Annotated in this window: 62 protein-coding genes and 2 pseudogenes (1 of these 64 cut by a window edge); 16 read left to right on the plus strand and 48 right to left on the minus strand. The window is 70.3% G+C overall.

All coding sequences use genetic code 11. The annotated features are described in order from the left end of the window. Positions 1-91 precede the first annotated feature (91 nt). From AB0A97_RS21015 to AB0A97_RS21075, 13 genes are all read right to left on the minus strand, one after another. A complete protein-coding gene (locus AB0A97_RS21015) occupies positions 92-220 on the minus strand; it encodes a hypothetical protein (protein ID WP_361151987.1) in 129 nt (42 codons plus the stop codon). Positions 221-1,238: 1,018 nt separating this feature from the next. Beyond that, complete coding sequence (locus AB0A97_RS21020) at positions 1,239-2,630, minus strand: DUF1254 domain-containing protein (protein ID WP_361151990.1); 1,392 nt, start codon at positions 2,628-2,630, stop codon at positions 1,239-1,241. Between the two features lie 607 nt (positions 2,631-3,237). After that, complete coding sequence (locus AB0A97_RS21025; protein WP_361151992.1) at positions 3,238-3,474, minus strand: hypothetical protein; 237 nt, start codon at positions 3,472-3,474, stop codon at positions 3,238-3,240. 269 nt (positions 3,475-3,743) lie between these two features. After that, a complete protein-coding gene (locus AB0A97_RS21030) occupies positions 3,744-4,145 on the minus strand; it encodes a hypothetical protein (protein ID WP_361151994.1) in 402 nt (133 codons plus the stop codon). Between the two features lie 128 nt (positions 4,146-4,273). Continuing rightward, on the minus strand, positions 4,274-5,992 hold the full coding sequence (locus AB0A97_RS21035) for a relaxase/mobilization nuclease domain-containing protein (RefSeq protein ID WP_361151997.1): 1,719 nt from the start codon (positions 5,990-5,992) through the stop codon (positions 4,274-4,276). Between the two features lie 255 nt (positions 5,993-6,247). After that, positions 6,248-6,670 (minus strand): plasmid mobilization relaxosome protein MobC, encoded by a 423-nt coding sequence (gene mobC, locus AB0A97_RS21040; protein ID WP_361152000.1) that lies wholly within the window; start codon positions 6,668-6,670, stop codon positions 6,248-6,250. Between the two features lie 206 nt (positions 6,671-6,876). Continuing rightward, positions 6,877-7,110 carry a hypothetical protein gene (locus AB0A97_RS21045; protein WP_361152002.1) on the minus strand — a complete coding sequence of 78 codons (234 nt, stop codon included), beginning with the start codon at positions 7,108-7,110 and terminating at the stop codon, positions 6,877-6,879. 89 nt (positions 7,111-7,199) lie between these two features. Next, positions 7,200-7,391 carry a hypothetical protein gene (locus AB0A97_RS21050; RefSeq protein WP_361152004.1) on the minus strand — a complete coding sequence of 64 codons (192 nt, stop codon included), beginning with the start codon at positions 7,389-7,391 and terminating at the stop codon, positions 7,200-7,202. After that, entirely contained in the window at positions 7,388-8,884 is a 1,497-nt protein-coding gene (locus AB0A97_RS21055; protein WP_361152007.1) for a hypothetical protein, read from the minus strand. The genes AB0A97_RS21050 and AB0A97_RS21055 overlap by 4 nt, the downstream gene beginning before the upstream one ends. Continuing rightward, on the minus strand, positions 8,881-9,522 hold the full coding sequence (locus tag AB0A97_RS21060) for a WhiB family transcriptional regulator (RefSeq protein ID WP_361152010.1): 642 nt from the start codon (positions 9,520-9,522) through the stop codon (positions 8,881-8,883). Before AB0A97_RS21060 ends, AB0A97_RS21055 begins: the two co-directional genes overlap by 4 nt. A gap of 159 nt (positions 9,523-9,681) precedes the next feature. Further along, the gene (locus AB0A97_RS21065; protein ID WP_361152012.1) at positions 9,682-10,389 is read right to left on the minus strand and encodes a hypothetical protein; all 708 of its coding nucleotides are present in this window, start codon (positions 10,387-10,389) and stop codon (positions 9,682-9,684) included. 7 nt (positions 10,390-10,396) lie between these two features. Then, positions 10,397-11,284, minus strand: coding sequence for a helix-turn-helix domain-containing protein (locus tag AB0A97_RS21070; protein ID WP_361152014.1), 888 nt, complete (start codon positions 11,282-11,284; stop codon positions 10,397-10,399). After that, positions 11,281-11,427, minus strand: coding sequence for a hypothetical protein (locus tag AB0A97_RS21075; protein ID WP_361152016.1), 147 nt, complete (start codon positions 11,425-11,427; stop codon positions 11,281-11,283). Before AB0A97_RS21075 ends, AB0A97_RS21070 begins: the two co-directional genes overlap by 4 nt. Positions 11,428-12,321: 894 nt before the next feature. On the opposite strand from AB0A97_RS21075, the gene AB0A97_RS21080 reads away from it, so the two are divergent. Continuing rightward, positions 12,322-13,689, plus strand: coding sequence for a helix-turn-helix transcriptional regulator (locus AB0A97_RS21080; protein ID WP_361152018.1), 1,368 nt, complete (start codon positions 12,322-12,324; stop codon positions 13,687-13,689). A gap of 291 nt (positions 13,690-13,980) precedes the next feature. Further along, complete coding sequence (locus AB0A97_RS21085; protein ID WP_361152021.1) at positions 13,981-14,604, plus strand: ScbR family autoregulator-binding transcription factor; 624 nt, start codon at positions 13,981-13,983, stop codon at positions 14,602-14,604. A gap of 67 nt (positions 14,605-14,671) precedes the next feature. Here AB0A97_RS21085 and AB0A97_RS21090 read toward each other — a convergent pair whose 3' ends face one another. The 19 genes from AB0A97_RS21090 to AB0A97_RS21180 all read right to left on the minus strand — a co-directional run bounded on the left by AB0A97_RS21090 (position 14,672) and on the right by AB0A97_RS21180 (position 28,369). Beyond that, positions 14,672-15,007: a hypothetical protein gene (locus tag AB0A97_RS21090; RefSeq protein ID WP_361152024.1), complete on the minus strand. Its 336-nt coding sequence runs from the start codon at positions 15,005-15,007 to the stop codon at positions 14,672-14,674. Positions 15,008-15,329: 322 nt separating this feature from the next. Next, the gene (locus AB0A97_RS21095; RefSeq protein ID WP_361152027.1) at positions 15,330-16,004 is read right to left on the minus strand and encodes a hypothetical protein; all 675 of its coding nucleotides are present in this window, start codon (positions 16,002-16,004) and stop codon (positions 15,330-15,332) included. Between the two features lie 88 nt (positions 16,005-16,092). Beyond that, positions 16,093-17,115 (minus strand): MvdC/MvdD family ATP grasp protein, encoded by a 1,023-nt coding sequence (locus AB0A97_RS21100; RefSeq protein WP_361152029.1) that lies wholly within the window; start codon positions 17,113-17,115, stop codon positions 16,093-16,095. Continuing rightward, positions 17,109-17,330 (minus strand): putative ATP-grasp-modified RiPP, encoded by a 222-nt coding sequence (gene tgmA / locus AB0A97_RS21105; RefSeq protein ID WP_031006192.1) that lies wholly within the window; start codon positions 17,328-17,330, stop codon positions 17,109-17,111. The genes AB0A97_RS21100 and tgmA overlap by 7 nt, the downstream gene beginning before the upstream one ends. Before the next feature lie 77 nt (positions 17,331-17,407). Then, positions 17,408-18,280: an endonuclease/exonuclease/phosphatase family protein gene (locus AB0A97_RS21110; RefSeq protein ID WP_361152032.1), complete on the minus strand. Its 873-nt coding sequence runs from the start codon at positions 18,278-18,280 to the stop codon at positions 17,408-17,410. After that, positions 18,280-18,402, minus strand: a complete 123-nt coding sequence (locus tag AB0A97_RS21115; RefSeq protein WP_361152034.1) for a hypothetical protein — start codon at positions 18,400-18,402, stop codon at positions 18,280-18,282. The genes AB0A97_RS21110 and AB0A97_RS21115 overlap by 1 nt, the downstream gene beginning before the upstream one ends. Before the next feature lie 274 nt (positions 18,403-18,676). Next, positions 18,677-19,108 (minus strand): hypothetical protein, encoded by a 432-nt coding sequence (locus AB0A97_RS21120; RefSeq protein WP_361152036.1) that lies wholly within the window; start codon positions 19,106-19,108, stop codon positions 18,677-18,679. A 64-nt stretch (positions 19,109-19,172) separates the two neighbouring features. After that, positions 19,173-19,865, minus strand: coding sequence for a hypothetical protein (locus AB0A97_RS21125; RefSeq protein WP_361152039.1), 693 nt, complete (start codon positions 19,863-19,865; stop codon positions 19,173-19,175). A 346-nt stretch (positions 19,866-20,211) separates the two neighbouring features. Beyond that, complete coding sequence (locus AB0A97_RS21130; protein WP_361152041.1) at positions 20,212-20,850, minus strand: hypothetical protein; 639 nt, start codon at positions 20,848-20,850, stop codon at positions 20,212-20,214. Further along, positions 20,850-21,335: a hypothetical protein gene (locus tag AB0A97_RS21135; protein ID WP_361152043.1), complete on the minus strand. Its 486-nt coding sequence runs from the start codon at positions 21,333-21,335 to the stop codon at positions 20,850-20,852. The genes AB0A97_RS21130 and AB0A97_RS21135 overlap by 1 nt, the downstream gene beginning before the upstream one ends. 15 nt (positions 21,336-21,350) lie before the next feature. Then, positions 21,351-21,803 carry a hypothetical protein gene (locus AB0A97_RS21140; protein ID WP_361152046.1) on the minus strand — a complete coding sequence of 151 codons (453 nt, stop codon included), beginning with the start codon at positions 21,801-21,803 and terminating at the stop codon, positions 21,351-21,353. After that, complete coding sequence (locus AB0A97_RS21145; protein ID WP_361152047.1) at positions 21,800-22,321, minus strand: hypothetical protein; 522 nt, start codon at positions 22,319-22,321, stop codon at positions 21,800-21,802. Before AB0A97_RS21145 ends, AB0A97_RS21140 begins: the two co-directional genes overlap by 4 nt. Beyond that, entirely contained in the window at positions 22,321-22,920 is a 600-nt protein-coding gene (locus tag AB0A97_RS21150) for an ATP-binding protein (RefSeq protein WP_361152048.1), read from the minus strand. The genes AB0A97_RS21145 and AB0A97_RS21150 overlap by 1 nt, the downstream gene beginning before the upstream one ends. A 97-nt stretch (positions 22,921-23,017) precedes the next feature. Next, positions 23,018-24,214 (minus strand): helix-turn-helix transcriptional regulator, encoded by a 1,197-nt coding sequence (locus tag AB0A97_RS21155; RefSeq protein ID WP_361152050.1) that lies wholly within the window; start codon positions 24,212-24,214, stop codon positions 23,018-23,020. A 126-nt stretch (positions 24,215-24,340) separates the two neighbouring features. Then, positions 24,341-24,775 (minus strand): NUDIX hydrolase, encoded by a 435-nt coding sequence (locus AB0A97_RS21160; RefSeq protein ID WP_361152052.1) that lies wholly within the window; start codon positions 24,773-24,775, stop codon positions 24,341-24,343. Next, positions 24,772-25,185: an NUDIX domain-containing protein gene (locus AB0A97_RS21165; RefSeq protein WP_361152055.1), complete on the minus strand. Its 414-nt coding sequence runs from the start codon at positions 25,183-25,185 to the stop codon at positions 24,772-24,774. Before AB0A97_RS21165 ends, AB0A97_RS21160 begins: the two co-directional genes overlap by 4 nt. Positions 25,186-25,277: 92 nt before the next feature. Next, complete coding sequence (locus tag AB0A97_RS21170) at positions 25,278-25,634, minus strand: hypothetical protein (protein ID WP_361152057.1); 357 nt, start codon at positions 25,632-25,634, stop codon at positions 25,278-25,280. 50 nt (positions 25,635-25,684) lie between these two features. Further along, positions 25,685-27,007: a UDP-glucose/GDP-mannose dehydrogenase family protein gene (locus AB0A97_RS21175; protein WP_361152060.1), complete on the minus strand. Its 1,323-nt coding sequence runs from the start codon at positions 27,005-27,007 to the stop codon at positions 25,685-25,687. Between the two features lie 126 nt (positions 27,008-27,133). Further along, a complete protein-coding gene (locus tag AB0A97_RS21180; protein ID WP_361152063.1) occupies positions 27,134-28,369 on the minus strand; it encodes a hypothetical protein in 1,236 nt (411 codons plus the stop codon). 248 nt (positions 28,370-28,617) lie between these two features. On the opposite strand from AB0A97_RS21180, the gene AB0A97_RS21185 reads away from it, so the two are divergent. The 4 genes from AB0A97_RS21185 to AB0A97_RS21200 all read left to right on the plus strand — a co-directional run bounded on the left by AB0A97_RS21185 (position 28,618) and on the right by AB0A97_RS21200 (position 31,174). Next, positions 28,618-29,505: a hypothetical protein gene (locus tag AB0A97_RS21185; protein WP_361152066.1), complete on the plus strand. Its 888-nt coding sequence runs from the start codon at positions 28,618-28,620 to the stop codon at positions 29,503-29,505. Positions 29,506-29,554: 49 nt separating this feature from the next. Continuing rightward, positions 29,555-30,034, plus strand: coding sequence for a hypothetical protein (locus AB0A97_RS21190; RefSeq protein ID WP_361152069.1), 480 nt, complete (start codon positions 29,555-29,557; stop codon positions 30,032-30,034). Between the two features lie 133 nt (positions 30,035-30,167). After that, positions 30,168-30,302 (plus strand): hypothetical protein, encoded by a 135-nt coding sequence (locus tag AB0A97_RS21195; protein WP_361152071.1) that lies wholly within the window; start codon positions 30,168-30,170, stop codon positions 30,300-30,302. Further along, positions 30,299-31,174, plus strand: a complete 876-nt coding sequence (locus AB0A97_RS21200; protein WP_361152073.1) for a methyltransferase domain-containing protein — start codon at positions 30,299-30,301, stop codon at positions 31,172-31,174. The genes AB0A97_RS21195 and AB0A97_RS21200 overlap by 4 nt, the downstream gene beginning before the upstream one ends. A 242-nt stretch (positions 31,175-31,416) precedes the next feature. Here AB0A97_RS21200 and AB0A97_RS21205 read toward each other — a convergent pair whose 3' ends face one another. The 5 genes from AB0A97_RS21205 to AB0A97_RS21225 form a co-directional block, all read right to left on the minus strand. Beyond that, complete coding sequence (locus tag AB0A97_RS21205; protein WP_358976314.1) at positions 31,417-31,599, minus strand: helix-turn-helix domain-containing protein; 183 nt, start codon at positions 31,597-31,599, stop codon at positions 31,417-31,419. A gap of 160 nt (positions 31,600-31,759) precedes the next feature. Further along, a complete protein-coding gene (locus AB0A97_RS21210) occupies positions 31,760-32,866 on the minus strand; it encodes a tyrosine-type recombinase/integrase (RefSeq protein ID WP_361152076.1) in 1,107 nt (368 codons plus the stop codon). Positions 32,867-32,898: 32 nt separating this feature from the next. Then, positions 32,899-33,702, minus strand: a complete 804-nt coding sequence (locus AB0A97_RS21215) for an alpha/beta hydrolase (protein WP_361152078.1) — start codon at positions 33,700-33,702, stop codon at positions 32,899-32,901. A gap of 175 nt (positions 33,703-33,877) precedes the next feature. Next, positions 33,878-34,123 (minus strand): hypothetical protein, encoded by a 246-nt coding sequence (locus AB0A97_RS21220; RefSeq protein ID WP_361152081.1) that lies wholly within the window; start codon positions 34,121-34,123, stop codon positions 33,878-33,880. 205 nt (positions 34,124-34,328) lie between these two features. Next, entirely contained in the window at positions 34,329-35,471 is a 1,143-nt protein-coding gene (locus AB0A97_RS21225) for an FAD-dependent monooxygenase (protein WP_361152084.1), read from the minus strand. Between the two features lie 170 nt (positions 35,472-35,641). On the opposite strand from AB0A97_RS21225, the gene AB0A97_RS21230 reads away from it, so the two are divergent. The 5 genes and pseudogenes from AB0A97_RS21230 (at position 35,642) to AB0A97_RS21250 (ending at position 41,028) form a co-directional block, all read left to right on the plus strand. Next, positions 35,642-35,977: a winged helix-turn-helix domain-containing protein gene (locus tag AB0A97_RS21230; protein WP_361152087.1), complete on the plus strand. Its 336-nt coding sequence runs from the start codon at positions 35,642-35,644 to the stop codon at positions 35,975-35,977. Positions 35,978-36,284: 307 nt separating this feature from the next. Further along, a pseudogene (locus tag AB0A97_RS21235) lies at positions 36,285-37,076 on the plus strand (transposase family protein). Positions 37,077-38,417: 1,341 nt separating this feature from the next. Further along, positions 38,418-39,518, plus strand: coding sequence for a helix-turn-helix transcriptional regulator (locus tag AB0A97_RS21240; protein ID WP_361152089.1), 1,101 nt, complete (start codon positions 38,418-38,420; stop codon positions 39,516-39,518). A 5-nt stretch (positions 39,519-39,523) separates the two neighbouring features. Then, entirely contained in the window at positions 39,524-40,024 is a 501-nt protein-coding gene (locus AB0A97_RS21245; RefSeq protein WP_361152092.1) for a sigma factor-like helix-turn-helix DNA-binding protein, read from the plus strand. A gap of 224 nt (positions 40,025-40,248) precedes the next feature. Then, positions 40,249-41,028, plus strand: coding sequence for an SAM-dependent methyltransferase (locus AB0A97_RS21250; RefSeq protein WP_361152709.1), 780 nt, complete (start codon positions 40,249-40,251; stop codon positions 41,026-41,028). 141 nt (positions 41,029-41,169) lie between these two features. Here the strand turns inward: AB0A97_RS21250 and AB0A97_RS21255 are convergent, their stop codons facing one another. Beyond that, the gene (locus tag AB0A97_RS21255; RefSeq protein ID WP_361152095.1) at positions 41,170-42,087 is read right to left on the minus strand and encodes a helix-turn-helix transcriptional regulator; all 918 of its coding nucleotides are present in this window, start codon (positions 42,085-42,087) and stop codon (positions 41,170-41,172) included. Between the two features lie 85 nt (positions 42,088-42,172). Beyond that, on the minus strand, positions 42,173-42,409 hold the full coding sequence (locus AB0A97_RS21260) for a DUF397 domain-containing protein (RefSeq protein WP_361152097.1): 237 nt from the start codon (positions 42,407-42,409) through the stop codon (positions 42,173-42,175). Between the two features lie 167 nt (positions 42,410-42,576). Between AB0A97_RS21260 and AB0A97_RS21265 the strand changes: the two genes are divergently transcribed. After that, positions 42,577-43,080 carry an ATP-binding protein gene (locus AB0A97_RS21265; protein ID WP_361152099.1) on the plus strand — a complete coding sequence of 168 codons (504 nt, stop codon included), beginning with the start codon at positions 42,577-42,579 and terminating at the stop codon, positions 43,078-43,080. A 391-nt stretch (positions 43,081-43,471) separates the two neighbouring features. Here the strand turns inward: AB0A97_RS21265 and AB0A97_RS21270 are convergent, their stop codons facing one another. Beyond that, entirely contained in the window at positions 43,472-43,606 is a 135-nt protein-coding gene (locus AB0A97_RS21270) for a hypothetical protein (RefSeq protein ID WP_361152102.1), read from the minus strand. A gap of 462 nt (positions 43,607-44,068) precedes the next feature. Between AB0A97_RS21270 and AB0A97_RS21275 the strand changes: the two are divergent. Further along, positions 44,069-44,475 (plus strand): annotated as a pseudogene (locus tag AB0A97_RS21275) (VOC family protein). Between the two features lie 109 nt (positions 44,476-44,584). On the opposite strand, the gene AB0A97_RS21280 reads toward AB0A97_RS21275, so the two are convergent. Then, positions 44,585-46,090, minus strand: a complete 1,506-nt coding sequence (locus AB0A97_RS21280) for an oligopeptide:H+ symporter (RefSeq protein ID WP_361152104.1) — start codon at positions 46,088-46,090, stop codon at positions 44,585-44,587. A gap of 205 nt (positions 46,091-46,295) precedes the next feature. Between AB0A97_RS21280 and AB0A97_RS21285 the strand changes: the two genes are divergently transcribed. Both AB0A97_RS21285 and AB0A97_RS21290 read left to right on the plus strand, forming a co-directional pair. After that, entirely contained in the window at positions 46,296-46,622 is a 327-nt protein-coding gene (locus AB0A97_RS21285; protein WP_031001543.1) for an antibiotic biosynthesis monooxygenase family protein, read from the plus strand. A 73-nt stretch (positions 46,623-46,695) separates the two neighbouring features. Next, complete coding sequence (locus tag AB0A97_RS21290) at positions 46,696-47,370, plus strand: TenA family transcriptional regulator (RefSeq protein WP_361152110.1); 675 nt, start codon at positions 46,696-46,698, stop codon at positions 47,368-47,370. 81 nt (positions 47,371-47,451) lie between these two features. Here AB0A97_RS21290 and AB0A97_RS21295 read toward each other — a convergent pair whose 3' ends face one another. From AB0A97_RS21295 to AB0A97_RS21320, 6 genes are read right to left on the minus strand one after another with little or no spacing between them, the layout of a single operon-like run. Continuing rightward, positions 47,452-48,135, minus strand: coding sequence for an SDR family NAD(P)-dependent oxidoreductase (locus AB0A97_RS21295; protein ID WP_361152112.1), 684 nt, complete (start codon positions 48,133-48,135; stop codon positions 47,452-47,454). Further along, positions 48,132-48,512 (minus strand): hypothetical protein, encoded by a 381-nt coding sequence (locus AB0A97_RS21300; protein WP_361152114.1) that lies wholly within the window; start codon positions 48,510-48,512, stop codon positions 48,132-48,134. The genes AB0A97_RS21295 and AB0A97_RS21300 overlap by 4 nt, the downstream gene beginning before the upstream one ends. Further along, complete coding sequence (locus AB0A97_RS21305; RefSeq protein WP_361152117.1) at positions 48,509-49,891, minus strand: FAD-dependent oxidoreductase; 1,383 nt, start codon at positions 49,889-49,891, stop codon at positions 48,509-48,511. Before AB0A97_RS21305 ends, AB0A97_RS21300 begins: the two co-directional genes overlap by 4 nt. Then, complete coding sequence (locus AB0A97_RS21310) at positions 49,888-50,991, minus strand: FAD-binding oxidoreductase (protein ID WP_361152120.1); 1,104 nt, start codon at positions 50,989-50,991, stop codon at positions 49,888-49,890. The genes AB0A97_RS21305 and AB0A97_RS21310 overlap by 4 nt, the downstream gene beginning before the upstream one ends. Continuing rightward, on the minus strand, positions 50,988-52,361 hold the full coding sequence (locus AB0A97_RS21315) for a class I tRNA ligase family protein (protein WP_361152124.1): 1,374 nt from the start codon (positions 52,359-52,361) through the stop codon (positions 50,988-50,990). Before AB0A97_RS21315 ends, AB0A97_RS21310 begins: the two co-directional genes overlap by 4 nt. Next, the gene (locus tag AB0A97_RS21320; RefSeq protein ID WP_361152126.1) at positions 52,358-52,708 is read right to left on the minus strand and encodes a cupin domain-containing protein; all 351 of its coding nucleotides are present in this window, start codon (positions 52,706-52,708) and stop codon (positions 52,358-52,360) included. The genes AB0A97_RS21315 and AB0A97_RS21320 overlap by 4 nt, the downstream gene beginning before the upstream one ends. A gap of 127 nt (positions 52,709-52,835) precedes the next feature. Between AB0A97_RS21320 and AB0A97_RS21325 the strand changes: the two genes are divergently transcribed. Further along, the gene (locus AB0A97_RS21325) at positions 52,836-53,315 is read left to right on the plus strand and encodes a hypothetical protein (RefSeq protein ID WP_361152128.1); all 480 of its coding nucleotides are present in this window, start codon (positions 52,836-52,838) and stop codon (positions 53,313-53,315) included. Between the two features lie 156 nt (positions 53,316-53,471). On the opposite strand, the gene AB0A97_RS21330 is transcribed toward AB0A97_RS21325, so the two are convergent. Next, positions 53,472-53,989 carry the end of a right-handed parallel beta-helix repeat-containing protein gene (locus tag AB0A97_RS21330; RefSeq protein WP_361152131.1) on the minus strand. Its footprint extends 1,027 nt past the window's final position, so only the last 518 of its 1,545 coding nucleotides appear in the window; its start codon lies off the right edge, out of view; its stop codon occupies positions 53,472-53,474.

Genomic DNA, 53,989 nt, shown 5'->3' on the forward strand with positions numbered 1-53,989 from the left:
CCGATCCGGCAGCAACGGCTCGATGCGTGCCCATTGGGCGTCAGTCAACGACACACATCAACCAACGATCCGATGATCTGAAGGAAACGGCCTAGGCGTGCCGGTCGTTGAGATCGTTATGGCTGAGCGTGAGGGTTTGAGCCGCCCTGATGCTGCGGAGGGAGGCACGCAGTCGACGACCGTCGTCGGTGTCGGGGATCTTGATCCGCTCGGGGTCCATGGCGGTGAGCCTGGCGAGGGATTCGCCTGGATCGTCGCCACGTAGGTGCGCGATATGCACACTGTACAAAGCCTTGTACAGCGCCTGCGAGATACCGCGGGTGAAGGACGCGATGAAAGGGGCCAGTGCAGCCAGCAGCTCCGGGATCGGATCTGCCGCTCCGCTGGCCCGCCGTCGGCGGTACGCCTTCTGACGGCATTTCGCATCGCAGTACGCAGAATCCGCACGCCCAGCCGTAACGGTCTCGCCGCAGGCGCCACAGGGGCGGCCTGAACCGCGACCGCCGTTACGCTTCCGCGTGAGGGACGTGCGGCAGGCCCGAGAGCACGTCACCCCCCGTATCAGCGCCTCCGCCCCACGCACCACGACCAGGCCGCATCCAGCGGCGCACGCTTGGGGTGGGAGAGCCGCGCCCCTCCCGGCCAAACCCCACCACTCAACGGACTCGGTCCGCCGTGCAGAGGCTGCCCGGGTCCGGCCCGTCGCCGGGTCCGGGCGCCCCAGCTCGTAGCACGTCTGGCAGATCAGGAAGCGGTCGAATCTCTGGCTGCGGCCCCGCCGCCAGACGCCGTCGACCAGATAGGCCGTACCGCGCAGGAGGTCAGCGCCGCACATCACGCAGAGCTGAGAGGAACCTTCACGCGTACCCATAACGATCTCAACGACCGGCACGCCTAGCCGTAACGCCCACCCGCGACTCAGCCGATTCGCCGTGATCGACGCGAGTCTCGCCACCTTCACAGAGACCGGACAATGGGGGTCGGCAACCTGCAGCAGCCTCGGGCCCGATCCCGCCAGGGACCGAAAGCCGAACGACATTCTGTCCGAGCAATACAACCATCGGCTGGAGTGGGACCGGAACGGCGATGAGCGCCGTCCGGTGTACATAGCCGGGCTGTACACCGTTGATCTCCTGGCAGCCGAGGACGCCGCCTTCCGGCTGGTATGCGACACATACGAGGCCCTGCGTATCGACGAGGGAAATCCCGTCCCGTGTGGCTGGACGGAGCAGCTCTCCTCAGCTGGTCTTCTCGATCGGAGGTAGGTACTTGCCAAGGAGCGCAGGGACTTTAGCGTCGTCGGTGGGGAGGTAGACCCGGTAGTTCAACCGGAACTGTCCGCTCTGTGTCGAGGGCAGCCAGTTGCTCGCATGGCCGGGGGCTGCCGGTCGCTCGTTCTGGATATAGATATCAAGCGATCCGTCGGGGTTCCAGGCAAGGTCCTTGGTTCGGTCGCCGATGGAGTACCGGTTGATCGGATTGTCCACCAGCTGGAAATCGGCGCCGTACATGGTGATCGACCAGAATCCATTGTGCAGTGTGGGCGGGATCTGGTCGGCGTCGAAGTGGAGCACATACTTCTGTGACCCGTCGAGCAGCTTCGCGTCGCCGTCTTCGTAGGTGCTGAAGTACTCGGCCTCCTCGCGGTCGTGCACGAACAAGCCCTCCAACGACCCGGCGGCACGGTCCAGATAGTTGACCCCATAGGTTCCCGGCTGGAGGTTGTTCCAGCGCGTGGGGTACGGGGTGCCGCGGTACTTCACCTTCCAGTTCATGACATTCGGACCGTCGATCGCCGCCTGTGCCAGGCCCTTGCGCGTCGGTTCGCTGAGGGCATCGGCGTCCATCGGCTCGCCGAGGGTGATGCCACCCCGGCGGAGCACTTCGATGGCCCCCTCGTTGCCCGGTGCCGGTGGGTTCTCGCTCGCCAGGTCGGCAACCGTCTGGAAGAACGCCAGGTCGCCGTCGTAGTGTGGGCGCGTGCCCAGGTCAGGCACCGTCACCTGGCCGTGTGTGGCCGGATCACTCCAGTAGGACAGCGCGGTGGTCGTGAACTGCTCTTGCTGCGCATTGACCTTGGCGAGATCATCGGCATCATCGGGCTTCACACCGATACGGATCGCGAACATCACGCTGTCGTTCGGCATCCGATGCTCTATCACCCCGGTCGGCAATTTGCCTTTCCAGTTCGGTCCCACGAATGCGTGATGGCCGCCGTGGCCGCCGGTCGCACGGGTACCGATGTAGAGCACATTGTTGGTGTAGGTGTCGGCGACCTCGACTGACCAGTATCGGTCCATGATGTCCGGGGCGGTCAGGATGATCGGCTCTTCGCGAAGTTCCAGCAGCGCACCGCTGTAGACGGTGTCATTGTTCGGCGTGTACGGCATGTCATCGTCTGCCGTGGCAAGGGTTTTCATGTGGCCGATCTGGTTGATCGGAGCGGCCGGCGCGTACGCCTGGGCCCGCTTCAACGCAATCGGATTCAGCCGCAGAGCGCGCTCCCGCTCGAAGATCGTCAGCGGGAGTCCGAACACGTAATTCTGGATTCCCACCGAATAGGCCCACTGCTCCTCGGACCGCGCGTCCTCAACACGAGTGCCGGAACTCTGCTGACTAGATGAGCCCATGAGGAAAATCCTCCCATTGACTGGCCAACTCATTGAAACTAGTGGACCGGGGAGCCGGCGCAAGACCCGGTCTGGGGCAAGCAGTTCCGCCACGGGTGTGGTGACCCGGACTCGTCCCGGTCACCACACCCGCCAGTACCTCGACGGTGGTAGCGCGATTCAATATGGTTTTGCGGCAATGCATTTCGCTGGTATCCCATGTGTCAACGGGCCAATTTAAGACGACATCGAAGTCCCGGCCAGGATGCAGATCAGCGAAATCACCCCCTTGCCAAGGAGCCTCGTCGCCGTCCCCAACGCGTCTGTGCTGTTCCGTCGTTGTCCATTCGGCTGCCCTTGACCTCGATCATGCCGAGGAGGCGCTCGCGGTGTTGGGGGTGTGCGCGGACCGGCTGCGGTCGACGTGCTGCAGTGACCTGCTGGAGGTGTTCGCGCAGATCGAGGGTCATTCACGAGACCCTCGGCGGCGAACTCACCGGCAGTCACTGCCCCACTCTCACCCACACGAGAGGGCCCCGAGGACCCTGAACGTCCTCGCGGCCCTCTCGTGCGCTGCCCACCCCCTAGATCCCAGCCACTGGCATTCCGCAAGTTCCAACAGCCGGACTTACCAATAGGTGCCGTTGGAGAGCTTGCCGGCGGAGTCGCTGTACAGCTCCTCGGAGACCTCCGAGCCGCTGCCGTAGGTGAAGGTGACTTTCGCGTGAAGGGAGAAGTTGAGCGAGCCTCCCACGGCCGCGTCACCGCCGAGATCGTTGAGGGCGGGACATCCGATGACGGTGACGTCATCGTGCTGGTCGGGCCGCTGGGGCTTACGGGCATACCCGGTGCCGAGGTCGCTCACGTCGAGCAGGCGCTCCTCCAGCGCGGCCGAAGACAGCGGAGCAGCATTCCGGCCAGGACCAGCCGACTTCTTGCCCTGCGCGGAGGGCGTGGAGACGGCTTTGGCCTCCGTGGTGTTGGTGAATCAGGCGAGCAGAGCGAGGACGGTGACGGCGGTGAGGCCGCCGGCGGCGGCGACGCGAACGCGCATGGTGGAACTGACCCCTTGGTGCTTGACGACGGGCGGTCAGTACGGGCTCGCGGGCCCGGAGGGTCGTAGGGGTTGGGGGGTCAGTGGCCGAGGTGGCGCAGGCAGTCCTCGAACGTGGCGTGCGTCGCGTCCGCGGGGCCGGCGTGCCGGTTGTACCAGGCGGTGTCGAGACGCGGCTCAGGCTGCTGGTGGCCCGCCCGGCAGCGCAGCCAGATCTGATCGCGGGTGGACAGGACGAGCCAGTCCCGGTACGCACCGCACCCGGTGCAGGCGACCATCTCGCCGTCCAGGACGATCGGCTGCGCCCAGGGCATCATCCGGCCGTCGAGCTGGTCGTGGCTGGGGACGCGCAGCTCCGGCGGGAGGAAGTCGTCCACCAGCGCGGCCGGCTCAGCGGGCTGCAGCTCGGCCCGCACCCGCTCGACCTCCGGCGGCACCTGGCCCTCCAGCCGCGCCCACATCTCGAAGGACCGACGCTGCATCTCACTGGACTCCGCTTCCCGGCGGCGGCGCATTCGTCCGAACACCTCGCACCCTTCCTCACCTCGTCCTGCACGCATCATGATCGTGCCTTACTTCCCCGGCCTGCTTCAATTCACAAGGCCCACAGTCACGGCCGTCCGCGCCGGGGCCCCGTCCGCCCCGGTGCCCGCTGTCCGGCCCGGTAAGCCGAGGACTGCGGCGCGTGGGCGTCGGTCACCTCGTCGCTGGTGTCGGCGGGCAGGCCCGCGGTGCGCCGCAGCCGCCACACGAGGACGTCGCTGACGGAGTCCGCCGTGTCCAGTTCCCGTCGCCCGGCGGCGTGCGCGAGGAGGGCTGCCGGGTCGTGGCCGGCGGCCTCGGCATCGGCGAGGGTCGCTGCGAGCGCGTACCACCCAGGCTCGGTGAGGACCCGTTCGGCCAGCGCCGGAACGGCTTCACGCAGCACCGCCGTCTGCCGCTGGACCACGGGGCGGCCCAGGCGCCGGCCACGCTGATAGAGCACGCCAAGGGGTTGGGCCGCGGCTGCCTGGTAGGCCAAGCGCAGGTGTTCGGCGGCCTGGCGGGCCGCGGCTGCCTGCTGGGCGTGCCCCTTCTTCGCATGCCAGTGCACGGCGGCGGTGATGACGAAGAACAGCATGTCGATCGCCATCGCGGTCGTCGCACCGTCTTCACCGCGTCCCAGAGCCGGGCCGCTGTGGACGAGGTCCCGGGCGGCCTGCCGCAGGCCCTGGTCGCGCCCGCGCTCCGCCCGGATGTGGGAGCGGGAGGCGCGTTCAAAGGCGAAGGCGGCATCGCGCAGGTCGCGGCGGGTGCTGGCGGGGGAGGTCTTCGCGAGTACGTCCAGGACCTCGCCGGCCGCCGCGACGTGAGCGGAGACGACGGCGTCGTCACCGTGCTCAATGAACATGACCGCGGTCCAGGCGGCCGATGCGGCCCGCCGGCGTGCGCTGGAGGGACTTTTCGGAGCAGTGTGGCGGGGAGCATCTGGCGCAACGTCCTGGTGGTGGGCACCGGCGGTCCAGCGATCCCGAATCCGGGGCAGCGACAGGTCCGGGGCGAGACGTGCGCCGGGGTAGAACACGGGCTCGTTGTCCTTGTTGCGGTCGTCGGGCAGGGCTACCTTGTAGCCGAGCAGGTCACCCGAGGGGGCCGCGCGCTTGCGGATCAGGAGGCCGGCGGCGGCCAGCCGGTCGAAGAATTCGCCTTCGCTCTGTGCGCCGGCCACTGCCTGGCGTACGGTCTCGCGCAGTTCTTCCCGCGCGGTGCGCTCACGGCCCTGTCGCTCGGCCTTGTGCCGTTCGGCGCTGGTCGGGCGTTTCGCGGCGGTGCCGTCGCCCTTGTTCAGACGGCGCAGGCCCAGTTCGGCTTCGAGGGCGCGGGCCTGGGCCTGCACGCGGGCGGCGTCATGGTCGAGGTCGGGCTTGTAGCCGTCCTCGCGGACGAGGGTGGCGACGATGTGGATGTGGTCGTCCGCATGCCGGACGGCCGCCCACCGGCACCCCGCACCCTGCTCGGGGTCGTCGATGCCGGCGGCGGCGACCATGCGGCGGGCGACGTCGCCCCACTCCTCGTCCGTCAGGACCCGGTCCTCGGCGCCGTTGCGGACGGAGAGGTGCCACACGTGCTTGTTCGGCCGCTTTGCCTGGTCGATGTTCTCGACGGGCTGGTCCAGGAGTCGTTGGAGCTGCTTGGGGGTGGCGGGGGCGTCGCGGCCGGGGTCGGGAGCGTTGTGGTCCCAGGAGGCGACCAGGTGCGGGTCGGTGTGCTCCTCGACCTTGCCCGGCCCGTAGAGGTAATAGAGGAGGCCGATGGTGCGCTGTCCGCGCTTCTGGATCCGGGGGATCATGCTGCTGTCCTCAACCGATCAATCAACTGGTGGCGACGCCTGCCTCTTACATGCGACGAGAACCGGCGCAGCCATGGAGCGTGACGGGTTCACCGCCGTGGCGGTTGCCGGCCTGCGCGTGCCTTCGCAGCGCTTCCACGGCCTGGCTTCGACGGTCATTCGCGGCCTCGGATGCTCGGGCGACTGCCTGCTCACGACGGAGCAACGGGGCGTCCATGACCTGCACGCCATAGCCATGGGGCGGGAGCGGAGCGGTCACTGCTGCTCCAACAGGTGGTCGGTGGCCGCCTGTACCCGGGTCACAGCGCGTTGGACCGCGGTGACGACCGCGTCGATCTCCGTCGGCTGGCCTCCGGAGTTGATGGCACGGGCTACCTGGTTGAGGTTGTTGCCGACCTGCCCGAGGTGCCGGCGGGCGGCGAACAGTTCGGTGACGAGCTCGCGGTGGCCGGCGACGGCGGCGGCGGTGTTGTCGAGGTCCTGCGCGGCAGCGAGGCCGCTGCGGGCAAGGAAGGCGGGCAGGCTCGTACGAGTCGCGCTTGCCGCGGCATCGAGCAGGGCCTTTTCATCGTGGTTCAGGCGGACGCTGCACACGTAACTACGTTTGCGTTCAGGCGGCTTCGGTGGGCGCTTGCGCGCGGTCTTCTTCGCGTCGCGGCGCTTGCGTGGCGACGGCATCTCCTCCGGCTGCGATCCGCCCTCGGTCGCTGCCCCGCGGACCAGCACCCCCCGGTGCTGGTCCGCACCCGCCACCCCCGGGGCGGGTTCTGGCCAGGACGCCTTCCCCGACGGGGAAGAGTGTCTTGGCCGATAACTTGCTCGCCCTGAGACCGAGTTGAGGTCGGCGCTCGGTCGGGGGGCGGAGGGGGTGTCGTTCGGGTCCGTCACCGTCCACCGTCCTGCGCACCGTGGACGGTCTCCAGGGTGTTATGGACGAAGTCGAACGCGTCCTCGGCATCGGTCAGGTGGTGTATCTGGTTGCCGGCAGTGATCTGGACGAACCGCTGCCCCCCGGGGCTATCGATCAAGGAACGGAGCAGTCCATTGCGGAGGAAGGTGTGCAGGAATGCCCAGGCCGGGAAGTTCTCGGCCTGGTCGGATGCGGTGGCCTGCGTCACGGCGGTCCTTCGTCGTCAGAGACGGTGGCCCGGCACGGAGCCGGGCCACCTTGAGCGGATTAGGGCGTTGAGCTGCGGCTTTGCGGAGATCAGCCGCACTCAGGGCAGCGCCCTACGTGGCTGCTGAGCGCCCGTGCCATCCGTGTCTTCGTCGATGCGGCGTGTTTCGCGCTGGTCTTCGCCGCCGGCCTTCCGGCATGGCGTGCGGAGTGAGCGGCCAGGAAGCTGATCTCGCGCTCGTACTCCTCACGGAGGGTCGCGAATCGCGGGCAGGTCTTCATCGGGTGGTGCTCCTTGCCTTTGTCGTGCTCGCTTCGCTCCGCAGCTGCTGCAGGACGAGGCTCAGCCGGTCGTTTCGGCCGCCCTTGAGTCCCTCGCGCCGGAGGATCTCCCGCAGCTGGACCCGGGTGACGGCTTCGTTGCCGTCTCGTTCGAGCAGGGCCGGGACATGGGGGCGGACCTGCTGGACGAGCTGCTCCACGGACTGCTCCGGCCCGCGTGGCGGACGCTGCGTCTGCGGGCTACGGGACCGGTCACCACGCTTGCCCTTAGCCTTCGTGGTCGGCTTTCGCCGGAGAGGAACCTTGTGTTCCCGGTCCCCGGTGGGTCCGGTCCCCGTGTCGGTGTCGGTCGGTTCCCGGTCCCCGGTGGGTCCGGTCCTCGACTCGGTGCCGTTCGGTCCCGGGTGCGTATCAGGGGACTGAGCCGACAATTCAGTCACAGGGCGGTCGGTTCCCATGCCGTCGTTGGGCCCCGGCTTGACCGTCTCGGTCCCCGCGTCACGGTCCCCGGTGGTGGGGACCGGTCCCCTCTCCTCGCGCGGTCCCCGGTCCTCGGTCAGTCCGGTGTCAGTGGGCGGGTTCCCGGTGGGGACCGCGGTGCTCTGAGCCTTCGGCGAGGGGACCGCGGCGGCCCTTCTGCTGTCGTGGTGTGACGGCCAGGGGGAGGGCAGGGGGACTGTGGCGAGCGCGAGGGCGTGCCGGCGGGCGGCAAGCTGGTTGAGCAGCTTGTCGCGCTGGAGGGGGTCGGTGCCGACCGCGGCCCGTCCGATCGCCTTCGACAGCCGCCGTGCGAGCCGCCTGCTGCGCCAGCTTTGCTGCTGCTCGGGGGTGTGTTCGGCGAGGCGGGCAGCGAGGGCGACGGCGCGGGCGGTGGCCCGGTCGCGGGTGATCTGCGCGGCGTCGCGGTCCCGGGCGGCGATGCCCAGGCGGGACAGCAGCCGCTCGCGTGCTTCCCGTCCCAGGCTGGCGATCAAGCCGTGGGAGGCTGCACCCGGAGTACGCAGGCGTAGTTCGATTCCCATGGCCTGATGCCACAGGACAGCGGCCATGATCGGACCGACGACGGCGCGGACCGTGCCGCCGACAGGGCCGCTCTCGGCGTACGCAGGGATCACCTGCACCCCGGTGATGACCCAGACCAGAGTGCCTGGCAGCCCCGGTGCCCCCTGGGTGGCGAGGTTCTGGCGGGCCATCAGGGCATTGGCGAACAGTGCGAGTTCAGCGACGCCGAACAGTGCTGTACGCCCGGCGGTACCGGCCATGCCGAGGTAGTCGGCGGCGAAGGCCCAGCTGGTGTCGGCGCTGTAGGCGGTGCAGCCGAGCGCGGCGAGTGCGGCGACCTTCACTGCCGGGCTGCCTACACGTTTCTGCGGGCGTGCCTCCCGGCGCCGGACCGCCCAGCCGGTCAGCAGCAGGGCGAGGGCGGTGACGGGAACGCCGAGGGCGAGGAGGAGGTAGGTGTCCGGTGCGGCACCGAGGGACAGGAAGGTCATGCTGCCTTTCCGAAGGGGGCGTGCGCCGAGGCCGCCGCCACCGGACGGCGCACCGGTTGCCCCGCGTCGGGCTTGGGGGGCGTCGGCTGGCTGGTCGCCGGGGCGGTCTGGTTCCTCTTCTTCTTGCGCCTGGGCACGCCGAGGGTCCGGTCCCGGTCGAAGACCTTGTTGGCGGCCTGCCGCAGCAGGTCCCGGGCGTGCTTGTGGCTGATCTGCAGGGCGCCGGCAAGCCGGTCGGGGCGCCAGCCCCGGACGTAGGCGTGGTCGATGACGACCTGGCGCTCGGGCTCGGTCAGGTGCACGTCGCGTCCGTTGAAGAAGGCGCTCACGCGGCTGTAGTCGAGGCGCTGGGACAGTCCGTCGTGCCAGGGACGCCGCTCGGCCTCGGTCAGCCCGCCCCAGACGCCCTCTTTGAGGACGTTCTCCAGGGCGTAGTTGAGGCAGTCGCGGCGCACCGGGCACTGGCCGCACATTTCCTTCGCCTCGGCGATGGCCTCGTGGTCGCGGGGGAGCGGGAAGAAGGTGGCGTCGGCGTCCTCGGAGTCCATGCCGTGGCAGACCCCGCGGGTGTGCCAGCTGGTGTCGCCGATGCTGCGCAGGCCGGTGGCTGGCGCGGTGTGGGTGGTGATGTGGCGCAAGGTGGTCTCCGATGTGCTGCCGCGTCGGCCGGTTGCGGGCCGGCGGCGGACGGACGCGGCGTCGGGGGGCCGGGGGGGGGGCGCGGGGGGGCCCCCCCCCCGGGGGGGGGGGGGGGGGGGCGCCGGTGCACCGGACGGGTGCACCGGCGTGCGGGCCGCTCAGGCCAGCGCGGGCTGTTGGGCCTGCTCGCTCTCCTGGGCCTGCCGGGCGGCGGCAAGGTCGAAGCGGCCAGGGTGCGGCTTGGCACGCGGGGCGGTTCCGCGTGCTGCGCCGTCGGGGCCGATCCGCCGACGGCGGCACGGCTCGCCGGCCTGCGCCAGGCACCACTCGCAGCGCACGGTGAGCGCGTCGGGCTGGCCCTGGGCGACGGCTGCCTCGCGAGCTGCGCGGGCGGGCCGGTAGGGCGCGAGGGCGGCCCGCGCCTCCGGCGGGATGCAGGAGCCGATCTGCCGCAGTCTCACCTGCAGTTCCGGGTCGTTCCGGCCGCTGGTGATGGCCCGGTACTGCGCGGGCTGAGCGCTGCCGGCGGCCACGGCACGCCGGGCACCGGCCAGCTCGGCGGTCCAGGCTGCCTGGTCGTCCGGGTCTGCGGACGGGGGCGGATCGGTGTGCCGGACCAGGCGGTCGCGCCGGTAGCTCTCCCACGGGCGGGCGATGTCCGCGGGCAGGATCGGGTACGGCGAGACCCGGATGTGCTGCCGGGCGGCGACGCGGGCGTCCCAGCCGTGCGGCGTGACCATAGGTACGTCGCCGAGCAGGTCGTGCCACTGGGCTAGCTGGTCGCGGGCCTCGCCCTCGACGCGGATGGTGCGGGGGTCGAGCCGGCCGATGTAGGCCAGCAGGGCGGCGGTTTCGCGGCGGTCCACGGTGTGGCTACTCCGTTCCGGTCGGCTCGTCGAGGGCGGCGAGCAGGGCTGCGGTGTGGGCTTCGGCGCGGGTCATGCCGCCCGGTTTGGTGGGGCCGTTGCCGGACACGGTGTAGAGGTTCGGGCGGCCCGGGGCGTGCTCGCGGGCGATCCAGGAGCGCCAGTCGGCAGCCCAGGCCCCTGCCGAGCGGGGCTTCCAGTCGGCGCGGTGCACCCGCCACTTCGCATCGGCGGCGGCCAGGCCCTCCTCGCCGAGGCGCTCAAGGTGTCCTTGCTGGCGGGCCCAGGCGTGGGTGGCAGGGTCGACCTGCCACTCGCCGGCCGGGACGAGGCCGGTACCCCTACTGCTGTACCTACGGTTCACCTCCGGTTCACTACGGTTCTGGGGGCCGGATTCCGCTACCCCGCTGTGCCGGTTCCCGGTACGCCGGTGTGCCGGTTCCCGCCGTGAGGTACCGGTTTCCGCACCGGCCGGATTCCGGACCGTGCTGGAGGGATCCGGTACCTCACGCGGGCGGATGCCGTACCGCCGCAGGGCCGAGAGCCGCAGTGTCAGACCGGGCTCGGCCTCGTCCGTCGAGACGTTGTCGTCCGTCTCCTGCGCCCGCGCGGCCTGGGCCACGGCCAGCGCGGCCAGAGGCAGGCGGTAGACCGTGCTGCGCTGCGGACCGGTCAGGTCGTCGAGTTGCTCGAGCTCGCCGCCGTCGAGCAGCCGGTCGAGCGCGTCGCGCACCGTGGACCGGGAGGCGTTCGTGCGCTCCGCCAGGCTGGTCAAGGAGGCCCAGGCGATGCACTGCTCGTCGGCCACTCGGTCCGCGATCGACAGCAGGACCAAGCGCGCGGTTCCCCGGCTGGAGCTGTGCTCCCACACCCATTCGCGGGCATCGCTACTCATCGGCCGCTCCCGCTCATCAGGCGGGACCGGCGGTTCGCCGAAGCCAGGACGGTGTGCTCCGGCGCGGTACGCAAAGGCGCCGAGGCGTAGGTGGCTGCCGCGCAGGCCAGGCCGTCGGGCCTTTCGCGCAGGGCAGGAGGCATGCAACAATCTCCTCTGCAGTATGCCCACGCTGAAGCGCCCGGTGGTAAGGGATCAGCGTGGTGAAGGTGGGCAATCTCCGCCCTTCCCGGGGCGGGTAATGCCGTTCGGCGTTCGGCGTCCGGGAGTTCCCGCTCTCGGACGTCGCCGCTGTATGCGGACCTGTACGTCTAGGTGGTGCCTGCCGCGCTCCTCACGTTCGTCCTGCCGGGCGGGGGGCCCGGACGACAACGAACATACGCACGCGCCCGCGTCAAGATCCAGAGTTGGTTCTTAACCTCTGTACTGATTGCAGAGGGTGACCAGTAGGGCGCGGGCAGCCGCAAGGCTGGGCCGAGCCGTCGAAGATGCTCCTCACCGCGTCCTCTCAAGTTCGATGCGGCAACGTTCCGGGGAAAAACGAACGATCGCAATGATTCAAGCCAAGCGGCGAGGAGTCGTCAACGGAGATCGTTTGCTCGTTTTTGCCCGTTACGTTGCCCGTGCGCTGCGAGGTTGCGGGCGACCCGACGGGGTGCAAGTCGCCTGCCGCGTAAGGGAAATGGGGCATTCCGGTGACTGTCCGGTGAACTCGGCAGGCATGGTCTAGACCGGCCAGCTCGACCGGGAGCGAAAATCGGCACACATTTGCCGCTTCCTCGATTTGATCTTGGAATACAGTCGGAGGTGTCCGATTCGCTCGCGAACGCACCAGATCCCCAAGGATTGTTCGCGGTAATGCAGGTTGTTCTCGTCCGCCTGTGGCCCGTCGCACAGATGACCAAGATCACCTGAATATTGCGTATGGTCTAGGGCGGAGATGACAGGGCGGGGGCCAGCCATTGTGAGCTGACCCTCTTTTTTCATGCCCGAAAGCGGACGTCTCCGAAGGCAGGACGAAGGAATGAGGAAGGGTCATGGACGCGAAGGAACCGGACCCCGACGGCGCCGCCCAGGAAAAGGCTTCTTCAGCGCAGGGCGCTGGGCAGCTTGCCGGACAGTTCATGGGGTTTGGCGCGCTGCTGCGAAGGTGGCGCAAGACCGCCGGCGTCACGCAAGCACTGGCCGCTAAGTCCCTGGGAATGGGAGTGCGCACGTACCGGAAGATTGAACGTGGCGCGACTCCGCCGCGATTCACTCAGCCCCAGTGCGATTCACTGGCTGCTCTGTTCGCACTGGACCGTGACGAACGCCACGCATTGTTGCTGTATAACGTCGGCACATCCCTCCCCACGTCGAGCGCCGAAGGACGCCCCGAGCTGCGGCGTGCGCTGCGATTGCTGATCGACCAGCAGATGCCCAGCCCGACGTACCTCTGCGACCGGTACTGGAACATCATCAGCTTCAACACGGCCATGGCGGAGTGGTGGCCGTGGGTCATGGAGCCCGGCGCCAACCTCATCCGCTGGGCGCTGACCCGCTCCGAAGCGCGGGCCCAGTACCACGACTGGCACCAGCATGCTGCGGCCTACGTGAAGATGCTCAAGTTCGCGGAAGCCACCAACGAGCACGACGCCGAACTCCGCCGGCTGATCGACGACGTCAAGAAGGACCCCGACGTACGGCGCATCTGGGAGACCGAGAACGAGCTGGGCGAGACCCGCGACGGCCACGTCTTCCGCATGAACGTGCCGGCCCTGGGCTGGGAGACCGTTGAGGTCGTCAGCCACGTCGTGTACCCGGCGAGCATGCCTAACTGCCGCTTCGTCGTCATCACCTGGGTCGAGGACGACCGCGCTGACGACGAGCACGACGCCCTCGGGGGTGCCCGCAACGCCTGGGCCGAGACACCGGCTGCCGGAAAGGCGCAAGCTGCACCGGCCCGGGCCCAGAAGAACGAGGAGCGGGAGGACGCGATACGCCAGCGCCACGCGCATTCGCTCACTGCTCGTCTCGTCCTGGATACGGCAGAGGAAGCAGCGGCCCTCGCGGGAGAGGACGGCATTCCGCTGCCTGTCCTCAGCCGCCTGATAGGGCCCGACAGCCGCCTGACGCTGTCGCCGAGCAGCCACTCGGTCATCTGGGCGATCGAAGAGGCGCCGGGCGAATGGGCGGCCACCGAGGTCGACGCGAACGCGGTGATCGCCCGCATGCCGCAGGCAGCCCTCATCCCCGAGGCGCGTGACGAAGTGAAACTGCTCACGCGTTGTGCCCTGCCCGCCGCCCCGGACGCAGCCGTCGACCAAATCCAAAAGCTGCTCCCACAGCTGCAGCACCGGATCCTGCTGCTGCGTGAGGTGTGGCGGGACCTGTACGAGCAGGACAATTTGCTGCCGTATGCCTGAACACGACCAGCCAGTGGCTGCGGCCTCCGGCTCGATGAGGAGGGCGACTGGCGGCCCATCGAACCGGAGGGCGGCCCGGCGCGCCGACGCGACACGTCCGCGAGAGCGCGGCCTTCCGCTATGCGTCCTCTTGAACTGCTGACTTGCCTCGACGTAGCTCGGATGGGCTCGGAGCGCGACCGAGATCTATACGGCAGCGGGAAAGCGGCCTCGCGGTGATCAACACTTTCCCTGCCACCCCGAGGTGGCGCAGGCCCGGCATTTTCGTACCACCACGTATTCGTCGAAGGAATGAGCGGCACAGTGCAGGAACGGGCGGTCAAGACACGGGAAGCTATCCTCCGGGCGGCATCCGAGCTATTCGACGAGCACGGTTACTCCGGGGCAAGTATCAGCAAGATCATGAGGCGTGCGGAGGTCACGGCGGGGGCAATGTACTTCCACTTCGCGTCTAAGAGTGACCTCGCTCACGCCGTGATGATTGAGCAGGGCGATGGACTGGAAATGCCGCCGGGTGAAGACGGCCTGCAACGCCTCATCGACATCACCCTGTACCTCGCGAGCGAGCTGCAAAGCAACCCGAAACTGCGGGCGGGGGTCCGCCTCGCCATCGAACAAGGAGCCTGGGGGGTCCAAGACGACTCCGCTTACCGTTACTGGGTAGACACGTTCGCCGAGCAACTGCGGGCCGCCCGGAAAGGTGGGCAACTACTGCCAGGGGTGGACGAGGAGGAACTGGCCTGGCTGCTGGTCAGCTCCTACTCCGGCACGCAGCTCCTCTCCGACATATCCGTTGGCCGAGCCGACTTGCACTATCGAGTAACCACCCTGTGGCGCTACCTCCTGCCAGGGATCGCGGCCCCAGCCGTCAAGACGCGCCTGAGCTTCACCGCGCGCTGCGGCCAGGCTGCCTGAAAACAGGGCGGCGTGTCCTGACCTGAAGGGCCCACGAGCATAGCGCGCACGATGGGCGCAGGCGCGGTTAGTGTTGCGGCTCGCCCCGGGCCGCTGGCGTGCGGCGCTGAGGCGGGCGGCTGACCCCGGTCATGTAGGCGTTGATGCCGCGCCGCTGGATCGTGCTGCCCGGGATGACGGTGTCACCCTTGAGTGGCGGCGGGGCCTTCCGCTTCTTCCGGGTGGACTGGTCGCCCCCGATCAGGTGCCGATTGTCGATCTTTTCCGCGCAGTCCCGCCCCTGCACCTCGTCGTACGGGCGGCGGCAGCCCTTGCAGTAGACCTCCAGGGCGTCGACGCGCTGGTCAGCGCTCGTCTTGAAGCTGCTGCGGAAGTCGGCGATGCGCGCGATGCGCGAGTCCACCTCGATCTCAGCGGCGACGACCCAGACGTGCGACAGGTCCTTGGGCGGTTCGATGGCCGGGGCTGGCGGAACGGGGGGAGCTGCCTTCGTTTCCGTTTTCTTCCCTGCGCCCTGCGGTACCGGTACATGCGCAGGGAACAGGGGCTCCTGCCAGAAGGCCCGGCCCGCCGCTGGTGATAGGGGGGCGGTAGCAGTCGTCACCCATTCCTCCGTGCCATGTCGCTGCTGTTGACACAAAGGCCAACCGGTACATAGCGCGGAACGTCAGGTGCAGGCGATCCGTTACATCGGCACGCCAACACTGGTGGCGGCGTTGGGCTCCTCAGATCCCGAGCCGGGCCGCTTCTTCGTCGAGGTCGACCACGGTGATGCGGCGCAGCTCCCGGATGAGCTGGCTTCCGAGGACGTACGTCAGTTCCGGCGTGCCGTACGCCACGGAGCAGGCTTGGTCTACTACGAGTGAGTTGGTGGGGCGTTGGGATGGGCGGGGGCGTGCGACGTACGCGATGCCGTGCAGGCCCCACAGGGATGTTTTGCGGGCCCGTAGCGCGGTGTGGCTCCGCCGCAGCCGGGGGCACTGGGTGCGGGCGATGAGTGCGTGGGGGAGGCAAAGAGGTGGCTGGCTCGTGCGGGTCTCCTCCAGGTGGCTGGCGGTGGCACTGCCCCCCGGTACCAGGAACAGGGTGCCCTTGTTGGTGCGGGCGGCGGGGTGCGCGCACACCTGGCACAGCAAGTGCTCCATGGCGGTGCGCTGCCGTTCGGAGTGGACGCTGCGCCACAGGGGCTCGCCATCTCCGTAGCCGCCCTCCCAGCGCTCCCACAGTCCGCGTCGCGCGTCCCGGTCCCAAGGGCCCTCGTCGGCGTAGCGCAGCCCCCCGTTGTGGAGCCACAGGTCCGTCAGCGAGATGTGACGTTCGCCCGACCAGAGGGTGACGTAGGGCACGGTCAGGCCGTCGCGGACGGCGAGGGGGCGTCCTGGGGCGGGGGTGCTGGGCATGGTGCTTCCCGGGAAGTGGAGTGGTTGGGGAGGGTGGGGTGCCCGGCGGTGTGCGGGGAGGCGTGGCCGCCGGGCACCGGACGGGTAGTCAGGCGATCCGGTGGAGGCGGCGGTCTGGGGCGGGGCCACGCGCCAGCAGGCGTGCGATGGCTTCGGCGATATGCAGGTCCGGCAGTTCCTTTCCGATCCAGTCGTGCTGGCCTGCCGCGTTGAGGTCAACGAACCAGTGCGTGCCTTGGCTGTCGACCAGGAGGTCGATGGCGGCGTAAACCAGGCGGTAGTAGCGCATCAGGCGCCGCACGCCAGCGCGGACGCTGTCTGGGAGGGTGGTGTGGGAGTAGGTGAGGGCGTCGTAGTCGGAGCGCCAGTCCGCCTGCGCGGCTGGGCTGTGGGCGTCGATGCGGGCCGCGAACATCTGCTGGCCCACCACGGTGAGGCGTACGGCGTACTGCGTGGCGATGGCCTGCTGAAGCTGGTGTGCCGTCCGGGCGATCGATGTGTCGAGGTTCGAGGCCGTCACCGGGCTGGTGTGGAAGTGCCTGCGCGTGCCGTCGGGGTACGTCAGGAGCGGGGCGACGAGAGACTTGCAGACCGTGGCGGGTGCCTGCTGAGCGAAGCGGACGCTGGCCGGCGGATCATTGCCGATCCAGGTAGCGGGGACGGCGAGGCCGCAGCGTGCCGCCTGCCGCAGTGCGTCGGGTTTGCTCTGGGAGGCGCGGGTGGCCGCGGGGTGGTTGAGGTGGACGCAGTCCACGGCGGCCAGTACCCCGGCCAGGCCCGCGAGGGCTTCGTCGTGTGCCCAGGCGGCTTCGCTCGGCGTCATGCCGGTGGGGTCCAGGTCCGGGCGGCCGGGGTGCCACCACCAGATGGCGCCGATGTCCTCCAGGGGCAGCGTCCAGTAGTCGGTGGTGAGGTATCCGGTCCACCGGCCGTCGTGGAAGGCGGCGTCGAGGTGGGCGTGCTGGGGGAAGCTGGCGAGGTCCATGCGGTAGACCGGAGCGCCGAGCTGATCCAGGTGCCACACGATGCGGTCGGCGGTGCAGTCGGTGTCGCTGGTGAGGATGCAGACCGGGCGTCCCTGCCCGGCCTGCACGGCGGATGTCGTCAGCAAAAGTCGATCCGTTCCCACTCGGTCGGCGAGGTCCACCCGTCACAGGTGTCGCTGCGGGCGTAGGAGGTGGTGATGAGCGGGGTGCCGTCGGCTGTCATGTTCATCTGGCGCGTGGGGTCGTAGGTCCCCGGGCTGGGCAGGGGCTGCGGGGTGATCGGGTCCGTGAGCAGGCGCAGGGCGAACGGGCGCGCAGTGGCGGGCTGTTGGGTGGGCACGAAGGCTCCTCTGGTGGATGAGCAGGGGCGGTGGATGGGTGGTGCCGGGGCTGTGGTGAGCGCCGGCACCACCGGGGTCAGGCGGTGTCGAGGCAGACGGGCAGGTGGTCGGAGGCCGCCTTCGTCGTCTCGTCGGAGATGGTGGTGTAGCCGGTGGGGGTGATCTGGCGGCCGGCGTAGAGGATGTGGTCCAGGCGCTGGGGAGTGGGCTCATTGTCGTAGCGGTGGCCCACCGTGGCCGCGCGGGGGAAGTCGGACAGCAGATCCTGCGGGTCGATCCAGCCCGCCGCGACCAACACGTCCAGGGCGTCACGGTCGGTGTCACCGAACAGGCCGCCCGGCCCCGCCCCGCCCAGGATGCGGCGGTAGCGGGGCTGAAGATTCCGCGGCACGTCACGGTCCCAGTCGGGTTCCGGCCCGAGGCTGGGTGCTTCGGCGGTCGGACCGCGATCGGCGGTATTGAAATCACCCAGGAGCACTGCGTTGTCGGGACGCCCGGGGAAGGAACCCGCATAGTCGGTGATGAACTTGGCCTCTTGCAGCCGGACGGTCGGGTCGAAGGGGCACATGTGGGTGAAGAGGATCATGACCCGGGTGCCGTCGATGATCACGTGGGCACGTCCGAGGCCGTGGTGGAGGCGATTTCCGTCGTGGACCTTGTCGTAGCTCAGGACGGTGACTTCGCCGGGACGGTAGAGCAGCGCCATGTGATTCTCGCCGTTACCGGCGTTGCTGGTGACCGGAGGCAGCACCGCCATGCCGACGGCGTTGGCCAGCTCGTACAGACGGCGCCAGTCCTGACGGTGCCAGCCGGTGAGTTCCTGAAGCCCCAGGACGCTTGGCAGCGGGTCGAGACTGGAGATGATTTCGATCTGGGCGAGACGGCGATGCTCACTGCCGTCGGGATCGATGCCGCCGGTGTCGGTGTTGAAGGTGACGTAGCGGGCCATCAGTGCTGTCCTTCCGGCTCGATCAGCTCCCCGCGCAGCCGGATGGCGGTGGAGATGGGGCCGGGTTGGTTCCGGTACGGGGCGGGCGGAGCGAACAGATCGGCAGACAACTCGGTAGACAACTCGGTCTCCTTGCGGTGCGGATCGACCCGGGCACTGGCCCGGCTGGGGTGGGGCGGCGCTGGAGCGGTCGGAGAAATTCCCCAGCGCCGGCCCCGGCCGTTCCGCACGCGAACCCCCGCCCGCGGAACAGTCCTTCCTCACCGGTGCGCCGCCGGACGGTTTTGACGGCGTGTGCCGGAAGGGGTGGGGCCGCCGCCGACGGCGGGGCCCCGGGCGCGGCAAGACGTCCGCGCCCTTCCGCGAGGCGAGTGCGGTGCCTCACGGAAGCTGTGGTTACCGGCGGGGTTCGGGTCCGGTCAGCAGGCCGTACTGGTGGCCGAGCTTGACCAGGTGCGGCTCGGACTTGGCCCCGGCCTTGTCCATGAGTGCTCTGATGGCGGCCCGGGTCGCGCCGCCGGGGACTCCTACCGGAGTCGGGTAGGTGGCGATCACGTTCCACACCCGCTGTTCCTCGTGAGTGAAGAGGACCGGTGCCTCGGCGGGCAGTGGCAGGTCCAGCAGGCGCTGGGTGTAGCAGCGGTGCAGCACGTACGCACGCGAGCCGTCGCCGACCTTGAGGCGCACCCCCCGCAGGCGACTCATCAGCGTCTCGGGCTTGATGCGGAGCTTGGCGGCTGCGGCCACTGTCGTCAGCCCGTTGGCGAGACAGGTCAGGATCAAGACCTCGGTGGGCGTCAGCCGGTCGTACCGGGTGTGAAGAGACACAAGCGCTCCTGGGGACACGGGGACGGAAGGACGGTGGGGCATGTGCGCATTCGGCGCGGCGAGGTCATCCGGCGGCGACATCGGCGGCCTCGATCACCACGGTCGTCCCGGTCAGCTTCCGTACCAGCCGCTCAGCGACGATCCAGCGGCCCCGGGCCTGCTCGTAGGGCAGCAGGACATCGTGTTCGGCGGTCTCGAAGGCGGTGCCGGCGAGCCGGTAGCGCCTGCCGCGCACGCCGTACAGGACGGGGTCGGCCCGGACGGCGATGTATCCGTCCCGCAGGTCGGGGCGGTGACGGGCGTAGACCAGGGCGTGTTCCAGGCACACCGCGGGCCAGGTCGTCAGCCGCCCTTCGACGGGCCCGCCGGCCAGCGGCTCCAGGAACAGCCAGCCGTCGCTGGTGCGGCTGCCTCGACAGTTGCAGACCGGGCATTGCAGGCGGCTCATCGTCTCCCGCAGCCGCCCCGGGTGGACCTGCCCGGACAGCCAGGCACCGGCCGGCTTGCCGGACGGGCCCAGGCTCTGGGAACAGCGCTGCCACAGGACACCGCGGGCATCACGGTCCTCGGGGATCTCATCGGCGTACGCCAGCCCCCGTTCCCCTGGCCGGTCGCGCAACGCCAGCTCCTGGCCGACCGGCTCCTGTTCACCGGCACGCAGCGCGATGTAGGGGATGGCGGCCGGGGGCCGCACCGCCTGGAGGACGTTGCGGACGGCAAGCCCCGCCGAGGGGGAGTGCGAATCGAAGGTGAGCATCTTCCTGCCTGGCGTTCGTACGACGGACGTGGTCAGAAGGGCCCTCCGGCCGCGCGACCAGGTGTCTGCGCGACCGGAGGCGACGTGACGGCAGGGTCGCCGCCTGCCGGATCGGTGCCGGAGCCGGCCCGCCAGGTGTGAGTTGGCCTGGCGGACCGGCGAGCCGAGCACGGGCTCGGCTCCCTGCTGCCGGCCCCAGGACCGGCAGCAGTCTGCGGGACCTCCCCGGCCGCTCGCCCCGGTGACGGCGGGACGAGGGCTCGGGGAGGCTGGTACGGCGCGGTCCCCACCGGCCGGGCCGTACCGGGCGCGGCCACCCCGCCGCGCCACCCCTCGGACGGGCCGCTCAGTCCACCCGAGGGAGTTCGGTAGGTGTGCCGCCGTGGCGGGCCAGGCAGGTCTTCAGGCGGTGCTGCTCGGGAACCTGCGTCTCCACGGTGGCCACCACCCCGTTGACGGGCTTCGGGTCCAGGTCCAGCGAGCCGTCCTCCAGGGTGAGGTGGACGCTGCGCACGCCGTCGGCCTCGTGGGCGTAGTGCATTAGCCAGTACATGAGCACCACCGCAGCCTGGGCGGCCCCACCGTCGGCCGGCGCTGCGGCCGGGCGGTGAACGATGACGAGCGTGTCGCCGCGGCGCTGCACGTACGGGGCATCAGGATCGAGGTGCACGCCGCACGCCCACAGCCTCGGCAGGCCCGCACCGACAGGCGGGATGACCTGCAAGGTGAAGAAGGCCCGCAGCCGCGCGCCCTCGACCAGGACCCACGCCTGGGGGTGTCCGTAGTCGTCGAGGTCACCGAGCAGCGCGAGCGCCGAAGGCTCCCCGGGAGGCACGGCGGTCTCCGCGCGGGGCCGCTGCGCCAGGCTGGCGTCGACCAACGTCTTCATGGCCGTCTCATCGTCCCGGTCGGCGGGACGGACGACGAAGCGCGGCGGCTCGGTACCCGCTCCGGTGCTCCGCGGGGAGGTGAGGGCGGTGGTCATCACGCCGCCCCCGCACGGGCGTCGAGGGCCTGGCCGTCGATGAACTCGGCGCCCGTACGGCCCTCGCTCAGGGCTCGCAGGGCTGCCTTGACGACCCGGGCCATCTCGGGCCCGCACAGGGGCAAGTCGTCCTCGGTGGCCCACAGGTAGCGGCTCAGCTTGCCGCCCAGACGGACCTTCTGAGCCTCCCCGACCAGCGAGCACAGCCGCACGTCGTGACGGATGCGTCCGCTGCCGTCGGTGACCTGGTTCCTGGCCAGCAGCCGGCCGACGCTGACGCCCAGCCCGGTGTCGGACCGTACGGCGGCGTGCAGGTCGAAGTGGTCCGCGATGCCGTGGGTCGGCTGGCCGACCGGCAGCCGGTAGATGCCGGGCGGCATATCCGAGGTGCGCACCAGCAGGAAGGTGCGGGCGCCGTCCGGTGTGCGGTCCGCGATCAGCGCGGAGCAGATGACCTGCGGGGGAAGGGTGGCGGGGGAGGCCACGGAGACTCCAGGGGATCAGGCGGCGTCAGCCACGGGGGCGGAGAGGGGGATGAGGGAACGGTGAGGGTCCAGAGCGTCGGGCGGCCGGACCGCCGTCGGGCCCTGGCGGATGAAGCGCTGGAATGGGTCGGCGCACATCTGGCAGCCGTAGACGGTGGCCGGGTACTCCCAGCACGAGACCAGGACCGGCGGCCGGCCGGGCGCGGTGCGCCAGGTCCGCACCGAGATTTCGAATGCGCCGACCGGCCCGGTGACGGTGCCGTGACGGCCGCACCACAGCCAGCACAGCTCGCCGCCGACGCCGGACAACGCGCGCTGGATGTACAGCCGCAGGCACGGTTCGCACGAGTACAGCGGGACGGACTGGCCCCAGGACCGGGCGACCCCGGCCCATACCAGCGGGCGCGGGCGCGCAGGCTTGCAGGCCAGCCAGCACAGCCCGCGCCGGATCGCCTCCGGGCCTCTCATGCGACGCCCCGTACGGGCAGGGCGCCGGCCGGTACGCGGGTGGCGAGGCAGCCGACCGAGACGACGTGGCGCATCCGGCCCGCGGTGACGCCGATGCTCAGGTACGTCCACCGGGCGGCCAGGTACTCGGCATACCGCTCCCGAAACCGGGCCTGGCGTAAAGGGGTTAGGTCCAGCATCGTCGGCTGGGCCGAATCCTGCGCGATGCACTCCAGCGTGGCGTACAGCCAGGTCACCGCCTGAACGGCGTGCGCGGCACGCCCCCCGGGGACACGGTGCTGGTCACCGTCTACGTCCGCCGGGCCGCCGAACGGCCGTTGCGTGTGCGACACCCACCAAGCGAGGGTGCACTCGTCGACGAGCAGCCGCAGCGGCTCGCCCCACTCGACGGTGACACCCGCACCGCTGACGGGCGGAGACGGGACCGCGGGCAGCGGGGAGCTGTGGCCTACGTCGTCGGCCGTCGGCCGGGCCGTTCGCGGGCGGAGCAGGGGGCGCCCCCAGGTGAAGCCCAGCATCACGCCGTCTTCTCCCGTCGTCTGGAAACAGGGGCGGGCAGCCGGCACACCACGGACTTGCCGACCTCTTTACCCTCGACGGCATACTCACCGCCGTATTCGGCTGTCGTGGCACGAACGAGAGCCAGCCCGCGGCCACTCACATCGTCAACGGTGGCGTTGTACTCGCGAGGCTCCTGCTGCGACTCGTCCAGCACCCGAACCACGAACAACCGCAGAGCTTGGGGAAACTCGACCGACACGGCACCGTCGCTGTGTCGCACGGCGTTGGTGACCAGTTCCGAGACGAGCAGTTCGGCCGCGTCGAGGAAGTGCTCGTCCGACGACACTTCCGCCGCACGCGTTCGGCCCATCTGCCGGGCCGCGCGCAGGGGGTTCCCCAGTTTGTTCCAGGGGCGTACGACCAGCGACGCGCCCGGGTCCGGGAACGTGCGGCTCATCATTTGCGAAGCCGCGCTGGCGACGATGTCGCCTTCATGCTGGCGAGGTGGACCTTCGTCAGGGTAGGTCGGCAGCAGCGCTGCGGGGAGTCTGACTGCGGCGTCAGCGAGCGCGTTTCGACGGGCGCGCGGCTGATGCGTGAAGCGGTTCGTCGTCATGGTCGGCTCCATGTCGAGATGGCCAATGACGACATGTTCGGCCCACAACTAGGCCCCAACTACCATGCGTTGATGATAGTTGGGGCCAATGCTTCACTCAGTGTGAGTGGGAAGGTCCTAGCCAGGCCCCGTAGGACAGGAAGCTCTCGGGCAGGCGCCGGTGCGCTGCTTCCAGGCTGGCGTACGTCTCGCGGACCGTTGGTGAGTACTTGGCCTGCTGAGGTGCGGCTTTCCGAGCCTTGAGCAGGCTCTGGAAGGCGTGGTCGAGCTTCCCGGTCCACACTTGCGCACGGGCAACTTCAGCGTGGTGGTGGCTCGTCCGGGACTTCGGCCAGTCCGGAGGAATGTGCATCCCAGCGGCCGCGGTGACGGCCTTGCCGTACTGGTCGAGTTCAGCGAATACAGAGACGCGGTGCGTGGCTACGTTGGTGGGGCCGAAGGCAAGCCAGTGCACCTTGATGGCCTCCCCCGTGTCCCGGGACACCCTCTCGGCCGCGTCCAAGTGTTCCTTGGCCCGCTCCCCATCATGGGCTCGGCCGGCCATCACGGCAGCCCCGAGGTGGAGCTGCCCGGTGACGACCTTCCGCTCGTGGGTCGCCTCGGCCTGCTCCAACGTGGAGAGTCCTATCGTGACGAGGCGCCCACCAGTACGGAAGTTGCCTTCCCGCAGGTAGGTCAACGCCCGAAGGTACTGGGTGAGCCCCCCGAGAATGGCATCGGAACCACGGTGAGCAGCCCAGTCCATGCGAGCCAATGCCAGTTGCGCCAGGTCTGGATACCCCAGCTTGGCGGCAACGTCGTAGGAGGTGCGGTAGAGGCTTGCAAGGGTCAGCCACCCCTGTCGGCTGCGAGTCGTGTGAGCCGCTGTCGTCGCCTCCTCGACAAGGCCGGCGACTTCGCTCGCCGCCTTCTTGATGTCCCCGCCGCGCACGGTCTTGCACAGCTCATCTGCTGCCGTATGCAGTACCTCGGGACGACGGGCCTCTATGTCCGGGTCGGGGCCGAGGTCGTAGACGTCCAGAGCGTTGCGGATGGGCCGGATCAAGACGTCCAGTTCGTCCTCGCGCAGAGATGCTACGTAAGGCTGGCCGACGATGGTTGCGACTTCAACGCGCATAGCGCGCGCGCACGCTGCGATCACGTGCGGGGTAGACGGAATGCGTCCCTGTTCTGTCTTGGTCAACGTGCTGTAGGGGACGCCGGACAGTTGGCTGAGGGCCTTCTGGGTGAGGTGGCGTTCTCGGCGCAGACGCGCGATGCGCACGCCGGTGTGGTCTTCTGGCAGAGCGTGCATACTGGCTCCTGTTCTGCTTCGACACCAGAACAGTACCTGTGGTCGGCTCCACGGGAATACGAACGAGCCCCACCCCGCAAGGGGTGGGGCTTCGTCCGCTTACCTTCTGCTGTGCCGCCCAAGCCCCTACACGCTGCGATCTGCCAGCATCAGAGCGAGCGGTCCGGCCGGCAGGAGGAAGCGCCCGTCGGCCGCGGCGGTGAGGGCGTCGTCCATCGGCCACCAGGTGAGCTTGAAGCCGATCTCGGACGGTGTGAGTTCCTGCGGGCCCAGGGTGAGGTCGCGTGCCGCGAACAGGTGGACGCGGGCGGCACTGCTCAAGGTGATGGCGTAAGAGCCGAGGGGGCGCCAGGTGCGTGCGCTGGCCCCCGCTTCTTCGCGCAGCTCGCGGCGGGCGCACTCCTCGGGGCTCTCACCGTCCTCGCGGCGGCCGCCGGGCAGGAAGAGGAAATCGCCGCCGTGCCGGGGAAAGTAGGCGCTCAGCAGCGCCACGTGGCCTGCTGCGTTCTGGGCGACGATTACGGAGGCATCGCGGGTCGGCGCGCCGGCTGTGAGGTTCACGGCAGGCCGGGAGGGCTGGTCTGCTGGGCGGTGGCGTGGTGCAGGTGGATGGCTTCGACGCACCACGGCGGGACGCGCAGACGCGGCAGCACGCGGGGCTGGAACCAGGCGAGCATGATGCCCTCGGTCACGGGGGTGCTGGCGGCGTCGCCGTCCCAGGAGGCGGCGAAGACCTCGATGTCGGCTCGGCCGTTGCCCTGTTGCACCGTGGCCAGGGGACGCAGGTCGGGGAGGGTGAGACCGGCTTCTTCCTGAAGTTCGCGGGTGATGGCTTCGTACGGGGTCTCACCGGTCTCCAGTTGGCCGCCGAGGAAGCTCCAGTGGCCGGGCCAGCAGATGCCGTCGATGTTGTCGCGCAGGTGCAGCAGGTAGGCGCCGTCGCTGTTGCGGATCGCTGCCGCCACACCCATGGGCACTCCTTGCCTCGCCGGTGGGTCCACGGTAGACGCCTGGGGCGTGGACGGACCGGCAATTCGCCTGCCACGCCCCAGGTGTCGCAGTGTTACGCCGTGGCGGCGGCGTGCTCGCGGCCGCGCCGGGTACGGCGGTGCAGAACCTCCGCCAGGGTGGTGCGCCAGCCGTCGGGGTCGATGTAGACCATGGCGATCAGCGAAGCGAGGACGGCACCGCCGAGGTCGTTCATCACTCCGTCCCAGGAGTGCTCCGGGCAGTCGCAGGTGGTGAGCCCTTTGAGGCCGTGCAGCTGGTGCATGGCCTCGCCGCCTTCTTCGCCGATCTTGCCGACCTGGAGGGCCTTCAGCTCTTCGGCGGGCAGGTCGCTGCCTGCCTCCCGGCACGCCGCCGCGAGGTGTTCGACGGCGTTGAGGTCGAGGACGTCCAAGAGCTTGTGCGAGGTCATGGTGCTCTCCTTCTGCGGGCAGGCCGGGCGGCCGTCCGGTACCCGGCGATCTACTGGGGTGTGCCCACCGCGGGGCGGCCGAGCTGGTGCACGCGCCATCCGGCGGCCGTCCAGCGGTGGGGGTCGAGGGTGGTGCGCAGGTCGACGATCAGAGGTTCGGTGGGCAGGTCGCGCAGGGCGGCCGGGTCGGCGTCGCGGTAGTGGGGCCATTCGGTGGCGAGGACGACCGCCTCGGCGCCCTTGACGGAGGCGGCGAGATCGGTGGTGTACTCCAGCTCGGGGTGGCGGGCCAGGGCGGTGGGAACGGCGTGCGGGTCGTGCACGGTGATGCGGGCGCCGCGGTCCTGGAGCAGCCGGGCGACGGCCAGGGCGGGGGATTCGCGGACATCGTTGGTGCCGGGCTTGAAGGCGGCCCCCCACACGGTGATGTCGCGGCCGGCCGGCGTTCCGCCGAGGGCCTGGGTGATCAGGTCGAGGGCCGAGGCGGGGCGGTGCTCGTTGATGATCTCGGCGGCGCGCAGGAGGTCGGCGGCGGCGTCGGCGCCGAGCTGGCGGGCCGCGGCGGTGAAGGCGCGGATGTCCTTGGGCAGGCAACCGCCGCCATAGCCGATGCCGGGGCTCATGCCGCCGGAGCCGATGCGCGGGTCCATGCCGATGGTGGCGGCGACGGTGGCCACGTCCGCGCCGGAGGCAGCGCACATGTCCGCGACGGCGTTGATGAAGGAGATCTTCAGACCGAGGAAAGAGTTGGCCGCCCCCTTGATCATTTCAGCGGTGGGCGGGTCGCACACCACCAGCGGGGCGTCGATGGGCGCGTACAGTTCGCGGACGATGTCCTCGGCGCGGTGGGAGGGGACGCCGGCGACGATCCGGTCGGGGCGCAGGGTGTCGGCGACTGCGTGGCCTTCGCGCAGGAACTCCGGGTTCCACACGACCTCGACGTCGCGGCCGGCGGGTGCGTGCCGGGCCAGCAGGTCGGCGAGCTTGGCGGTGGTGCCGGGGGTGACGGTCGACTTGCCGATGATGACCGTGGGCCGGGTCAGGTGCGGGGCCAGCGCGCGGGCGGCGCCGAAGACCTGGCCCATGTCGTAGCCGCGGCCGTCCGCGTCGATGGGCGTACCGACGGCGAGGAAGTGCACGTCGGCCGCCTCGGCGGCCTCGGCGACGCTGGTGGTGAAGCGCAGCTGCCCGCTGGCGGTGTGCCGCTTCAGCAGCTCGGGCAGCTCCGCCTCGTAGATGGGGGCCTCGCCCCGGTTGAGGGTGTCGATCTTCGCCTGGTCGGTGTCCACGCCGATCACCTCGTGGCCGATCTCTGCCATGCCTGCGGCGTGCGGGATGCCCAGGTGGCCGCAGCCGATGACGGATACGCGCATGGTTCGGTGTGCTCCTTCGAACATCCGCCCGGCCCCGGTGCGGGGCCGGGCCGGTCAACGGGCTCGCACGCTAGCGCCGTTGACCGGCCGGGCGGACATCCCGCAGGTCGCACCCTTGACGTGTCGTCAGGCCGCGACCTTCTCCAGCAGGTGCCGGGCGAGGGCGGGCAGGGCCTGGCCGGCCGGGGCGGTGCACACCAGATCGCCGTCCTGCGGGCCCTCCAGCGGATAGGGGTGGAAGACCCCGTTGTGCCAGAAGCCCTCCGGATCGCAGTGGATCACCGTCATGCCCCGGGCTCGGGCGCGGGCGGCGACCTGGCGCCGGTCGGCGTGCAGGCCGACCACCAACAGCGCCTTGGCGCCGTCCACGAACTCCACGTCGGGGACGGTCTGGTCGTAGCGGCGCATGAAGCACTCGCGCAGCCCGACCCGGGCGGGCAGCACATCGAAGTTATTCGTGATCACCGGGCCCACCATGAGGCCCGCGTCGTGCAGCTCCTTGAGCGCGTACAGCGCCGGGGTGGGGCGGGCCAGGAAGCACGCGCGGTACAGCTCCACGCACTCCTCGGCCTTCTCCTCCGGCGCGGTGAGGAATTCGCACAGCAGTGGGTCGTCCTGCGGGCGCAGCACGAAGTCCCGGGCGCCAGGGGCGTCGTCCTCGCGGGTGGTGACCCGGTAGATCTCGTGCAGCCGGTGCAGCGCGGGGATGCCGGCCTCCCAGCTCGTGCCGCAGCCGATCTCGACCTGGAAGGGCAGGTAGTCGGCGAGCGGGGCGAGGTCCGGGATGCGCCGGAACGTGCCGGGGGCCGCCTTCTGGCGGATGCCGCTGGCCAGGACGTCCCAAGGACGGCGGCGGGTCGCCGGAGGCGGGACGTACCCGGACGAGGTGATCTGTACATCCAGGCAGGCGTACCCGTGCGGCAGGGTGCGGCCGGCGCGGGCGTCTTCGGGATGCGGGCCGGAGTGCAGGGTCGGGGTGACGCGCAGGTCGCCGCGCGTCCACGCGCTGCCGCCGGAGCTCCAGCCACCGTCGCGTAGAGCGGCGCGGACCGCCTCCCAGTGCGCGCCGATCTCCTCGGCCGGTGCGGCGGCGTGGTGGTACAGGTAGAGCTGCCGCAGCGCCAGGGCCGGGGCGCCGGTGGTGGTGGCGAGCCCGTACCGGTAGCGGTAGTGCACCATGCGGCGCCGCGCGTCGCCGGGCCGCCAGCCGGACTGCGCGGCCGTGGCCGGCTCCTGGGTGCGCCGCCAGATGCCTTCCTCGATGTCCCGGGGCCGGTCGGCGCCGGACGTGCCGAAGTAGGTGTGCCAGTCGCGTTCCTGCTGCGGGGTGAGCTGATCGACCACGATGAACGGAAGTTCCATGGGGGGCCTCTCGCTGCGATCCGTACGCCGGGGCTCCGGAGCCGCAGCCCCGGGGCATCCTCACCACGGCACCACAGCCGCCGGGCCGCGCGAAGCCGGTGAAGCGCGGCGGACAGCGGCTGACGCCGCGGCGCCGCCCCGGCGCCCCGACCGGCGAAACACCGGCGAATGCGCCCGCGTTGTTCCCGCCGGTCGCCGGGCTGCGTACGCTCGGAAGGTTCGGTGGTAACACGGCGGAAGGGCCCGCGATGGGACAGGCCGGGAAACGGCCCAACACGATTTTGAGCCACTTCATGGAACGGGCCCAGCTCTCCAACGCCCAGCTCGCCCAGGCGGTGACCGCGGGGGCGCGGGCCGCAGGGCACCGGGACATCAATCCGGACGAGAGCCGGGTACGGCGCTGGCGCGGCGGGGAGTGCCCGCGCGAGCCCGTGCCGCAGATCATCGCCCAGGTGCTCGGCGCCCGGCTGGCCCTGCCCCTGACCCCGGCGGACGTGGGCCTGCCGGGACCGCTGCCGCCGAGCTGCGGCGCCGACCTGCCGTGGCAGCACGCCGCCACCATCGCCGCCATCGCCCACCTGACCCGGAGTGACCTGATGCTGCCGCACACCCGCACCAGCAACGACGCCGCACAGATCCGCGCCGCCGACGCCCTCCTGGAGCCGCTGCGACGCTGGCCGTCCGCGAAACCCGCCAGCCTGCCGAACGCGCCGCGCACCGGCCAGCTGGGCACCGCACAGGTCGAATCGATCGAGGCGCTGACCGCCGCCTTCCGCGACGCGGACAACCGGCACGGCGGCGTGCTCTCCCGCCGGGCGGTCGTGGCCCAGATGAGCGAGATCAACGACCTGCTCGCCACCGCCTCCTACACCGAAGCCACCGGACGCCGCCTCTTTTGTGCCGTCGCCGACCTGGGCAGCGTCGCCGGATGGATGAGTTTCGACGCCGGAGCGCACGTCAGCGCCCAGCGTCTGTTCGTCACCGCGGTGCACGCCGCCAGCGAAGGAGGCGACCGGCAACTGGCCGCACACATCCTCCAGTGCATGGCCCGGCAGATGTCCCACCTGGGACACGTCGAAGACGCCCTCGAACTGGTGGCCCTGGCCCAGTACGGGGCGAGCCGGCACGCTAGCTAGCCCCGGCACCCGCGCGATCCTCGCCGCCCTCCACTCCCGGTTCAGCGCCATGTGCGGCGACCTGGAGGAGAGCCAGCGGGCGGCCCAGGAAGCCGAGGACGCCTTCACCCGCATCCGTCCCGCTGACGAGCCGCCACACACCGCCTTCTTCGACGAGGCGGAACTGTCGGCCACCCTCGGCGTCGCCCACCAGATCGCCGCCAAACAGACCTCCGGCCGCCAGCGCACCCACCGCGCCGAGCAGTCCCTCGCCCTGCTGACGAACGCCCTGCGGCTGCGGCCCGCGGCCCGCGTACGCTCCCGCGCGTTCGACCACATCGGCCTCGCACGCACCCACCTGGCCGTCGGAGAACTGGCCGGGGCCTGCCAGGAGGCGACCACCGCCCTCACCATCGCCGAGGGATTGCACAGCACCCGCATCGCAGACCGGCTCAGCGAACTCCACGACGAAACCGAGACCTACGCGAGCAGCAGCGACATCAGCGTCCTACGCGAACGCCTGGAAGACGCGGTCACCACCATGCGGTGAACCGGGCAAGGAGGCGGCCCCGGCCATGGGCGCCGCCCCCTTGGCGCCACCGCGGTGAGGCACCGTGCACCTATGCGGTCCGGCGCGGCTTCGCTACCGTCAGCCGCGGCACTGAAGCCCCAGGGGAGGACCGATGGGCAGGACGAACGGTGCGGAGCCTGACCCGCCGCAGCGGGAAGAGGGAGACATCCCGGAGACTGACGACCAGACCGGCGACGAGAACGGGCACGAGGACGAAGACGAAGACCCGGGGGTGCCCGACGAATGACCGCCAGCGTCCCGGGCCCCGCGGAGCTGCGCGAGGAGTGCGCCACCGGCATTGCGGCGTACGGGTACTTCGACGAACAGGAGCTGCGGGACGCCTTCCTGGCGGTGCCGCGCGAGCATTTCGTCCCCCGACGCGTGTGGTGGCCCAAGGCGGACGACGACGGCCGATACCCCGTCCTGGACCGGGACGAGCAACCGGAGCGATGGCTGAAAGCGGTATACCGCCCGCTGACGGCTCTGATCACTCAGGTCGCCGACGGCGCGGTCCGCATCGAGGACGGCCCGACCGCCAGCTCCGACTTCACGTCCTCCATCTCGTGCCCGGCCGTCGTCGTCAACATGCTGCGCCACCTCGCCCCCCAGGCTGGTGACCGCATCCTGGAGATCGGCACCGGCACCGGCTACAGCACCGCCCTGCTGTGCGAACGCGTCGGGGCGGAACACGTCGTCACCGTCGAGATCCAGGAGGCGCTGGCGAAGCGCGCCGAGGAACGGCTCGGTGCGCTCGGGTACCGGCCGCAGGTCGTGTGCGCTGATGGCGAGCAGGGCTGGGAGCCGGGCGCCCCATATGACCGACTCCTGTCCACCGCATGCGTACGGCAGGTCCCGCCGGCGTGGCTGCGACAGGTCAAGCCCGGCGGGCTGATCATCACGCCGCTGGCCACCCCGATGCACTGTGACGCCCTCGCGTGGCTGCGCCCCGACGGCCAGGGCGGCGGGGGAGGCGGGCTGTTCGACACGGTGTACTTCATGAAAACGCTCTCGCAGCGTCCACGGAAACCGTGGCGGGAGCTGGGCTGGCCGCGCTGGCCGGACTGGTCGCTGACCGTCACACCCGAGGGCAGCCAACGCCTGCACACCCGGGACAGGTGACCGCGCTCGGGCCTGACCGGCGTTGTCAGAGGGCATTCGCAATCAGCGGCATGGAACCGAGCCCCCTGCTGCCTCCACCGCGCCGCGCGCGTGAAGCACGAGTTCGCTGATGCTTTTGCCCCCTCGCAAGGCCAAGCTGCCCAACTGATTGAGACCGCCGAACTGCTCCAGTCCGCTTCCGGCAGCGATCACCCGGACCTCGTACCACCGTGGTGGACGCTCATCAAAGAGATCAGCTCTGACTACTCCATTTTTTGCTGTTGCACCCATGCCTGAACATCAGTCACTTTGAACTGAATCTTTGCGTTCCGTCCACGTCCGAACTTGTATGGAACCAAACCTGAGCGTGCGGCATCTCGGTACAGCCAGGTTATCGACATGTTCAAGTATTCGGCGGTCTGTTTCGCGTCCATGAAGTGCGTCATTTGTCCTCCCTTTGGTGCCGTGCTCACTGGTCAGGTGGGCGAGCCGCGGCAAGTAACCAGTGTGGGAGGGAACGCCGGTTTGGCTAACCGGCGATCTGCTGCTATGTAGGGATCGTGCGGGCCGTGGAGCGCCCTGTGCGTCGTGCAGGTGTGGACCTACTCAAGCCGCCAACCCGACGTTGAGGATCTTCGCCGCTCTGCCGATCGACCCCGGCATCAAGAACCTATAAGTCTTGAAGGTCACTTCAATGGAGCTGTGCCCCATCCATTCCGCCACGTCTGTGATGGGTATGTTATTCGAAAGGCAATTCGAAGCGAAGTAGTGGCGCATTGAATACAGGCGTAGGTCGTCGGGCAACCTTGCGGATTTCCTTGCCTTCCCCCACCGGAGGCTTGTGATGCTATTGGTCCAATAGTTGTCGCGTGTTGTGCGTAGGAGGAAGCCGTCTTCGTCGATCCCGAAATCTTCAGCATAGCGAAGTATGGACTGCCGTGTTTTGTCCGGCAGTGGCACTTCGCGAAAATCGCCTTTGCTGCGGTGCTTCAACGGTGCTCGTACCCCAGACTTGCAGCTGATCTGCTCGGTCACGCGATACACGTCATCAGCCACGATATTGTTGATGTTCACCGCACATGCTTCCGCGGTCCTGAGGCCGCAACCGGACATGATGTCTACGAGGAGCTTGACCTCTGCGTCGCCGTGCTCACGCACCCGGGACAGCTCCTCGAAAGAGGGGATGGTCACCCTGTCGGGGGTGTACCTGGGAGGCATGACTCCTTTCATCACGCCCGGAGCCGTGGCTCCTTGCTGTTCGGCCGCCCTGAGTACGGCTCTGAGTGTCTGGAAGGACCGCGATTGCACGCTGGCGCTGGCCCGTTCTCGTTCGAGCCCGAGAAGGAACGATTCTGCGACGCGAGGCGTAAACGTGTTCATGCGTCGGCTCCCCAGTCGGGGAATGAGCCAGTTGTGAAGAGACGGTTTGACGACTCGGTGCGAGCCCTCCGAGAGGTGGCGCTGCCGTTCCCACCATTCTGTGGCGAATGCGGCGAACCGCATCTCGCCGAGTTCCCGTCGCTGCTCGACGACATCCGCAGGCGTGCTGCGCTTCTCCGCGTATAGCGCATTGAGTCGCGCAATTGCCTCGTCTTGGGTGCTGTACCCGCCCTCTTCGCGCTGCTTCCCGGATGCGTCCCGATACCTGATCACGTACGAGTGGGGGCACCGGGTGGGGGCTGAGCAGTGGCAGTTCTTACGGAACGTGCCCATGCCGCGGGCGAGCTTCTTGCTGGCGATGCTGACTACCTCCGGACCGATGCTGGCATTTTGCTGACCTGCTGACCCGAAACTGTTCTCTGACCTGCTGCTTTGCCACTGTAACGGGCAATGCGGGGGATCGCCCGACTCAGGCGGAGTGATGTCGACCACGCCGCCTGTGGCCTGCGTTTTCGCAGGTCAGCGCTCCGAGCCTGACGCGAGTGGGCCATGTCGGCGTCTTGCCGAGGTGAGGCGCCGTTGCTGTCGCGCCTGCGATACCGGAAGACGTGTTGCAGGAACGGGAGCTGTGGAGTGTGGCAGGCAGGAGTGCCCTTCGGCGTGCTCGGTCCAGGCCGGGCGGTGGCAGGGGTGGTGGGCTCCCGGGGGCGTGGGTAGTGCCCAGGCGCCCGCAGGAGGCGGCCCCTGAGGGGGCAGACGGGCCGCTCCCTCGTGGAGGTGGCAACGGTACGGGGCCGACGCGACGTGGGCTCGGGCATGGCCACTCCCCACCCCTCGCCGGGCGCCCGCAGATACTGCTCCGTCGTGACGCCGTCCGCGATGCTTGGGGCGCCGTCACGCACCCGGTCGAGGAGGCCGGCGACGACCGGATGGTGCGCGGCGGCGGTGAAGGCGGAGGGCTGGATGAGTGTGAGGGAGCGGACGAGGTCGGGTCGGCGCGCGATGGCGAGGAGCGCGGCGACGCCGCCGTTCCCGTGTCCCACGAGGTGGGCGCCGCCGGGGCCCACGGCGCAGGCTCCATCGCTCAGAACCTCCACGGCGTCCTCGGCGTCGGTTTCGAAGTCGCTGCGCGCGGTGTCCGGGCTGTCGCCGTAACCCCGGCGGTCCATCAGGAGGAGTCACCGGCTGTCCGCGAGGGGCCGCTGCGCGGCGAACCCGTACGCGGAGTCGCTGCCCCTCCGACCTGATCGCGGTCATCCCACACGGTCACGTGCACGGCAGGCATAGGTCATCCTCCCGGAGCTGATAAACATCAACTCCCGTGAGAGTGAGTTTTTTCCAACCTCAGGTTGAGGCGTGACGAGGGGCGGGGATGGTCTTCATGGTGGCGGCGACCCGGTTGGTGCTGCAGCGGAGTTTCCGCGGGAGGCGCCAGCCCTTCAGGGCGGTCATGGCTTGCTCGCCGAGACGGCGGATCCTGGCGTGGACGCTGTTGTGCCGACGTTGCCGCAGCTTGAGATGCGGGCTGCGGAAGGGCACCGGGATGATGCCGTCGCCGCCTTGATGCGCCTTGTCCGCCCAGCACTTCACCTCCGCGTCGCGGGGGCGTGGTCACCGGCAGTCCCCCTGTCGTGGCGAGCGCCGGGAACGGTGGGTGAGGCCCACAGCAGCCGACCGGCCGCATCGGCGATGATCTGCCGCTCCGGGCCGGGCTCGTCGGACATGGCGGCGCCGACCGGCTGAGAGCTGCCGCGGAGCTGCGCATCGACCGGTGACCGGTCGGTGCGGACCCGGTCTACCGGTTCGCGGCTTCGCGAGAGGCGCTCCGGTTCGTGCCGCCGACCGCGCGGCCCACCGTGTTGCGCACCGCGAGGCCCGGCCGGGTGCGGGGCACCATGAGCCTGGAGAGCAGGCCGACGCGTCGCTGCCGCGGGCCTACCTCCCGGCGGAGCCGCGACTCGTAGGCGGCGAAGGCGCGGGCGTGATCACCGGGATGGGCGGCGAGCTCTTCTGCGAGGGTGTACGCGCCCGCCATCGCCATGCTGGACCCGTCACCCAGCAGGGCCGTCGCCGCCGCCGCGTCCCCGAGCAGGACGACCCGTCCGCGGGACCACGAGGGCATCCGGAGGGTGGTCAGGGGGTCGAAGAACGGAGCCGGGTGGTCGAGGAAGGCCGCCACGAGTTCCGGTGCCCGCCACCCCACGCCGGCGTAGGCGTCGGCCACGGTCTGCTTGTGCAGGGCGATGTTCTTGCGGTCGTGGGGCGCTGGCTGTGCGGCCCGGAAGGTGAAGATCGCGAGCGGGGTGGTCCGCGAGGGGTGGAGGACCAGCATCCGGTTCGGCACGGTCAGCATCGTCATCTCGGTCGGGTCCTCGATGGCGTCGGGTTCCAGCGGGACGGTCGCGCCGTACAGGCCCAGGTAGCTCGCGAACTGCCGCTCGGGTCCGAATACCAGGCGCCGTACGGTGGAGTGCATCCCGTCGGCACCGACTACCAAGTCGAAGCGCCGTGGCGCGGACCGCCGGAAGGTGACGTCCACCCCGCCTTCATCCTGGTCGAGAGCGGTGACCGTGTCGTCGAACAAGAACTCGGCCTCGGTCTGCGCCGACCGGTGGAGCACCTCGGACAGGTCGGCTCGGGTCACCTCGACCGTCGGCGCCTTGTCCGAGGTGAGCGGGAGGTGCAGGATTCGCCTGCCGCCGGGGTCGAGCAGGGTCAGCGACCGATTGCGGGTGGCGAGCTCGCGGAGCTGCGGGAGGATGCCCATGCGCTCGGCGACCGGGATCGCGGGCCCCTTCACGACGATCGCGCTACCGCCGGAGCGCAGTTGCCGGGCGTGTTCGACGACCGTCGGCCGGTATCCATTCCGGGAGAGCCAGTAGGCGAGTGCGGGCCCTGCGATTCCGGCACCGACTATCAGCACCTCGGGCTTCTTCATGACGATGACCTCTCGGAGTGTCGATGACCAGGTCCCCGGCGAGTGCCGGGCCGGGTCTGAGGGGGCGGCGGCACGGGGTGGTGCGACCGGGCCAAGGTACGATCAATTTCGTACCTCAGGGAAGCATGCCCTTCAGGTACGATGCAAGTCGTACTTGAAGGGGGTGCCGCGTGGCCGGGAGGAACCTGGACGGCCCGGAGGCCGATGCGCTCGATCTGGGTGCGGTGTTCCGTGCCCTCGCCGACGAGCACCGTCGTTCGGTGATGACGGAGTTGGCCGCCGACCGCAGCGACAGCGAGCGGGGCTGCAACTCGTTCGATCTTCCGATCTCGAAGCAGACCCAGACCCACCACTTCCGGGTCCTGCGCGAGGCAGGTCTCATTGACGAGATCGACTACGGCAACCGCAAGGGCATCCGACTGCGACGCGCGGACATCGAGAAGAGATTCCCCGGGCTCCTCGCGCTCCTGGGAGCAGGGCCCCCGGCCGATACCGCTCCTCGCTGAGCACACCGGAGGAGAGTCCGATTCGGCCCTGAGCCGCGAGCTCGACCGAATCCAGCTCGCGCCCGGCTCGCAGGTAGCCGGGCACGGCGCGGGCACGAAGGGAACCGGTGTCGCTTCGACCACCGTCCCGCGCTCGTGATCGGCGCCGGGCACTTCCGCGCGCGCTCCCTCACGCCACCACCCACTGAGGTTTCCTCAACCTGCGTACGGAGCGGGGCCACTGGGGTGAGGGCGGGGCCCGGGCGTAGAGAAGCTCCTGGTAGACGGGTGCGTGTCGAGTCCAAGCCATCCTGCCGGGAGCTTCCGCATGCTCGTCTACCCAGCCGGGGTCGATCTGTCCGCCTCCGCTCTGCGCTTCCGCGCCCGTGAGCTGACCGCACGTCGTCTTGCGCAAGGGACACGATGGCGCCGGCTGGCCGCCGGACGGCAGGCGCTGCTCGTGCCGGCTCATCTACGTTGCGGCCATACTCCCCCAGCCTCCGGCCGGGGGTACCCCCAACGCCCGGCTCGCCGCCGGATTCGGCGTGGGTACCACCACCGCCTACCGGTACATCGCCGAGACCGTCGACATCCTGGCGCTCTGGCTCCAACCCTCACCGAGGCGGTGAGGACAGCCTCCGGCAAGGCGTTCGTGATCCTGGACGGCACGCTGCTGCCGATCGACCGGATCGCCGCCGACCGACCCTTCTACTCCGGGAAGCACAAGAAGCACGGCATGAACGTGCAGGTGATCGCCGATCCGGCGGGACGGTTACTGTGGGCGTCGCCCTCGCTGCCGGGATCCGTCCACGACATCGAGGCCGCGCGAACCCACGGCATCATCGGTGCCCTGGCGGGAGCTGGGGTGTAGTGCTGGGCCGGCAAGGGCTACCGGGGCGCCGGCGGCACCGTGCGAGTTCCCTGCTGGGGGCGCTGGAAGGCTCTCTCCCCTGGCCGGCGGGCCGTCAACTGCTCACACGCGAAGATCCGTGCACTCGTCGAACAGGCCATGGCCACCCTCAAAACCTGGCGGCTCATGCGCGAACTGCGATGCTCTACCAGCCGTATCACCAGCCTCGTCCAGACCGTCCTCACCCTGCACCTGGCATGCTCAAACTGAGGTTGGAAAAGGCTCAGTGAGCCTTGATGCACCAGCCGCACACCTGGCGATGCGTGGCGGGACGTAGGAGGCACGCTGTACCTGAGCATGCTCGCCAGGAACTTGTTGCCCACTCGTACAGAAGCATCCCGCGGTCTTGTCGTTCATGTCCCTGGCGACTCGCACTCGCTGCCCCGCACAGCCCCTCATCAGCGCATGCTGGACGCCCCGACGCGGCACTCACCCCTGCCGTACGTGTCGTCCGTCCGGATACAGGCGTGGCGGAGGGAGGAGGGGACGTAGAAGGCCGTGGAGGCGGCGGTGGAATTCGTCCCGATGTCGACCTTGACGCGGCCGACGGGTCGGCCGCCGCGAGCGCGCCGCCCTGCTGCTCACTGCCGACCGGCTCGCCGCGGCCGGTATCACCGCGAACCGGCTGCGCGGCCAACTCGCCGAAAGCTCCTGGCCGCTGAGCGGACTTCTGGGCAGCGGCTCTCAGCTTCCGCCGGTTCCCAGTGGCGCTCGCACGCCAGGGTGCGAGGCGGTCCGGGTGGCTGCGTCGATGCTTGGAGCCGGTCGGGCCGCCGGCGCTTCGTTCACTCGAAAGTGTGCACGGCGCGTCAATAATGGTTGACGCGAGGTGCGCGTACCCGCGACTGGGGTATCCGGAGGGGGCGTGACGCCAAACGGCCGGTAATTGGCCAATCCTGAAGGCTTGAAGGTCCCGCATGACCGTTTTTGATCATTTCGGGGCGTGATCGCTCCGCCGCACCGCCCGACCGGCTTACGGAAAGTTTATGTGCAGGGCTGAGGTCGAACGGGGCGGGCTCAGCGTGCATTTGCACCGGTCGGGAAGCGTATGACGGAAGGCAGGAACGGGAGATAGCTTTCCGGTGACGACCTCGGGCCAGGTAGCGAGTCTTTCCCGAGGTCACCTACTAGCATCGATCAAGCGAGGTATTCGTATGCCCGATCGCCTGTACCAGGAGAACGTTTGGGTTTTCCTGATAACGCACGACGCTAGCATTCCGCGGCCCGTCGTTCGTGAAACAGCCCCCCTTGCTGCCCGGGTTGTCACGGCCCCGGCAGGGCTCTTCCTCTGCCTGGTCGTCACGGCGTGGCTGCTGGTGCACGAGCCCGCGGCGTCCGTCGCTCCGGCCGGCGCTCTGGCTGCTGCTGTCACCGCCGCGTCCGGGGCTTGCACCACCTGCATATCCCTTCGCCTGCGCTGACGTACCGGTGGGGCATCCGGCTGGCCCGCTGCCCCACCGGACCCGCTGCAGCGCGTCACCGGCCGTCGCCTCGGGCCGTGCACTTTGCGTACCCGGGGCGGGGCGAAACAGCCCAGGGGAGGGAGAAACGATGGGCAGCTTCAACACCACCGGCCGTTCGGCTGCGCAACACGACCGGTGCGCTCAGTGCCAGGCCCCCTTCGAGCAGCGCACGGGGCCGGGCCGGCGCAAGGAGTACTGCAGTCACAGTTGTCGTCGTCGCGCGCAGCGTCAGCGTGACGGCCAGCGCGTCAGCGTGCCTCTGGCGACCTTGCCGTGGGGGCGGGACATCGCCGAATACCTGCAAGTGCTGGCGGCGCGCCTGGTCGACGCTGAACATGACAGGGCTCCGCTGCAGGTCCTGCTCGAGCACGCGGAACGTCTGGCGAAGGAGATCACCTACTACCGGGCCGCAGCCGTGCAAGACGCCCGAAGGGCCGGCTGCGGCTGGGAGGTCGTAGCGGCCGCCGCGTGCGCCGAGGTGGAGACGGTACGGTCGCGCTGGGGGGAGAGCGCCCTCAAGCGCCTGTTCGCCCGGCGCGCTCGTGATCAGCGCATCGCTGACCCGCCGGGCCGTCAGGTGCCGGGGCAGGCGAGCACCGCCACGCATCCGGTAGCCCAGGCACCGTGCCCGGCGCGCCAGTTCGCGGCCGCCATGGCTCAGCTGCAGCGGACCAGCCGGGTCAGTTTGGAGGAGGCGGCCCGCCAGGCCGATCTTTCACCCTCGTACCTGTCCCGGATCCTGTCCGGCAAGCGGTTGCCGTCCTGGCCGGTGACCCACATGCTGGCCAGCATCTTCCAGGCGCCGCCGGCCGATGTGCGCCATCTGTGGGAGGCCGCCCACGGTCTGGGCGGCACGCGTCGGCGCAGCCTGGCTGGAGCGGCGGATCGGCTGTGCGCTGCGCTGCGCGGCCTGCATCTGGCCGCCGGCTGCCCCGATGCGGCCCGCCTGGGGGCGTCTGCCGGTGGTCTGAGCGCCGTGACCGTCACCGAGGTCCTGCGCGGCCAGCACGTCCCGGACTGGGAGCTTCTCGCGCGCCTGGTCAGCGCGCTGCACGGCCGCCCCGCTGACATCCAGCCGCTGTGGGAGGAACTGCATTACGCCTTCCTCGTGGCCCAGGACGTTTTTCCTCCCGGTGGTCTGGCCCGCACGAAGCTGCCGGCGCCCTCGGAAGCCCTGGACGAGGACTGACCGCCGTGGACCGCCGCCGGCCCGCCCTGGAGCCCGCCACGATGGCGACGTCGGTCGCGACCGCGCGCAGCGACCTGGCGCTGCGCGCCTTTCGCCAACTGCACCACGAGCACTACCTGCACTACGTACAACTGCGTACGGACGACGCCGGCCTGGCGCCGGCCGTGGCCGGGGCTGTCTTCACCGAACTGGCAGTTCTGTGGCCGCGGGTGCTGCGCAGCGCCAACTGCCCGGCATTCGCCTGGCGTTTACTGGGGACGCACACCGAGAAGGCCGTGCGGGTCTTGCCGGCTGACCGTCAGGAGCGGGCCGACCACCTTCACCGGCTGCTGCCCGCCGACCAGGCCGACGCGGTGCTCCTGCATCAGGGCCTGCGCCTCTCCGCGGCTGGTGCGGCAGCCCTGATGGGCACGGCTCCGGAGGCGGTGCGAGCCAGCCTCGCCCGTGCCCGCCGGGCCATGTCTCACATCGCCGCAGTGGCCGCGTCCGGCCTGCCACCCCGGTAGCCGACCGCCGCACCGGTGCCACACGGCGCGACGGTCGAAAGTCTCCACCGTGCGGTGGCCGAATCGCCCCCGGGCTAGCGCGTTACACCCCTTCGCGGCCTGACAGCGGCGGGTAGCCGCCCCTACCATGGCCTCTTGCTCTTCCATGACGGGCCTACGGGCCCGCAGGCCGGCAGGGGGACGTGGTGAAGCCGGAAGAGAAACCAGATTTTGACCTAGGGCGCATTGATGTGACCAAGCCCAGCGTGGCCCGCATGTACGACTACTACTTGGGTGGTCACGACTACTACGAGGCCGACCGCCAAGCCTGCATCGAGTTGTCACGGCTGGCCCCCAGCACCGAGGCACTGGCCCGCAACAACCGGCGTTTCCTCCAGCGCGCCGTAGGCGTGCTGGCCCGCGACTACGGCGTGCGGCAGTTCCTCGACCATGGCTCCGGGTTACCCACCCAGGACAATGTGCACCAGGTCGCCCAGCGCATCGACCCCGACGCCCGCGTCGTCTACATCGACAACGACCCGATCGTCCTGGCCCACGGCCGCACCCTGCTCGACGAAAACGACAAGACGCTGGTGTTGCAGGCCGACATGACGGACACCGACCACATCTTCGCCCACCCCGACGTACAACAACTGCTGGACTTCGACGCGCCGGTGGCAGCGCTGTTCGTCTCGGTGTTGCACTGCCTCGACGACGAACCCGCAGCCGCCCTGGTGCGCGAGGTCGCCCGACGGCTGGTACCCGGCAGCTTCATCGTCATCAGTCATCTCGCCAGTACGGACCCTGACTTGCGTCGCAAGGCCACCGACCTCATGCTGGCCAACACTGACGGCCACTGGGGACGCGTACGAGAGCCTCACGAGGTCGAGGCGTATTTCGACGGCATGGAGATCCTGGACCCGGGCCATCTGGTGGAAATCTCCGCGTGGCGCCCGGACACTGAGGTCGCACCGCGCCAGCGCACCCGGGAATGGATCGAATACGGCGGCATCGCCCGTATCTGACACTCCCGGCCGGAGAGACAGCCGGGCGGCGGGCCAGTGCTTGCCTTGGGCCACTCGCCGAGCAGGACCGGTCGGCAGCAGCTGCATCGCAATGGCTCCCAAGGCATCGCGTCGCCACCATCAGCCTGCTGGGCGGCGTGGTCAGGCCCGGTAGCGGGCAATAGCGGCTTCGAGCAACTCCAGGCTCTCGCCACGCGAGGCCGCCGCCTGCTGCAGGCGCACCATCTGCCCCTTGTATGACTGGACTTCCTCGGGCTTGGTCAGGTAGCGGGCATGGTCGGGGGCCTCCAGGTAGATCAAGTCCTGCAGGCCGCCGCCAGGCGGAAAGACCAGGTAAGTGAGAGACGTCGAGGTCACACAGGCTTCGTAGGGGATGAACCGCAGGTTGATGCCGTCGCGGCGGGTCAAATCACGCAGTTTCTCCAACTGTTTGCACATCACCGCAGGACCGCCGTACGGGCGCCACAGCACACTCTCGTCCATCAGCGCCAGCACGTCGGGGGACCCTGCGCGGTCCAGCAGCAGCTGACGGTTCAGCCGTAATTGGACCCGTTGGTCTACCTCGTAGGCCGAGGCGCCGGGCGGCAGTCCGCGCTCGACGATGGCCCGCGCGTACGCCTGGGTCTGCAACAGCCCCGGTACGTACTCCCACTCGTAGGTGCGGATGCACTGGGCGCAGGCCTCCAGCCCGATCAGGCGGCGGAACCAGCCCGGTGTCACATCGTTGAACGCCTGCCACCACGGGTTGCGTCGGGAGGCCTCCAGCAGGGCCCGGATGCCCTCCAGGTGTTCGGAGTCGGTGACCTCGTAGAAGGACAGCAGGGCAAAGACATCGCAGTCCTTGACGCTGTGCTCGCCACCCTCGATACGGCTGATCTTGGAGATGGACGCATGCACCTCCGGCGCCACTTGCTTGATGGTCAGCCCCCGCTCAGTGCGCAGATGGCGGAGGTAGGCACCGAGCACCGTCAGCGCGGCAACAGGATTGCCCGCTGACGGCGCCTGGAAAGCCGCGACGTTCGTTATCGCACTGTGAGGGCCTGATCCGGCGGCCGACATTCGTCCTCCACACCTGGGGCGGGCTGCCAGTATGTCAGCGCTGCCAAGGGCGTGCCGTCATATTCCGGTGCGCCTGAGTCGAATTCTAGCCAGCCAGCAGGAAATCGAATTCACCTAGTTTCGCTCCCTCAAGGAACGCGGCCACCTCGGCACGGGTATAGACCAATGCCGGGCCGTGCGGATCCCGGGAGTTGCGGATCGCCACGCCACCCCCGGGGACCTGCGCGAACTCGACACAGTTCCCGTTCGCACCGCTGGCCGTGCTTTTCACCCACCGCACGCCCAGGTCGCTTGCCGGCATCCCGTTGAAGACCTGCTGCATCGTCACCATCTCCTCAGGTCGGCTTGGCGCGGTGCCGAGACGAAGCTGTGCGCCGGCGCACCATCCCAGCCCCTGCGTGCAATTGCACGAACCGCGAATGTGCCGGAATACTAGCCCCGTCAGGCACATCTGAAGCCACCCGCAAGGGTGTTCTTTTCGGAGGGTCCGTGAGCCCTGAACCTGCCCTCGCGCTACCACCCCGCAGCACACCGGCCGCACTGGTGACCGAAATCGCGTGCCCCGCACCGGCCGATTGGGGACTGCCGATGGGCCTGGGCACCCCTCTCTTCGCCGCCCTGCGCTTTACCGACCATTGGGACGCCCTGCACCGCGTACGCCACTTCACCCACACCACCCTCAAGCGATGGAACCTGCCCGCCCGCAACGCCGACATCACCACAGTGGTCGGCGAACTCGCCGCCAACGCCTGCCTCCACGCGCTGCCTTACCACCGCAGCGACGCCTGGCTCGGCCTGACTGCCACCACCACCCACGTCATCTGCGCCGTCAACGACCCCAGCCCGCAGCCTCCGCAACCCGCCCCCGACGACCCGCTCGCGGAGCGGGGCCGCGGCCTGCACATCGTCCACGCGCTCAGCACCCGCTGGGGCTACTGCCTCGATGCCGACCGAGGCAAAATCGTCTGGGCCCACCTGCGCAGCGCCGAATGATGGGCTGCCGCTCGCTGTCTACGCGGGACAAAGATGATGCGCCCGTCTCGGATGCACCGCGTTCTGGAGCACCTCGATGACGTCCTGGTGCGACGGCGGCAGCACCGCCGCCGGCATCCCGCCCGACCCCTGAGCAACCAGGCGTAGCTGACCGGCGATCGAGCAACACACCCAGGCCCCCAAGGCCGGGTCAGGAGCAGGGACGCGTAGGGCCCCGCACGCAACCGGTAGGCCGGGGTGCACGTGCGGGGCCGCTCGCGGGGGGTGGGTCGTCAGACTCCGGTCAGGGTGTAGTTTCAGGCAACCTGGCTGGTGTGGGAGACCTCGGCGGGCTTCGGCTGTACGCGATCATTCGCGTTGGCTCGTCCCGGCTGAGTGGCGGGTTGTCCCGTCACGTGCCGCGGGTCTTCCCCGTCCTGGGCCTGGCGGCCCGCTCGTGCTGCGAGTGGCTGACCGTGGAGAGCGTCTGCACCACATCGGCGTGGGCCTCGATCCTCGTCAGCGTGAGCATCGCCGAACGGGGCATCGTTCGCGCACGTTGCCTCGCACCGGTAGGGACCCGGGCCGGTGGAATTCGACCCCCGTTGCACGGTGGAACAGGGAACCGGCACTTGGATACACGCCCCCGGGCCATCGCAGGCTACGTCCGGGAAGCCGCCTGACGTGTGGGGCACTCTTCGGTCGGTACGGGAGGAAGCCTGCGGGGGATCCGAGGGGCCCTCCCGCCGGACGGTGAGACGCATGAACTGGTGGAGCAGGACGAAGCAAAGGGGCGCCGAGACCGGGTCGTCGCCGGTTGGCCTTGACCTCCGGACGGCGGCCCGATGCGCCGATGGCCGGGATGCCGTGGAGCGGCAGGTAGGTCCGGCCAAGAGGCGCAGGACGCGTAGGAGGCCCAGGAGGCCAGGAGGCCAGCGGCCCAGGAAGACGTGCGGGTGCCTCTGGAAATGAGCGGTGCGGTCTCCTTCGTACGCGGTACGGAGCGTCGATGCCAGCGATCAAGAGGTTCCAAGTCACCTTCGACTGCGCAGAACCTGATCGCCTCGCTCGCTTCTGGTGTGAGGTGTTGGGGGCCGCCACCTGGGACGATTTCCACCGCACGCTGCCTCTTGAGGAGCAGGATTCATGGGCCGCATGCAGTGACCCCTCTGGCGTGGGCCCGCGCTTGTACTTTCAGCGTGTCGCCGAAGGCAAGAAGGCCAAGAATCGGGTGCATCGCGACGTCCGGGTCGGCACCGGGCTCGTGGGGGACGAGCGCTTCGCCACGCTCGAAGCCGCAATGCGCGTGACGGGTCGTGCTCGGAGCGACACATGTGCGCCCTGTAGGCCGATGAGGAGGACGAGTCGTGCATCCCGATGTTGGACATCGAGGCCGACGAGTTCTGTATCGACTGAACATTCTCCGTGCCGGGGAGCCGGGGAGGTAGGCGGCCACCATCCGGACCGCCTCGGTGACCTGCACGGCCGCGCCGTCCCCCCCCGCACGCCGGGGCATCCGCACATCTCATACCCCCAGCTTCCGCGCCAGCGCCCCGCGTCCCAGAAACAGGCAAAGGCCCGTGACCAGGGCGGCCAGCGCCAGCGCGAAGAAGTACGCCGGGGACGGCGATCCGCCGCCCGCCACCCTCAGGGCGTTGCCGCCCAGGCCGCCGCCGAGCGCCCCGGCCAGCCAGAACAGGCCCACCATCTGGCTGACGAACGTCGCCGGGGCCACGGCGGTCGCGGCGCTCATACCGACCGGGGCGAAGGCCACTTCGCCTGCCGCGAGCAGCAGGAAGGCCAGCAGCAGCCACACTGCCGGGACCCGGCCGTCCGCTGCCGACGCGGCCTGCCACGCGGCGAGCGCCATCACCGTGAAGGCCGCGCCCACGCACACCATGCCGATGGCGAACTTGGCTGCGGTGGTGATCCGGTCGCCCGCCCGCTTCCACAGCGCGGCGAACAGCGGCGCGGTGAGCAGGACGAACAGCGGCAGCGCGGCCTGGAACCAGCTCGCCGGCACGGTGAACCCGAGCACCGTACGGTCCGTCGCGTCCCGGGCGAAGACCGAGAAGACCGACCCGCCCTGCAGCGACAGCGCCCAGAACACGGCCGAGGCCAGGAACAGCCAGACGTACGTCTTCACCCGGACCCGCTCCGCCCGGGTCAGCCGGGGGTCGCGGAGCAGCCGCCAGAAGAACAGCACGGGGACGAGTACGGTCAGCAGCCCGGTCAGTGCCATGACGTGGGCGATCCGGAACATGCCCAGCGCCGCGTCCGTGCCGTACCCGGCGACGAGGACGGCGACCGCCAGCCCGGTGCCCCGCAGCACCCGGGTGCGCTGTGCCGGGGTCGCGGCGCGTTCGGGGGCGTGGCCGACGGTGCCGAAGTGCCGGGTGCCGCGCACGTACTGCAGCAGGCCCAGCGCCATGCCGAACGCGGCGAGCCCGAACCCGAGGTGCCAGTCGACGGTCTCGCCCACGGCACCCACCACGAGGGGCGCCACCAGCGAGCTGAGCTGGACGCTCATGTAGAAGACGGCGAACCCGGCGTCCCGGCCGGCCCGGTCCTCGGGCGCGTAGAACGCACTCAGCAGGCCGGCCATGTTCGGCTTGAGCAGTCCGGTCCCGGCGGCGATCAGCAGGAGCCCGGGGTAGAAGAGCGGGTGGCCCGGAACAGCCAGCGACACATGGCCCAGGCCGATCAGGACACCGCCGTACAGGACGGCACGGCGGGCGCCCAGCAGCCGGTCGCCGATCCAGCCGCCCGGCACCGACGCGACGAAGACCGCGGCCAGGTACAGGCCGTAGAGCGCGGCGGCGTCGCCACTGCTCATGCCGAGGCCGCCGCCGGAGGCCGGGGCCGTGGCGTACAGGACGAGGATCGCCGACATCCCGTAGAAGCTGAAGCGTTCCCAGACGTCGGTGGCGAAGAGGGTGAAGAACCAGCGGGGACGGCCCAGCGGGCCGCGGCTCCCGGCTCTGGGCGGGCGGGCCGGTTCGGCGGCCCGCGGGTATATCGGCGCGCTCATGGTTCCTCCATCACGACGCTCGGGGGAGGTGAGGTTCACTCCGGCGCGTCGCAGGCGGGTCGAGGACGGGTGGAGACCCCGGCGTCCCGTCCGCGCCAGGGGATACGCAAGTTCGCGTACAGCCGTGGGTTCGAGCCGCTGTCGAGCGCGGTCGCCGACGCTGGGCGGCGTCCGCGAACGCCGACCGAGGACGGAGGCCGGCCAGATGCCGCAGTCTCTCCCATTCCGTGTGATGTTGCGTATGGAGATCCACCCCGGCCACGGGGACGAGTTCGAGCGGGTGTGGCAGGAGATCGGGCGGCGCATCGCCGCTCAGCCGGGCAACCTGTGCCAGTCCCTGGCCCGCTCGGCCGACGAGGACGACGTCTACTACGTCGTCACCGACTGGGTCGACGCCCCGAGCTTCCACCGCTTCGAGCACAGCGAGGAGCACGTGGACAACCGCCGGCGGCTCGCCCCCTTCCGCAGCGGTGGCGAGATGCGGCTCAGCCAGACACTGTGCCTGCTGCCGGGGGAGTCAGCACGGCAGTAGGCGGCGGATGGCGTTCCCGGCACACCCTTCGTCCCCCGTGAACCGGACCCGTGAACCGGAGAGGAGCACCGTCGTGTTGCACCAGGAACTGAAGGAACGGGCGGAACCCGAGTGGAAGGAGATCATCGAGCATCCGTTCTGGGCGGGAGTGCGGGACGGTTCGCTGCCCGCCGGCGCGCTGACGCACTTCGTCGAGCAGTGCGCGGGCCACGTCCTGCCCGCCTACGCACGGGCCCTGGCCCGCACCGCCGCCGCCACCCGCTGGGACCGGCACGTGGTCCTGCTGGCGCAGGCCGCGGCGGGCACGGTCCGGGCGCGCGACCGGCTGCTGGCGGCCCACAACGGACTGGACGCCGCGCTGGGCGTCCCCCGTGCCGACCCCGAGGCGCCCGCCGGAGCCATCACCCACGCGCACACCACGTTCCTGCACGCGGCGACGGCGACGACGGTGGCCGCCGGTATGGGCGCGCTGCTGCCGCTGGCCTGGTTCCGTCAGCGCCTCGGTGACGACCTGCTCCTGCGCCGTGTGCCCGGCTCGCGCCACAGCGCCTGGATCGACATCTTCCAGCCCGGCCCCGAGTACGCGGAAGCCGTCTCCGAGCTGGAGGACGCGTACGACGAACTGGGCGGCCTGATGGCCACACCCGGCCGGACGGAACTCGTCGAGTACTTCACGCTGGGGCTGCGCTACACCGCGTCCGTCACCAAGGCCGCCTGGGCCGAGGCAGGACAGCCGGCGGCCCGCTGAGCACCGGCCCCGGGCACCGTCCGCAAGCGCCACGGGCCCGGCCCCCGCACGGGGGCCGGGCCCGTGGCCCGTTCAGCGGATTCACCAGTCGATGACCGTGTCCCGGCGCAGGAAGACTCCGCTGGGGCCGTCGTCCGGGAGCGTCGCGGCGTCCGCGATGTGGCGGGCCGCCTCTTCGGGGGCCTGCTCCGCCTGCGGCTGCATACGGGTACGGACCAGACCGGGATTGATGGCGTTCACCAGGACGCCCGTCCCCATGACCTCCTCCGCCAGCATCGTGGTGAGCGCGTTGAGGGCTACCTTCGACGCCGTGTAGCCGGGGCACTGCGGGGACGGGCCGTACGCGAACGACGCCGCGCCGCTGGAGATGTTCACCACCCGTCCCCAGCCCCGTTCCACCATGCCGGGCAGGAACGCCTGGGTCACCCGCCAGGCGCCCAGCAGGTTGACCTCCAGGCTGCGGCGTACGCCTTCCAGGTCGGCGGCGGAGGGGGCGACACCCCAGTCCGACAGGACGCCCGCGTTGTTGACCAGGATGTCTACCGGCTGCCCGACGGCGGCCGCACGGACCGCGTCGGGGTCGGTGACGTCGAACGCGAGCGCCGCCGTGTCGCCGGCGGCCCCGGCGGCGGCCCGCCCGGCCGCCGCCCCGTCCCGCGCGGCGAACAGCACCCGGTGCCCGCGGCGCGCCAGTTCCGTGGCCACCGCCAGGCCGAGGCCGCGGTTGGCCCCGGTCACCAGGGCGGTACGCGCCGGTCCTGTCACGTCCGTACCTCCTCGATGTAGGAGGTGCCGTGCGAGCCGTCCGCCCGGCTCCACTCCTCGCGCAGCCTCAGCCGGCCGTCCGCGAGCCGCTCCGGGTGGCTGACGCACTGTCCGGAGACCACCTCCCCATCGGTGAGGACCTGGCAGTACGCAGCGGTGATGACCCCGTCGGAGTCGCACCGGCCGACCAGCCGGCCGTGGCGCACCCGGCCGCCGGAGAACTCCGCCCAGACCAGGTCCCGGTGCTGGTGGTAGTCGCCGGCCGGAACCTGTGCGGCACCGGGGCCCGAGGCGGTCTCCGCGGCCGTGGAACGGAAGGTCAGCCCGTCGTAGAGAGAGGGCGCCGCGGCGGCGGGCGGGCGGGTGGCGTGGGTCATCGGGGAGCTCCTGTCAGAGTGTAGCCGGACCGGAAGAAGCCGTCCGGGTCCAGTTGCCGCTTGAGTCTGCGCAGTCGGGCGAAGTTCTCCGGGCCGTAGGTCTGCTCGCCCCGGACGGCCGTGAGGCTGTCCCGGTCCGCGTAGTTGAGATAGCCGGCACCCCACGTGCTGTACGGCTCGGCGAGCCGGGACACCGACTTGGCCCACTCCCGCTGCTGGGCGTCGGCGGCCGACAGCCCGGCGTCCCAGATGGCCATGCCGGTGATGTTGAACCGGGCGGTGCGGAAGGGCACCACGCCCGGCACCCGGGCCCGGTCGCGCACGGCGCCGTGGATCGGTTCGATCAGGATGGTGTCGTTGTACGGGTCGGTGATCCGCGCGGCGCGGAATCTCTCCGCCAGGGCCTCGGTCAGCTCGTCGGGCAGACCGTCGACACAGCGCGCGCTCCAGTAGTGCCGCAGTCCGAACGGCAGCCGGCCCAGGCACTGCTGCATGGAGACGTACGATCGCTCGCCCACAGCCCAGGTCAGCGGGGTGAGCGTGGCGCGCAGCGCCTTGTCCAGCACGGCCGGGTACTCGGGGTCGTCCCCCGAGTAGCACACGCTGATGACGGCCGCGGGTTCCTGCATCGGACCGTACCGTTCGAGCAGCAGGGTGCAGATCAGCTCGTCGGGCGCGTCCCGCATCAGGTCGCGGAAGAACCGGACGGCGGCCGCCGGGTCGTCGGCCGGGTAGGCGACGTAACCGCCGTACACGCGCGGCACGTCGTGCAGTCGGAACGTGAACTCGGTGACGGCACCGAAGTGGTGGCCCGCCCCGCGCAGCGCCCAGTCGGTCTCGGGGTGGGTCTCCGGGGAGACCGTGAGCGTCTCGCCGGACGCGGTGACCAGTTCGTAGCTCAGTACGTTGTCGCAGCTCAGGCCCGCGCGGCCCATCAGGTGCCCGATGCCGCCGCCGAGGGTGAGTCCGCCGACGCCGGTGTCGTCGAACGTGCCGCCTGTGGTGGCCAGTTGGTACGTACCGGCCGCCAGGTCGACGTCGGCCCAGGTCGCCCCGCCGCCGACGCGGGCCGTCCGGGCACCGGGATCGACACGTACCCCGCTCAGCAGCCGCAGGTCGATCACCACCCCCGCGTCGACGGACCCGGCTCCGGCGACGTTGTGCCCACCGCCCCGGATCACGGCCGGCAGGCCCGTCTCCTGCGCGGCCAGGACCGCGGCCCGCACCTCGGCGGTGTCCCTGGGCAGGCAGACCGCGGCCGGGTGGTGGTCGTGTGCTCCGTTGAACAGCAGCCGCACCCGGTCGTAGGCGGGGTGACCGGGGGTGACCACCCTCCCCGGGCAGGCTGCCTCCAGCGTGCTGCGCACGTCGGCGCTCATGACGTCTCCCTCCGTGTGATGGTGGTGATCGGGGCGCGGCCGGTCCGGGGCGTACCGGAGGAGAGGCCGGCCAGCAGGCCGCTCGCCGCCTCCCGGGAAGCGGCGAGCGCGAGCTTCGCCGAGCCGCCGCTGCCGCCGGTGAAGGTGAACAGCCGTCCCGGGGCGCCGAGTACGGGCGCCAGGGCGAGCCGCCCGGCCGGCCCGTAGGCGTCCACGGCGGCCACGGGGCGCATCAGCCGCCCCAGGGACAGGCCGGGCAGCCGCCGTGCGGCCGCGGTCCGGACAGCGCGCTCCTCGTGGTCGAGGAAGCGCGCCGCGCCCGGCTCGGCCCCCCAGCGTTCGGTGGGCAGGCCCAGCAGCATCCGGCCGGGGCCGGCGGGCCGTCCGTACAGGCCGCTGGTCTCGTCGACGAAGGCGGGCGGCAGCAGCCCGCCGGCCCGGTAGACGGCACACTGAATGACCTTCGTCCGTACGGTGTCGTCGGCGGTGACACCGAGGGACCGCAGCAGCCGGCCCGTCCAGGCGCCGGTGGCCGCCACCAGGACGTCGGCCGTGCCCTCGCGGGTGACGGTCCGGTACGTGACGCTGCCCTCCGGGCCGTCGCAGGTCACGGAGCGCAGCCGGCCGGACGGCACATCCGCTCCCCGGGCGACGAGGTCGATGATGGCCGCACGGCGCAGACCGTCGGGGGAGAGGTGGCCGGCGTGCGGTTCCAGCACCCCGGCCGCTCCCTCCGGCAGGCCCTGCACGCCGAACTCGTCGGCCAGCCGCCGCCGGTCGCACCGCTCGGCCGTCGGCGGCAGGGCGTCCGGCACGGCGTCGTACCCGTCAGCGGGGGCCAGGACGTACAGGGACCTGCCGGGGCGGTAGGCGGACCACTTGCGCAGGGTGCGGCTGGTCCGCAGCTCCGCGAGGCTGAGGGCGGCGAGCCGCGCCACCTCCGGATCGCGCTCGAAAGCGCGCACCAGGCCGCCTGACGCGGCGGTGGCGTCCGGCCGGGGCGCGCCCGTCAACAGCGTCACCCGGGCCCCGTGCTCCGCGACGAGCCGCCAGGCCAGCAGCGCGCCCGCGACCCCCGCGCCCACGACGCAGATCCTCATCCGGCCCGCGCTCCTTCCGGGACCGGGGCGCCCGCCGTGCCGGTGAGCGCGCCGCGCAGTTCCGGGTCGCCGCCGGGGCGCAGCAGGCACCGGGCGGCGTACGCGGCGTCGAAGTGCTCCGGTGTCAGGGCCCGCGCGGCCCGGTCCCGCTCGGTGGCGTACTCCGGGCCCTCGCCCGCCGGGGCCGCGAGGTCCCAGCTCGCCGTCAGGGCGTGGTAGCGCTCCGGGGTGAAGTCGGTGGAGTAGGGGGCGGGCCGGTCCCAGCACAGGAAGGCGCGCAGCACCTCGGGGTCCTCGTGGTCCAGCAGGTCGTGGGCCCAGACGGCGTGGCCCCGGCTGGTGGAGAACTTGGCGCCCGACAGGTGGTAGAACTCGTTGACCACCAGGCCGCCCAGGACGTCCGGCGGCAGCCCGAAGGCCAGGAACAGCGCGGGGAACTGCGCCAGGTAGTAGAAGGTGTTGTCCCGGCCCAGGAAGGCCCACAGCGCGTCGACGCCGCGCCAGGCGCGCACGTGCCCGTCGATCCCGGCCGCGCCGGGTTCCAGCCGCTGCCCGATGGTGTACAGGTAGCCCAGCGCCATCTCGGACCACACGTCGATACGGTGCTCCGGTGTGGTGACGGACTCGATGCCCCAGTCGGTCGGGTAACTGAGCGGGACGTCGGGCAGTTCCGGCAGGCGGAACAACTGCCGCAGCAGCAGCCGGGCGCTGGGCGGGGCGTCGGCGGCGGCCCAGACGCGGCTGAGGCCCTCCCGGTAGTGCTCCAGCGGGAGGACGGGGCCGCTTACGGTGCGCCGGGCGGTGAGCGGGGAGCCGCAGCGGGTGCACCGCGCGTCCACCAGGTTCCCGGCCGTGGTGAACCAGCCGCAGCCCTCGCAGGTGCCGCCGCACGAACCCGTCCCGCAGCGGGGGCAGCCCCCGGACACGTACGCGTGGTGGGGGACGCCGGGGCAGGACGGGCAGACGGGGGTCTCCCACTCCCGTACGGGCAGCGTCCCGGAGGCGACCAGTTCGTCGAGGAATCCGGCCACCGCGGTGCGGTAACCGACGTCACTGAGCGGGTCGGTGAACACGTCGTGGCGCACGCCCGCCCGGTCGAACACCGCACGGATCCGCGCGGCGTGCCCGTCGCGTTCCTCGCGCACCTTGGTGCCCCGCTGCCGCGCCCTGGCGGGGACGTAGTTCTGGTGGTCGTCCAGGCCGCACACCGTCAGCACCCGCTCGCCGCGCAGGCGCGCCGCGCGGGCGGCGACGTCGGCGGCGACGTACGGGCCGGCCAGGTGCCCCACGTGCAGCGGGCCGTTGGGGGTGGGCGGTGGGGAGAGCAGTACGGTCGTGCCCCGGCCGCGGGGCGCCGTCACCGCGCTCATCCGGCCTCACCTGAGCCCGCCGCCGACGGCAGCCAGTAGACGCTGAGAATGCGCACCGGTTCCTCGGCCGCCTTGATGACGTGCCGCTCCCCGGGTGACAGCAGGACGGCCGTACCCGGCCCGGCCGTGACCTCCGTACCGTCCACGGTGAACACGGCGGTGCCGCTGACCACGACGGCGAGTTCGACCTCGGGGTGCTCGTCCAGCGCGCTTTCGGAATGCGCCGGAATGCGGCACCACATGGCGTCGAACGGCAGTGGCTGTTTCTTCGGGTGCTCCTCCCAGCGTCCGATGCCGATCCCGTATTCGTGACTAAGCTGCGATTCATCCAGGGTGAACGTCTGCACGGCCAGCTCCCAGCCGGTAGTCCCTCCCGCGCGGCGCGCGGCCGACGGGGGAAAACATCCAGGACACCGCTCAAGGAGTGGTCGAACGGGGTTGGGTGGCCCGTTCCGTACGTGCCACCATGAGGACATGACCACCGAATTACAGGTGGGGCAGCGCCCCACCCGGTATGCGCCGCGCTCCGTGCGCACACTGGAACACGGGACGGCGGACGGCTGGACGGTGAAGCGGTACGCCGTCTCGGCGCTGCGGGAACTGCCGCCCGCGGAGGTGCACGCCTTCGCCTGGGACGCGGTGCGCCGGAGCCTTCCGGAGCCGTACGCCGACGGGCTCCGCCACGCGTTCAGCGTGGTGCACGAGGACGCGGACGGCGTCTACGCCGTCGTCGGCTGGTGGAGCGCCAACCGGCTGATCCTGCACACCCGCACCTGGCTCGCCGACTGGGCGGACCTGAAGCGGCTGACCGAGGCCCCGGGCCACGCCACCGCCTGCGTGTGGGAGCTGGCGGTGATCGGCTGTGAGCGGGACGCCTGGGTCGAGTACGTGCTGCGGTGCGACCCGCCGGACCTGGGCCGCTACCTGGCGGCCGGTCTCCACGGGGAGTACTGAAGCGGCCGGCGCGACCCCGGACCGGCTACGGAGGGGCGCCCCGTGGCATCCGCCGACGCCACGGGGCACCCCGGGGAGCCGCCCGCCACCCCGCGGGACAGGCCGTTCACGGAGCTGACGCGGAGCCCCGGCGCGGGGCTCCGGGCAGGCGCCGGCCTACTGTGGAGCCTTCTGGTAGGCGCCGATGTGCGGGACGGCCGGGACGGGATTGCCGTAGAAGTCCTTTCCGCCGTCCCCGGTGACGCGGCTGCCCGCCTTCAGGGCCGGTGAACCGGTCTGGAGCCGGTAGCCGTTGGCGTCGGACACGGAGGTCGCCGTGCCGGGCGCCGTCAGCAGCGGGTCGCCGGCGAGGTTGTGCTCGCCGTTCGGCGGGAGCGCCGTGACCCGGTCGAAGAGGTTGTACCGGTAGGTGCCGTAGCGGTCGTTCACGGTCGAGCCGTCCTTCGCGCCCACGAACACGTTGTTCTGCAAGGTGAAGTCGTTCGGCCGGACGACTTCCACGAGGCTGTTCGCGTTCGGCGCGTAGAAGGTGTTCTGGTAGATCCGCAGATTCGACACGCCGGTGCAGAAAGAGTTGAGCAGGCCGAGTCCCTGGGCGTCGGCGGCGTCGTTCTGGCTGATGTTGTACCGGACGATTCCGTCCTTGGCGGTTTCCCCGTCGTCCTGGCAGAAGT

Source organism: Streptomyces sp. NPDC045470, assembly GCF_040646595.1.
Lineage (GTDB): Bacteria > Actinomycetota > Actinomycetes > Streptomycetales > Streptomycetaceae > Streptomyces.

Excerpts from the sequence above, each read along its gene's own strand:
- AB0A97_RS21015 (WP_361151987.1), bottom strand. The coding sequence starts at position 220 with ATGGACCCCGAGCGGATCAAGATCCCCGACACCGACGACGGTCGTCGA.
- AB0A97_RS21020 (WP_361151990.1), bottom strand. The coding sequence starts at position 2,630 with ATGGGCTCATCTAGTCAGCAGAGTTCCGGCACTCGTGTTGAGGACGCG.
- AB0A97_RS21030 (WP_361151994.1), bottom strand. The coding sequence starts at position 4,145 with ATGCAGCGTCGGTCCTTCGAGATGTGGGCGCGGCTGGAGGGCCAGGTG.
- AB0A97_RS21035 (WP_361151997.1), bottom strand. The coding sequence starts at position 5,992 with ATGATCCCCCGGATCCAGAAGCGCGGACAGCGCACCATCGGCCTCCTC.
- mobC (WP_361152000.1), bottom strand. The coding sequence starts at position 6,670 with ATGCCGTCGCCACGCAAGCGCCGCGACGCGAAGAAGACCGCGCGCAAG.
- AB0A97_RS21050 (WP_361152004.1), bottom strand. The coding sequence starts at position 7,391 with ATGAAGACCTGCCCGCGATTCGCGACCCTCCGTGAGGAGTACGAGCGC.
- AB0A97_RS21055 (WP_361152007.1), bottom strand. The coding sequence starts at position 8,884 with ATGACCTTCCTGTCCCTCGGTGCCGCACCGGACACCTACCTCCTCCTC.
- AB0A97_RS21070 (WP_361152014.1), bottom strand. The coding sequence starts at position 11,284 with ATGAGTAGCGATGCCCGCGAATGGGTGTGGGAGCACAGCTCCAGCCGG.
- AB0A97_RS21075 (WP_361152016.1), bottom strand. The coding sequence starts at position 11,427 with ATGCCTCCTGCCCTGCGCGAAAGGCCCGACGGCCTGGCCTGCGCGGCA.
- AB0A97_RS21080 (WP_361152018.1), top strand. The coding sequence starts at position 12,322 with ATGGACGCGAAGGAACCGGACCCCGACGGCGCCGCCCAGGAAAAGGCT.
- AB0A97_RS21085 (WP_361152021.1), top strand. The coding sequence starts at position 13,981 with ATGAGCGGCACAGTGCAGGAACGGGCGGTCAAGACACGGGAAGCTATC.
- AB0A97_RS21095 (WP_361152027.1), bottom strand. The coding sequence starts at position 16,004 with ATGCCCAGCACCCCCGCCCCAGGACGCCCCCTCGCCGTCCGCGACGGC.
- AB0A97_RS21110 (WP_361152032.1), bottom strand. The coding sequence starts at position 18,280 with ATGGCCCGCTACGTCACCTTCAACACCGACACCGGCGGCATCGATCCC.
- AB0A97_RS21125 (WP_361152039.1), bottom strand. The coding sequence starts at position 19,865 with ATGCTCACCTTCGATTCGCACTCCCCCTCGGCGGGGCTTGCCGTCCGC.
- AB0A97_RS21130 (WP_361152041.1), bottom strand. The coding sequence starts at position 20,850 with ATGACCACCGCCCTCACCTCCCCGCGGAGCACCGGAGCGGGTACCGAG.
- AB0A97_RS21140 (WP_361152046.1), bottom strand. The coding sequence starts at position 21,803 with ATGAGAGGCCCGGAGGCGATCCGGCGCGGGCTGTGCTGGCTGGCCTGC.
- AB0A97_RS21145 (WP_361152047.1), bottom strand. The coding sequence starts at position 22,321 with ATGCTGGGCTTCACCTGGGGGCGCCCCCTGCTCCGCCCGCGAACGGCC.
- AB0A97_RS21150 (WP_361152048.1), bottom strand. The coding sequence starts at position 22,920 with ATGACGACGAACCGCTTCACGCATCAGCCGCGCGCCCGTCGAAACGCG.
- AB0A97_RS21155 (WP_361152050.1), bottom strand. The coding sequence starts at position 24,214 with ATGCACGCTCTGCCAGAAGACCACACCGGCGTGCGCATCGCGCGTCTG.
- AB0A97_RS21165 (WP_361152055.1), bottom strand. The coding sequence starts at position 25,185 with ATGGGTGTGGCGGCAGCGATCCGCAACAGCGACGGCGCCTACCTGCTG.
- AB0A97_RS21170 (WP_361152057.1), bottom strand. The coding sequence starts at position 25,634 with ATGACCTCGCACAAGCTCTTGGACGTCCTCGACCTCAACGCCGTCGAA.
- AB0A97_RS21175 (WP_361152060.1), bottom strand. The coding sequence starts at position 27,007 with ATGCGCGTATCCGTCATCGGCTGCGGCCACCTGGGCATCCCGCACGCC.
- AB0A97_RS21180 (WP_361152063.1), bottom strand. The coding sequence starts at position 28,369 with ATGGAACTTCCGTTCATCGTGGTCGATCAGCTCACCCCGCAGCAGGAA.
- AB0A97_RS21185 (WP_361152066.1), top strand. The coding sequence starts at position 28,618 with ATGGGACAGGCCGGGAAACGGCCCAACACGATTTTGAGCCACTTCATG.
- AB0A97_RS21190 (WP_361152069.1), top strand. The coding sequence starts at position 29,555 with ATGTGCGGCGACCTGGAGGAGAGCCAGCGGGCGGCCCAGGAAGCCGAG.
- AB0A97_RS21195 (WP_361152071.1), top strand. The coding sequence starts at position 30,168 with ATGGGCAGGACGAACGGTGCGGAGCCTGACCCGCCGCAGCGGGAAGAG.
- AB0A97_RS21200 (WP_361152073.1), top strand. The coding sequence starts at position 30,299 with ATGACCGCCAGCGTCCCGGGCCCCGCGGAGCTGCGCGAGGAGTGCGCC.
- AB0A97_RS21205 (WP_358976314.1), bottom strand. The coding sequence starts at position 31,599 with ATGACGCACTTCATGGACGCGAAACAGACCGCCGAATACTTGAACATG.
- AB0A97_RS21210 (WP_361152076.1), bottom strand. The coding sequence starts at position 32,866 with ATGGGCACGTTCCGTAAGAACTGCCACTGCTCAGCCCCCACCCGGTGC.
- AB0A97_RS21215 (WP_361152078.1), bottom strand. The coding sequence starts at position 33,702 with ATGGACCGCCGGGGTTACGGCGACAGCCCGGACACCGCGCGCAGCGAC.
- AB0A97_RS21225 (WP_361152084.1), bottom strand. The coding sequence starts at position 35,471 with ATGAAGAAGCCCGAGGTGCTGATAGTCGGTGCCGGAATCGCAGGGCCC.
- AB0A97_RS21240 (WP_361152089.1), top strand. The coding sequence starts at position 38,418 with ATGGGCAGCTTCAACACCACCGGCCGTTCGGCTGCGCAACACGACCGG.
- AB0A97_RS21255 (WP_361152095.1), bottom strand. The coding sequence starts at position 42,087 with ATGTCGGCCGCCGGATCAGGCCCTCACAGTGCGATAACGAACGTCGCG.
- AB0A97_RS21260 (WP_361152097.1), bottom strand. The coding sequence starts at position 42,409 with ATGCAGCAGGTCTTCAACGGGATGCCGGCAAGCGACCTGGGCGTGCGG.
- AB0A97_RS21270 (WP_361152102.1), bottom strand. The coding sequence starts at position 43,606 with ATGCCCCGTTCGGCGATGCTCACGCTGACGAGGATCGAGGCCCACGCC.
- AB0A97_RS21280 (WP_361152104.1), bottom strand. The coding sequence starts at position 46,090 with ATGAGCGCGCCGATATACCCGCGGGCCGCCGAACCGGCCCGCCCGCCC.
- AB0A97_RS21285 (WP_031001543.1), top strand. The coding sequence starts at position 46,296 with ATGCCGCAGTCTCTCCCATTCCGTGTGATGTTGCGTATGGAGATCCAC.
- AB0A97_RS21300 (WP_361152114.1), bottom strand. The coding sequence starts at position 48,512 with ATGACCCACGCCACCCGCCCGCCCGCCGCCGCGGCGCCCTCTCTCTAC.
- AB0A97_RS21305 (WP_361152117.1), bottom strand. The coding sequence starts at position 49,891 with ATGAGCGCCGACGTGCGCAGCACGCTGGAGGCAGCCTGCCCGGGGAGG.
- AB0A97_RS21310 (WP_361152120.1), bottom strand. The coding sequence starts at position 50,991 with ATGAGGATCTGCGTCGTGGGCGCGGGGGTCGCGGGCGCGCTGCTGGCC.
- AB0A97_RS21315 (WP_361152124.1), bottom strand. The coding sequence starts at position 52,361 with ATGAGCGCGGTGACGGCGCCCCGCGGCCGGGGCACGACCGTACTGCTC.
- AB0A97_RS21325 (WP_361152128.1), top strand. The coding sequence starts at position 52,836 with ATGACCACCGAATTACAGGTGGGGCAGCGCCCCACCCGGTATGCGCCG.